The sequence below is a fragment of the Oceanobacter kriegii DSM 6294 genome (genome assembly GCF_000422845.1).
In the GTDB taxonomy this organism is placed as follows: Bacteria; Pseudomonadota; Gammaproteobacteria; order Pseudomonadales; family Oceanobacteraceae; genus Oceanobacter; species Oceanobacter kriegii.
Window position 1 is genome coordinate 1 of the sequence record NZ_KE383932.1, and the last position, 56,297, is coordinate 56,297.

A 56,297-nucleotide genomic window follows, 5' to 3' on the forward strand; every position below is an offset into this window, starting at 1 on the left:
GAAAAGTTAACCGGCAATATTTGGAAAACATACTCAGGGTTAAAATCGGCGCTCAAACAGTATATTGATCGCTTCTACAACAGAACTCGCCTGCACTCTGGCTTGGGATACATGAGTCCGTTAGAGTACGAGGCGATAAATGGATAACTCCAATGTGTCCGGAAAAGCGGGTGAGGATCACTATGCGACTAGATCGTGTTTCATCTATCTCCTGCCGTTTAATGATTTTGAGAAAGACTGTGGGCTCTGATTTTCGATGGCTTTCTGATATGTGGAAAATATCAGCTTCAAAAATACTTTTCCTACAGTCTTGTTATTCGCTTGTTTAGATTTGATGTCACCAGGAATAATAGATTTATGGAAATAAATAAACATGTTGTAGACAACCTAGATTACTATTTGAGTCTACCCTCTCCTGAATATGCATTTCTTCTTTGTGGTGAATGGGGCGTTGGTAAAACGCACTTTGCTGATGAATACATCAAAAAGAAAAATGGGAAGGATTTTAAGTTAATAAAAATTAGCTTGTTTGGTTTGAGGGATATTTCTGAAATCAATGCCGGGATATTTCAAAAGCTACATCCTTTATTAGGTTCCAAGAGCGCAAGGTTGGCTGGCAATATCATTAAGGGCGCATTTAGTATGGGGCTGAGGATTGATATTGACTCAGGTGAAAACTATGAATCAACGCTAAATACTAAATTAGACAAGCTGAATTTTTTTGAATTTTTTTTAGATGAAAAAAAGAAAGAAGTAGTACTTATTTTTGATGATCTAGAGAGGAGTAAGATATCAACTGTAGAGGTTCTTGGTTTTATAAATGAGTTGGTTGAAACTTCACAGGTAAAAGTGATTTTAATTGCAAATGAGAAAGTCTTGATTGAAGGTGATGATGGAGATAAATATAAAGACTTTAAGGAAAAGGTGATTGGTAAGACGTTTGAAGTAAAGCATGATTTTAGCAGTGTTTTATGTGAGTTTTTAGATGGTTATAGCTTAGGTGGTCATGAAGAGTGTATTCAATATATATATAATAGATCTAACTTTAAAAATCTCAGAAAATTCAAGCAATCGATTGATGACTTTGAGTATCTTATAAAAAACATCGATGATAAATATAAGGCGAATGACCAGTTTTATAAGGATCTAGTGAAATGCTTTTTTGCTCTTAGTGTTGAGGTTAAAAAAGGTGGGTTGTCTGAAGAGGATTTAAGAAAAAATACTCCTTTTAATAAAGGCGATGAAAAGTTGAACTCAAAAGAGGATATATATAGTAAATATTTTAGTAGGCAGGCTCGCCTATACAATGGTGATGTGTGGGCGAATATAATATTCAAAGGTGATTTGGAACGAATTAATGAAGAAACATCAAAGCTAGCACTGTTTGTTGAGAAGGTAGAGAAAGAAAGACCTAACTGGTTGAAACTTTGGTATTTTAAAGAGCTTGAAAATGATGAGTTCTCAAGTCTTATTGACGAAGTCGAAGACGAGCTAAAATGCCTAGTTGAAAATGATCTGAGGATATATCTTCATAAAATAGCTCTTGTAACTTACTTTAGTAAAATCGGCCTTGGAAAGCTTTGCATTGATGAAATAAAGGAAATAGTTGAAAGGTATATTTCAAAATACAAGGATAGTGATTTTTGGAAAACAAATTTGGTTGCTGGTGATATTTATAATAACGGGACTGGTTACGGGTATATCAACGATCAAGATCAGGATTTCATAGTTCTTAAAGCACGGATTACTAGCGAGAATGAAAAGACCTATAACCAAGAGAAACAGATAGCAGAAGAACGCGAAGCTAAGAAGATTTTAGATAGCATTGTAAGTAGTATAGAGTCAGATTTAGATGGTGAATTTAAGAAATTACTCTTGGATGTATATAGATATAATCCAATACTAAATAATGTAAATCCTAAGGCCTTTGTAGGCTCCTTGGTTGATGCTAATAATTCTGCCATTGTGAAACTTAATGATGTTATTCTTGAGCGATATTCAGAAAATCATTTTGTAAATGATCGAGTTAAATTTTCTTTTTTTCGAGAGGAATTGGATTTTTGGAAAGGTGTAGAAACAGGACTAAAACAGATTCTATTGAATGATATTGGGCTTAAGGGTCATATTTTGGGGTTATTTCTTAAGCATACGGTTTCAAAAGTGATTTTTTTACTTTCTGAAGAACAGTAAGTCGTGCATAACCAGTTGTTACTCGCGGAAAAATTAACACTACCCTTTGCACTGTTTACCGGATACCTTTTCAAGCACCAACAGGCTGTTCTACATCCAGTTAAAATGCCGAGTTTGATAGGGCCAAAGCTTCAAATCCTCTTCCCCAGTCCTCACCCATTACCTGCTACACTCCGCAGTCGCTGAATCCCGGCGGCTGCATCTGTTTCTCGTCAGTGCCTGATCTGTTTTTCGACAGGACCCGCGTTACCGAAACCTCAGACAAGGGTTCAGTTCGCCAAGCAAGATCGCTTCACGCTGTTTGTCAGGAAAACGAAATGTCCCACGCATTAATTGATAAGAAATCCGAGAAAACGTCTTTTGGCTTTTTGACCATGAAGGCCAACGTCGATACCACCTTGACGCTGGTCGAGATGGAAGCAGGCCAGGTAGGCGTGTTGTACGAAGCTGTGTTCAGCGGCATCAAGGATGGCCGTGTGAATGGTGGCCCGTTGGTGATTTCCAAAAACACCACCAAGCAGGTGAACGACAGCCCGGAAGTGAATGTGATTGTCAGCAACTTCGACAAGCAAGCGGATGCGGTTGCCATGCATATCACCATCACGGTGGATGTTCCTATGCTGGGCAAGCAGACCATTTATAACCAGACTCTGGCAGGCAAGTGCGGCACTTCGGTTAGCTGTTGAATGAAGGATATTGCCGACAGTCGCTATGAAGCGTTTAGCCGAGTGCTGTCGGAGCAGGGCTTTTCGCCTGCTGAAATATCCGAGCTGATCAGTCAAACACGGGTTGTTCAGCAACCTTCGCGCTCGGTGTTGCTGCCGCAAGGTGAGACGGCGAGCGAGTTTTATTTTTTGCTGGATGGGGTTTGCCACGCCGGGTATCTGACCGAGCAGGGCAAGGTGTTCAGCAAGGAATTTTACTGGGAAGGCGATTGGGTGATTGGCTACGAGAGTCTGGTGACAGGCCAGCCGTCGCCGTTCTGTCTTGAGACGGTTAGTGCCTGTCAGATGCTGGCGCTGCCCATCAGTGTGTTGCAGTGCTGGCGTGCGGAAAGACGCCCGATGTACCTCTCGCTGATCGAAGGCCAGCTGCTCAACAAGGAGCAGAAAGAGCGTTATATGTTGCTGAATACTCCGCAACAGCGTTACCAGCAGTTCTGCCGCAATTATCCAGATTTGCTGGCCCGCCTTAGCGATTATCAGATCGCTGCCTACCTTGGCATCACCCCCATCAGCCTTAGCCGTATTAAAAAACGTCAATCGATTAACCATTGTTAATGGCTTGTGTGGGCGTTAGTGGTAGCTTCCGGCTTTTGATCAATCTGTTGAGGAAACCCCATGGTGCAGTGGCAATGCCTGTCTTTCGATCAGCTCGACAAGCAGCAGTTGTACGCCTTGCTGAAGCTCAGGTCGGATGTGTTTATTGTTGAGCAGGCGTGTCCGTATCCTGATATTGATGGTAAGGATATCCAGCCGGGTGTCTTGCACCTGTTAGGTTGGCAAGACAGCACCCTGGTTGCCAGTGTACGGCTGTTGCCCGCTGGGCTGACGTTTCCGTCGGTCAGCATCGGTCGGGTGGTGACCCACAAGGATTACCGCGGCGGCGGCCTGGGCCATCAGTTAATGAGTGAAGCCATCAAACACTGCGAGCGGCTTTGGCCTGAACAGCCGATAGAAATCAGCGCCCAGCAGTATCTTGAAGCCTTCTACAAAAAGCATGGTTTTGAACCGACTTCAGAGCCTTATCTGGAAGACGATATTCTGCACGTGGATATGAAGCGGGCGTGAGTTTTAAGAGTTGAGCTGTGCTGAGTTATTCAGAGGGCCTTCTGGCCGTCGTCTATCTCGGCAACTCCCGTCAACTGTTACACTCGCAGTCCCTGTTACCCCGGAGGTTGCGATGTTCTTCCCTGATCCTGGCAAAAAACACTATGTGGACCGTACCGATGTAAACGATCCGCTGTCGTCTTATTCTCGTTTTGGTTTTGAGCTGGATGACGCCGAGTGGCCGTCGGTGGAGCATTATTTTCAGGGCATGCAGTTTGAGGCGGGAGAGATTCGTGAAGCCATTCGTGTTACGGAAACCCCAGAAAAGGCGGTGAAGCTGGCCAAATCGAACAAGCGTAAGATACGTAAGGATTGGAAGGACGTTCAGCAGGTGATGATGACCCGGGCGGTGTACACCAAATGTCGTACTCACCCGGAGGTAGCCGAGGTGTTGCTGAAGACCGGTGCCGACAAAATTCTGGAAAGCTCGATGTTCGATTATTACTGGGGCTGCGGCCGCGACGGCCGGGGCCATAATATTTACGGCAAGCTGTTGATGTCGGTGCGTGACAAGCTGTTGCAGGAGCGTGCTGACGCGGCAGGTTAAGGCGTTGTTGTTAGCGCCAGGGCCTTTAATTTATATCCCTTCAAACGATCTTCGATGGATCTTTTCTTACTGATTAGCGCGGGCTGCTGACCGGAGGTATTGGCTTTTGACACAGCTCGGCTGCCATTCCTTCTTTAAAAGAAACTGAGCCATTCCTTACAGTCCAACGGCCTCGTTGGAATAAGAATCCTGTTAAAATTCACTCTCATTTCGCCAGCTGCGGTGCGTTTGGGCTGTGGCAGCTGTTCGGTCAGGAGCATGCTGGTTGCCATTGGTCTTGTCCATGGCTGGCGTCGTTTGTGTTGTTATTCGTTTTGGATGCCTTATGGATTTAACAAAAATCATTGGTTTTGGCGTAGCCGGCAACTTTGCAGGCCATTTGGAGCAAGCTGGTGAAGCCAGCGACTTCATGGATGTTGAAGTGAAAGAAGAGACTCAGCCGAAAGCCATTTTCCCGTTTTATGTACCATCGAAAGACGCGGGTTTTTTGTCTGAGTTTCCGTTATCCAGCAACACCGTTTCAGCCCCTGAAACCGACGGCAATGTGCAGATTGAGCCGGAAGTGGCGATCTACTGCAAAATTCAGTACGACGGTACCAGGGTTGTGGGTCTGGAGCCGCTGAAGTTTGGCGCTTATAACGACTGTTCTATCCGTCGCCCGAACGCCAATAAAATCAGCGAGAAGAAAAACTGGGGCGCCAGCTCCAAGGGCTTGTCGGCCAATCTGCTGGACATCGATACCTTTGCCGAAGGCGGCATTCTGGATCAATACCGCATTGCCTGCTTTATGAAGCGCGACGGCGAATACCATGCCTACGGTGCCGACAGCGCGGTGGTGGAGTACAGCTACTTCCACACCAAGCTGCTGGACTGGATTGTCGACTGCATGAACAACCAGCCAAACAGTGGCCCGATGGACTGCATTCCAGATCAGTTGAAGCTGGCGGATTACCCGGAATACACCCTGATCAGCGTGGGCGCGACCCGTTACACCGAGTTTGGTGAAACCCATTTCTTGCAGAAAGGTGACCAGGCGGTTGTGGTGGTGTACGACGGTACGGCGTATCAGCCAGAGTCGATCGTTGCTGTGTTGGAAAGCGGTGAGTATTCCAGCAGCAATATGTCGGTGCTGATTCAGGATGTGAAGTAAGCCCAAGGCAAGGCTCTGCCCCGGCAGAGCCTTGTTTTTTACTCTTCCAGGGTTTTCCTATACCCAAAGGCCCCTCTGCCTGAACTCTTCTTTGGCTTGTCCTTGTTGTTTTACCGTTTGATACTCTAGGGACCCTCTGGATAACTCTGCACAGCTCTGCGCGAGTCCTGCAGGTTGTCAGAACAAGGCGGCGAATGCAGCGGAATGGCTGGCCCTTTCCAAATTCGCCAACACCGTTCTGGCGGGCTGCAGGCCGCGCCCTGCGGGGATGCCAGGGCATTGCTGACTCTGTGTCGCTGATTTTTGACTTGACCCGTCAAGCCTGCAAACCAGCTTCGTGATTCAGCTTCGCCCTGTCATCCAGAGCGGGCACCGAGTTATTCAGAGGGTCCCTAGGCTCTCTGGCAGTAATTAGCGGCAAACACACCATGAAAATATCGATTCTAAGCTGGGTGCTGGCACTCATTTTTCTGTTGTCTGGCGGGGCCAAGTTGGCCGGTCTGGCGTTTGAGATTGCAGCGTTTGAGCGCTGGGGCTATCCGTTGTGGTTTATGTACCTGACGGGCGCGCTGGAAGTCGCCGGTGGCGTGGGCTTGTTACTGAAGCGTTTGTCGGCTCTGGCGGGTGTGTGCCTGGCGTTGCTTATGGTGGGCGCGGTGGTTACGCATGTTCTTCATGCCGAGTGGGGCATGCTGGTGGCGGCATCGGTAATTTTTGCACTGTCGTTGCTGCGTGGCTGGCTGGGGCGTGATGACATTGGTTTGCTGTTTCGGCGTCAGGGCTGAGGGGCTTACACAGCAGCCAGTAGCCGTTACAACAGCCGCATCCCTTGCAGTTTGATCTCGTCGTTTTTGGCCACCAGGGTGATTCTGAGTGTGCCTTGCTGCATTTCGAAGGTAACGGGCACCCGGTAAGTTGCGGTGGTGAACGAAGTGCCAATAAGAGCGGAGTAGTGCTGGTGGTTCATTAACTCCGGCTGGCCGGTGCTGACCACCGCACCGTAGTTCTGCTTGAGCTGGTCGAACAGGGTTTTGCTGCTGGCGGGCAGTTTGGCATAGCCGTCGTCAGTCATGATCAGCATAAAGGTGGTCATGTCCCATTCGCCAATGCGCTTCACCAGTGCCGGAATTTGCGGCTCGAAAGTCTCTTCCAGATTGGGCTGATTACCGTGCGTGAATGCAGCCATCATCACAAAAAACAGCGCTATGGCGGCGATGCCTATGCCAAGTGTTTTAATGACGTTCATGCCGCAGCTCCCGAAAGGTGGCGTTCAGACCCTTCAAAGAGTGTAGTCGATACGGTTAAAACCTTGTTAAGACGGGTGGGATTTGCTGACGCTAAATGGCCATTGTTGGCATGTTGGCCAAGCCGTCAGGAAGACGGCTTGTTGGTTTCCAATGTGACAGCGCTGTGGGCCTTGGGTTTGGCAGGCTCGATCGACAGCCAGCGGTCGCCTTTGCGGGTCATGACCACGGCTTTCTGGAACACCAGCGTGTTGGGCAGGCTCAGTTCGTAGCCTTCGTCGGTGCGCAGCAGAATGTGGAACAGGGTGATTTCGGTGATCACGCCTTCCGGGCAGTCTTCTTCAAAAATCCGGATGCGGTCGCCCGGACGGTATGGAAACAGGAAGAAGATGATCACACTGGCGGTGACGTTGCTCAGTACCGACCATTGCGCAAACAGGGCGATACCCAACAGGGCAAACGCGGACGACAGCGCAAAGGTAAATTCGCCATATCCAAAACCCAGCACAAAGCCAACGACGAACAACAACAGCACAAACAGGGTTAGCTGCACGGCCTTCTGGATGTAGAAAATACGGGAGTGACCAACATCGTGGCGATTGCCCTGGCGTTCAATCAGGTTCATCAACAGGCTGTTGAGCCAGGCGTAGCCAATAACGGCGGCCAGTACGAGCAGAAATTTCATGGGTCTCGCTGTGGGTAGTGCAGGTGAGTGTTGGCCAGCCCTCTGTTTGTCGGGCTGGCCTGTGGAATATCAGTTGGCCTGGATCGGCTCTGCGTCGTCTGGCAGCAGGCTGTCTTGCATGTTTTCGATGCTTTCTACCACGTCGTCCGGCTCCTTGAAGTAGGCAATGTGGAACATGGCGTCGCCTTCGTGTACCAGCGGCAGGTTCTGATTGCCGATAACAATACCATCTTTACTGGCCACAACGCGGTCGACTTCATCACCAAACGGGTCACAAATGCTGGCCAGCACGTCGCCTTTCTCAACCTTGTCGCCCAGCTGGCGGAAAGCGCGTACAAAACCGGAGTCGGTGGCGCGTACCCAGCCGCTGTTGCGGGCAACCAGAGGCTCAATCGGAAACTTCTTCTGGCGGCTTGGTGGCAACATATTCAGCAGCCGCATCACTCGCAAGATGCCGCGTTCGCCGGCACGAATGCACAGCTCGTCGTAGCGCAGCGCTTCACCTGCTTCGTACAGCAGGATTTTAACGCCCATTTCATTGGCGGATTCCCGCAGTGAGCCATCGCGCAAGTTAGCGTTCAGTACCACGGGTACACCAAATTCCAGCGCCATCAAGCGGGTTTCTTCATCGTCAAGGTTGGCGCGAATCTGCGGCAGGTTAGAGCGGTGGATCGCCCCCGTGTGCAGGTCGATGCCGTAGTCGCAGTGGGCGACAATTTCGTTCAGAAAAGTGTCGGCCATGCGGCCTGCCAGTGAGCCCTTCGGTGACCCCGGAAACGAGCGGTTGAGGTCACGACGGTCGGGCAGGTAGCGGCTTTGGTTCACTACACCAAACGGGTTTACCACGGGCACACAAATCAGGGTGCCACGCAGGTTGCGCAGCCGCGAGCCATTGATCAGCCGGTTGATGATCTCAACGCCGTTCAACTCGTCGCCATGAATGGCCGCACTGATAAACAGGGTAGGGCCAGGCTTGCGGCTGCGTTTGATGTACACCGGCATGGTCATGTCGGTGCTGGTGTACAGGCTGCCGATGGGCACGTTCAGCTTGTAGCTGTTTCCGGGCTCAATGGTTTCACCAGCGATGGTCATGGCAGGCAGGCGAGAAGCGCGGGTATTCATGCAGTGGTTCCGTGTAGGGGCCAGTTACCGTGTTTTAGACGAGCGGCTGGCTTCCGAGGTAAGTCCGGTGCTGAAAACAGCTCAGCATCACAGACTGGACGAGGGGCATCTATTTAATCCGGCGCAGGATTAAATAGATGTCCCCATAAGGCTTGAAAGTGTGCGGTGTATTGCGCTTTGGGACAACTGAATTTGATGCTGGTTACAAGCAACAAAATTGATCGTAACCGTCTTCTGTGTGATGGGAACCCTCTGGAAATTTCAAAAAATCGCCGGGTTTTGTCAACCAACTGCGGGCGGTGACGTTTTAGGTGATGTGCGCACAAACAACACGCTGACAATTTTCAAAGGAAATTCACCTGGAGACGGTAATGAAAGCGAATTGGTTATGGCTGACGGTGGTGTCGGCCAGTTTGGCGGCCTGTGGTGGTTCGGACGGTACGGAAAGCACAACCAGTACTACAACAACGACATCTTCAAGCACCGAGTCGACGACAGAAACGACGGCTGAAACAGCCTCCACCGGCGAAACCGGCACCCTGCAAATTGCCCTGACGGATGCAGAAGAAGACTTCCTGACCTATCAGGTGGATGTGACGGGTGTAACCCTGACCCGTGAAGACGGCACCGAGGTGGATGTTTTGCCAGCCACCACGGAAGTGGACTTTGTGCAGTATCAGTCACTCAGTGAACTGTTTCTGGTGGCGTCACTGCCACGCGGTACCTACAACAGCGTGCTGGTGTATCTGGACTACACCGATGCCGACATCGTGATTCAGGACGAAGCCGGCACCAGTTATGCGGCGACCGCACTGGATACCGACGGCAATGTGCTGACGGCGCTGGAAGCCAGCATTGACCTTGCCGACAGCGCCTTGACCATTTCACCTCGCGAAGTGGCAGGCCTGACGCTGGACCTCGACCTGTCGGCCTCGAACACCATTCTTTCGTACGACCCGGCTGAAATTGAAGTGTCGCCATTGCTGATGGTGACGGCCAGCCAGGACGAAACCCGCGAACATCGTGCCCGCGGCAGCCTGGTGTCGGTTGATACCAGCGTGTCTACCGTGACCCTGAACGTGCGGCCGATGCGCAAGCGCAGCGGTGACTTTGGCCAGTCGACCATCACGGTAACCGACGACACCGGCTATGAGCTGGACACCGTTGAATACAGCGGCAGCGAAGGTCTGGCGGCATTGGCGCTGATGGCTGCGGATGCCTCTGTGATTGCCTACGGCAGCCTTGATGACAGTGGTGTGTTCACCGCCACCAGTATTCTGGCGGGCGCCAGCGTCGACGGCACCGGCGAAGATCAGGTGAAAGGCGTGGTAACGGCCCGTACCGATAACGTGATTACCCTGTCGGGCGCCGTTGTCGAAGCCGACCAGCGTCGTTCGTCGTTCAGCTCGACCATGACCATTACCCTGGGCGACAGCACCGTGGTTACCGGTGTTGAAGAAGGGGATTCCACGCTGGCGGATATTTCCGTTGGTCAAACCGTGCTGGTGGCGGGCACCTTGTCGACTACCGACAGCACGGTGATGGATGCATCTGAGGGGTATGTGCGTCTGAAGCTGAATACCGTGACTGGCTCGGTGGTATCCACCTCGCCATTGGCCATCGATTTGACCCGGGTGAACAGCCGCGACGTCAGCCTGTTTGACTTTACCGGCACTAGTGCCAGCACCGATACCGATGCCGACCCTCTGGCCTATGAGCTGCAAACCTCAACGCTGGATGTTTCCAATCTGGCCGTAGGTGCCTGGGTGTCTGTCAGCGGTTACCCAACCGACTTTGGTGCCGCCGTCGGCGACTTCGACGTAACCAGCATCAACGAAGTCAGCCTGTCGACCGGCAGCTCCAGCTACAGTGCTCACTGGTCGACTTCAACCCTGACCACTACGCCGGTAACCATCACGGATTCTGCTCTGGTGCTGGACACCAGCGAAGCATCTGAACGCTTCCGCATTCATGGGGTATCCAAAAGCGTGGTGGATGGCCTGACGGTCACCAACATTGTCGCTGCTGCAGATAGCGGTCATTACGCCGTGCACACGTCGGGTGTGGCAGCATCGGTGTACACCAGCTACAGCGATTTTCTGGTGGCATTGGCGGAAGCACTGGCAGGTACGGAACCAGTGAGTAAAATCAGTGTGCTGGGCACGTACGACCAAACCGCGACCGCTCTGACAGCGTCGACCATTGTGGTGCGTTTTGGCGAGAGCAGCCGGGGTTCCAGTGTTGGCCGTGGCTCGTCTTCTGACAGCAGTTCTGACAGCGGTAGCAGTAACGGCGGTCGCGGTAATCGCCGCTGATTTTGAATAACTGAACCACAGGATCTTACACCCGCATGATGCACGCAGGCTCCAGCGCCGTCTTATGAACCTGAATGAGTTTCTGGCTTCGGTTGAAAAACGGGCGTTTCGTATTGTCCGTTTTTCAACCCACAGTGATGACGATGCGCTGGATGTGGTTCAGGAGGCCATGACCCGGCTGATCAGCCGTTACCGGGATCGTGGCCCGGATGAATGGCAACCGCTGTTTTTCCGTATTCTGGAAAACTGCCTGATGGACTATCACCGTCAGCAGCAGCGGTTTTCGAAATTGTTTTTCTGGCGCAAATCATCGCGCCCGGATGATCAGGACAGCCTGCAGGAATCGGAGGGCAGTTCTGAAGCGGAGCTTGGCCCGGAAGCAGGCTCCGATGCGTTGGAACCCGGCTGGTTATTGGGCCAGGAACGCCAACGCGGTGCTGTGATGGAAACCATCGCGGCGTTGCCAGTACAACAGCAGCAGTGCTTTTTGCTGCGTTGCTGGGAAGGCATGAGTGTGCGGGAAACCGCCGCTGCCATGAGTATTTCCGAGGGCAGTGTGAAAACCCATCTGTCCCGGGCGCGACAAAAATTGAATGAGGTGGTAGAAGCCCATGGCCAATAGTCGTAATCAACACGGGTCTGAGCGGGCAGCCGACGAACAACGCATTCGCCAGTGGCTGGAGCAAGATATCGATGCCATGCCCGACGAACTGTCGCAGCAGTTGGCGGCTCGTCGTATGCAGGCGTTTCGGGAGGCTGCTTCGCCGCTGCAATCCAGTCGCTTTGGTGTGTTGCGTCAGCTGGGCTTGAACGGTTGGCAGGCCGGTGCATCCATGGCGGCGCTTGCGACTGTGGCGCTGGCGGTATGGCTGGTGGCTGGCCCTGTGCCTTCGTCAGATTCTGCCAGGACTGCCGAGTTGGCGCTGGGATCAGAACCCCTGACTACGACGACCGACGAGTTCACGGAACTCGACATGGCGATGGCGTTGGCCGAGCTGGATGAGAGCGAATGGGGTATGCTTCAGGATCTTGAATTTGCCTATTGGTTGAGCGAGTTACCTGATGCGTCGAATCCTGCTCCGGATGGGGCTGGTTAATATGCTGCCAGTGATGATCACCGGTGCAGCAGTACCACTGGTGTATGCCGAAGACCCTGTAAGGCTGGCCTCGAATGACGAGCAGCCTGATCTGGAGTTTCTGCTGTTTCTGGGCGAACAGAAGCAGATGAACGGCGAGTGGATCGACCCGGTTCAGCTGATGGAGCCGTCCGAGTCAGGTCAGTCTTCCGAGGAGGCCGCTCAACAAGCGGCTTTGTCGTCCCGAGTAAAGGGAGGGCAACCGGATGCTGAATAGCTACCCTGCTGGTTGGCTGGCTACTGCTCGGCTGTTCAGGCTGACGCTGTTCTCCTTGCTGATGTGTCTGCTCACGCCACTGGCGCAGGCGCAAAACTGGGACAGCCTGCCCGAAAGCACCCGTAATGTGTTGTCGTCTGCGAAAGCCAAATGGAACGGCCTGAGCGAGCAGCAGCAACAGCAGCTGGTTCGTGGTGCCGAGCGTTGGCAGCAGCTGTCGGGCGAAGAACGCAGTCAGGCCCGTGAGCGCTTTCAGCGTTGGCAGCAGCTGGATGGCAAAGAACGTCAGGCGCTGCGTGACCGTATGCAAACGCTCAACAACATGAGCAACAAGGAACGCCAGCAAACCCGCGAAGCCTGGCAGCGTTACCAGAAGTTGTCGCCGGAAAAACGCCAGAATTTGCGCGAGCGTTATCAGTCCATGCCGAAAGGCCAGCGCGATCAATTGCGTGACAAAATGAAAGGGCGTCGCGACAAGTAATTGTCGGGGCGCTTTTTGTTCTTTCTTCCCTGTTTAAGCAGTGCGGCTCTTTATGGCTTCCGTGTGGTTGCCAGGTCTGAGCCGCTATTTTTCACCAGTTAATACCGGCTCCCAATACCCAGCTGTAGTAATCGCTGTCGTCGAGGTCCTGATGGTAGCTGAGGCTGGCGCTCCAATGATCATCAAACACATTCAGGAACAGGCTGGCGGAGCTCCAGGAGGTGGCCAGCGTGCTGCTGCCTTCCTGCTCGTTGGGCTGGAAGTCATCACCGCTGGAGGTTAGTAGTTGGCCAACCACGGTTTTCTGATAATCGAGGCTGGCGCCGGGGCTCCATAGCCAGCCGCGACTGTCTTCGGCCAGCCACGCCAAACTGAGTCCAAGGCCCAGGTCGGTACCGGATTGTTCATTGTCGCTGCGCTGCACCGTGGTGGTGGTTTGCTCCGTAGTCTCTGTAGTTTCGGTGCTGCTGTCACTATCGTCTGAGTCGTTGCGATCATCCCGGCCGCTATTTCTACCGTCGTCATTATCACTTCCACCATCATTGCTACTGTCATCGTCTTCAGCCGTGCTCACCGTGGTGGTCGAAATGCTGGTGGCGCTGTAGTCCGAGTATGCCTTGCTTTGGGTCGCGTTGACCCAGCCGCTGAGCAGCCAGGCATCACCAAGCCAGATGTCATGACCGAATTCGGCCGTTAACGACTGACTGTGGAAGTGGCTGCGACTGGCGTACTGGTCTATTCCTGCCGAGGCGGTGCCATTCTGGTCTGACACTTTCAGCAGGTTGCGGTGGTTGCCGTAACTGAGGCTGAACCAGTTCACGTCGCCGCTCCAGCTGACGCTGACCGAGCCTCCCAGCGTGTTGTAATCCACCTGGCTGTTTTGGCCGCTGCCTTTTGACAGCGCTGCCGACCAATGCCAGTTTTGCCATAACGTGTCGGCGTAACGCAGTTTCAGGGAGTGACTGTCGAGGGCGTAGCTTTGCCAGCTTTCGTGAAAGACCAGATGGTTGAAGCGCTGATCCAGCGTCAGAGAGCCAGCATGAGTCAGCGAGCAGCCGCTGATGGCCGCCAGGCCAAGCAAGACAGAGCTGCGGCGTTGAAAACATGGATTGCGTAAGCGGCCAGTGAGGGGCTTGGTCGCCATGCGGAATACCTTTGGTTGAAATGAACGGGGTGGTGGATATCTGAGCCAGAATACCTGAGCCAGAAACAAAAAAGCACAGCAGCGAAGTAACGCTGCTGTGCTTGAATGACACCGATAACGGATCAGGAATCCTGATGGTGGTCGTCATCGTGTGGCGGACGCTCGCCATCACGTGGTGGACGGTCCTTGCCGTTGAAGTCCCACCATGGCTTTTTGCCACGATCACCGCGAGGGCCACCACGGCCAGCTTCGCCATGACGGGTAATCAGCGAGGCCAGTGTCAGGTCGGTCACCGGCTGATCGTCAATCATCACCTTGTAGGTGTGCTCCAGCTTCAGTTCCGGAGCCGACAGCGTCAGCGACTGGAAGTCGGCCGGGGCCGGGTAGTCCAGTACTACGGTGCCGTCGGTGTCAATCACCTTGAAGTGCTGGCCAGCGGTAATTGGAGTATCCAGATTCACCTGAATGATCGGCTGGGTGGAGGTGTCAGATGGCGTTTGTGCCATGCCGCTGCTGCCGGTCGCCAGCAGGTAACCGCCGGACAGTTTGAAGTCACCGTCGACATCAATATAGCCATCGCCACGGCTCAATGGACCATCGACGATCAAGCGGCCGCCTTGCATTTCGGCGTGGCCGTTGGAATCCAGGCCGTCGCCGCCGGATTTCAGGAAAATATCAGCATTGATGATGGTTACCTTGCCGTCGATGGCTTTGCCATGACCGCCGCCACCCTTGCCACGACCCTGCCACATGGAGCTCAGCTTGGAGCCCAGGCCTTCTTCTTCCTTGGACGCGGCTTTCTTCTCGGACACGTTCACGGCATCGTCTTTCGATACCACGTAAATCTGGCCGCTGTGGAAGGTAATAAAGCGACCTTCAATGCCTTCGTTGGACTCTTCAATGCGAATGCGGCTGTCGACGATATCAACAGCGCGTACGCCTTGAATGCCGTCGTCACCGGCCTTGATCATCAGGCGCGAACCTTCAACATGAACAAAGCCTTTTTCTTCGTTCTCGGTGTTGTCGGATTTGATGGCATCGCCACCGGCCTGAATGCTGATGCGGGAGTCACGAATATCGACGCTGTCTTTTCCGCGAATGCCTTCGTCAGCGGCATCAATGGCCAGTTCCAGCTTACGAATGTCGAGGTCGTCCTTGCTGACAATGGCGTCTTCACGTTCGCCGATTACCGCCAGGCGGGCATTTTCGGCACCGGTGATTTTCAGGTCAGCCTTGGAATACAGGGTAGCGTTGGCGTCGCTGCCTGCTGGCAGGTTGCTGCCTTTAACATCGGCCAGCAGGTTGTCGGAACCGGCGGCCAGTTGGATTTCCACATCGCCCGCGGCACGAATATCAATGGCGGCACCGGCGCCACTGGTCAGTTGCAGGTTGTCGAAAATCAGCGTCAGTGGCTGGTCGCCACAGTTCACCACCAGTTGGCTGCCATCGGCTTTGCCGGACAGGCGATAGGTACCGCCTTGTACGATGGTTACGGTGTTACCGTTGACGGTAACAGCCTGGCTGGCTTTGGGGCTGGCGCCAAAATCAATCAGCGTGGCATCGCCGGCCATTGCGGTGGTGGCGGTCAGCGCTGACATCAGCACGGCGCTGGCAAACGCACCACGGACAGCGCGCACAAGTCCTTTTTGAGGGAAAGCACTCATTCGGTAAATTCTCCATGACTGGATAGCAAGGTACAGGTTGCGATGCCGTCCAGGCTTCGCAACTGGTTAAGCAGGGATTCCTGTTGGCCGCGCTGGATGCGCAGTTCGATCACTTTTTCAATCACGCCGTTTTTAAGGGTATCGGAGCGAATGAAGTGACTCTGCACCAGCTGCTTGTCGTCTAACTGTTGTAAGACGGCTGGCCATTGATCGCTGTTCTGATACTTCAGAATCAGCATGTAAGACGGTTCAAAGGTGAATGAGCGCGACAGTCCCCACAGCACAATGGCAATAAAGCCACTGGCAATCAGCGACAGCTGGTAATACTCAACGCCGTTGGCAATACCGATGGTAATAGCCCAGAAAATAAAGGCAGTATCGCGGGGGTCTTTCACGGCTGTTCTGAAACGGATGATAGATAGCGCACCAATCATGCCCAGCGATAACATCAGGTTGCCGCTGATACCAATCACAATGGCGTTGATGGCAATCGCCACCATCACCAGGGTGATGTTGAAGTTCTTCGAGTACAGCACGCCGTTGTAGGTTTTTTTGTAAACCCAATACACAAACATCGCCATCACAAAGGTGGCGGACAGGGAGATCAGGATTTGCAACGACCCCAATGAGGAGTCCAGCAGCAGCTGGTTGGAATCGAATAGTTGGCTCAGGTCAGTCGGGTTCATGTCGGTTCGATTACTGGTGTCAGAAGTAGGTAAGTTGAAATTGGCTCAGGGGCTGAATCTCGCTGGCCGATCAGCCGCTGTAAAATTCGCGCATGTGCATACGGCCCAGGCAGTACTTGCTGATCGCCTGGGCGTTGGTGCCATTGAGGTTGAACAGTTGTGGAAACCAGCTCGGCAGGCAGTGATTGAATTTCACTTCCATGATGATGGTGTCGAAGCGTTGCAGGGTTTCCATTTGCAGCTGGTCGGAAAACAGGTCGAAGTCTTCGGTGTTCACCCGCAGGTTCATGTCGAAGGTGACGCGGATGTCGTTGTAATCCATCAGGTATACCTCGCGGTCGTAATCCACCATCACCGTTGGGCGGAAGTACTTCCGTTTGAGGTCGAAGAAGATCGAACGGGCACTGTTGGAGTCGATGTCGAGCAGGAAGTCGTAGTCGCCATCAATCATCTGCAACGCCTGTTCGCGGCTGATGGTGACCGAGCTCTTGTCGACAAACTGGTTGTGCTTGCGTTTGCGTTCCAGCTTGGCCCACTGCTGATCGGGGGAGTACACCCGAATACGGTACTTGTCGCGCAGTTCAATGCCGTCGAGCTTGTCTTCAACGCTGGAATCGAGAATGTCGTCGAAATAGAGGCTACGAATAAAGTAGCCACGGTCGTGGGTCTGGTTCGGGTCGCGATCCATCAGCGTGGCCAGCAGGTTACGAGCGTATTCGTAGTCTGCGTGGCTGATGAAAAACTTCACCTCGTGGCGTTTGACCGACAGCGTCTGGCTCATGGTTACACTCCGTCAGCGGCGACGGTGGTTGCGCCAGCGCTGCTGTTGGCGTGGTAGAACACCTCGACCGTCGGGTTTTCGGTGCTGCTGCGGCCAAGGGTAAAGGCGCCGTCGTAGTTGGGTGGCGCAACCAGCGTCATGCGGTCCAGCTGTGAGCTGCCATCGGGAGCCGTGAGTACCAGGGTCTCACCATTGCTGAGGTTGAAGTTAAGCTTTGGTGCTCCGTAGGGAGCCTGTTTGGCCGACTTGCCGTAAAACACAATGGCATCGTGGGATGCCACCACCCAATCGCTGGTAACCTGCCATTTCAGTGGATCATCAAGATCATCCGACAGGTAATAGCCCTTCAGCGATTTGCTGTTCAGCGTTGGGTTGTACACCGCCACCCAATCCTGTTTGTCGTTGTTGGCAAACGAGGCTTCGGCAATAAACACGTGGCTGGCACCGGCTTGCTGGGTAAACCACCAGGCGGCCGGTGTGGCGACGGTCAAAAAGGCGACGAAAGCGATAAACGGATGTACGGACATGGGCAGCTGGACAGTCAGTGTGTGGATGCCATGACATTTTCTGATAAAGAGAATGCTTATCATTGGCTTTGTTGCAATGTTGTGACACAGCGGGTTAATACAGGGTTAAGGACCCGTGTATCGACGTTGGTGGTGCGAAGAAGCGATTCAATATTCTGTACGAAAGGCGGTTAAGGCCGGGATAAGAATTGGGTCATGGAAGGTCAGGCTCTGTCCGACATTGTTGTGTGCGCCTTTGCCTGAAAGCCACCCCGTGTTGTTGTATGATTGCCGCTGAATTTTTGCCAGACAGCGGTTCCTCTTTCATGACTGCAGCTTCTTCCCCAGCAGCTTCCTTTGTTCACTTGCGCGTACACTCGGAATATTCCCTGTACGACAGCACCATTCGGGTGAAAAAACTCATTGGTGCCACCAAGGGCATGAACATGCCTGCGGTCGCGCTGACCGACCAGATGAACATGTACGCGCTGGTGAAGTTCTACAAGGGCTGCCTTGGCGAGGGCATCAAACCGATTCTGGGTGCCGATCTGTGGCTGGAAAACGAGGTTGAACCCGACAAGCCCTTCCGCTTGACGGCGCTCTGCCAAACCCCGGCGGGTTATCTCAACCTGCGGGAAATTGTCTCCAAAGGGTACGTTAACCAGTATCAGGATCTGGCCATCATCAAGAAAGAATGGCTGTTTGATCAGCACGACGGCCTGATCATTCTGTCGGGCTGCCGCGATGGCGATATTGGTCAGCGGGTTTTGAAAGGCAAGATCGACGGTGCTGAAGCGCTGTTGCAGCAGTATCTGGATGTATTCGGTGATCGCTTTTATCTGGAGCTGCAACGCACCGGTCGCCCGGGCGATGAGACGCTGGTAAAAGCCAGTCTCGCGCTGGCGGGCAAATACACCGTGCCGGTGGTGGCGACCAACGACGTGCGGTTTATTAAAGCCGACGACTTCGAGGCTCACGAAACCCGGGTTTCCATTGGTCAGGGTTATGCACTGGAAGACAAACGTCGCCCGCGCGAATACAGCGAACAGCAGTATTTGCGCTCGCCGGAAGAAATGATCGAGCTGTTCCACGATATTCCATCCGCCATTCAGAACACGGTTGAAATTGCCAAACGTTGTTCGGTGGAAGTGCTGCTGGGCAAATACTTCCTGCCGGACTATCCGATTCCGGAAGGCATGGGCGAAGACGAGTTCTTCCGCAAGATTTCCAGTGTGGGTCTGGAAGAACGTCTTGAGGTGATTCTGGCGGGCATCCCAAAAGATTCACCGGAATACGCGGAAAAGCGCAAACCCTACGACGACCGCCTCAAGTTCGAGCTGGATATCATTATCCAGATGGGGTTCCCCGGCTACTTCCTGATCGTGATGGACTTTATCCAGTGGGCCAAGGATCACGACATCCCGGTAGGCCCGGGGCGGGGTTCTGGTGCCGGCTCGCTGGTGGCTTACGCGCAGAAGATTACCGACCTTGATCCGCTGCAATACGATTTGCTGTTCGAACGATTCCTGAACCCGGAACGGGTATCCATGCCCGACTTCGACATCGACTTCTGTATGGAAGACCGTGAGAAGGTGATCGCCTACGTGGCCGATAACTACGGTCGTCAGGCGGTATCGCAGATCGTGACCTTCGGCACCATGGCCGCGAAAGCGGTAGTGCGCGACGTGGCGCGGGCGCAGGGCAAATCGTTCGGTCTGGCCGACAAATTGTCGAAGCTGATTCCGGGTGATCCGGGCATGACGCTGGAAAAGGCGCTGGGCCAGGAACAGCCGTTACAAGAGTTTCTGAACGATGACGAGGAAGCCCAGGAAATCTGGGAAATGGCCCTCAAGCTGGAAGGTATTGCCCGTCAGACCGGTAAACACGCCGGTGGTGTGGTTATCGCGCCGACCAAACTGACCGACTTCTCCGCCACTGCCAGTGAAAATGACGGCTCCGGTCTGGTGACCCAGTTCGACAAGAACGACGTGGAAGAAGCCGGTCTGGTGAAGTTCGACTTCCTGGGTCTTCGGACCCTGACCATCATCGACTGGGCGTTGGAGATGATCAACGCCAAGCAGCGCAAGGAAGGCCTGCCCGACGTCAAGATTGAGGAAATTCCTCTCGACGACGAGCCGTCCTACACGCTGCTGAAAGAAGCCAAAACCACCGCGGTGTTCCAGCTTGAATCCCGCGGTATGAAAGACCTGATCCGCCGCCTGCAGCCGGATAACCTGGAAGACATGATCGCCCTGGTGGCACTGTTCCGTCCGGGCCCGCTGGAATCCGGCATGGTGGACGACTTTATTAACCGTAAGCACGGCCGTGCCGAAGTCGCTTATCCGCACCCGGACTTCCAGCACGAACGCCTGAAAGACCTGCTGACGCCGACCTACGGGGTTATCGTTTATCAGGAACAGGTAATGCAGATCGGTCAGGCGCTGGCGGGCTACAGCCTTGGTGGCGCCGACATGCTGCGTCGAGCCATGGGTAAGAAGAAGCCGGAGGAAATGGCCAAGCAGCGGGACTTGTTCCGCTCCGGTGCCATCAGCGAAGGCGTCGACCCCGATCTGGCCATGAAAATCTTCGACCTGGTGGAAAAATTCGCCGGTTACGGTTTTAACAAATCCCACTCTGCGGCTTACGCACTGGTGTCGTATCAGACCCTGTGGCTGAAAACCCATTATCCAGCGCCGTTTATGGCGGCGGTACTGACCTCGGATATGCAGACCACCGACAAGGTGGTGATCTTTATTGAAGAATGTCGGGAAATGGGCCTCGACATTGTACTGCCAGACGTTAATCAGTCGGTCTACGGCTTTACCGTGAACGACGCCGGTGCGGTGGTGTACGGCCTTGGCGCGGTGAAAGGCGTAGGTGAAGGCCCGATTGAAGCCATTATTGCCGCCCGTAACGAAGGCGGCCCGTTCCGCGATCTGTTCGACTTCTGTCAGCGCGTGGATGCGAAAAAGCTCAATAAGCGGGTACTGGAAGCGCTGGTGCGTTGTGGTGCGTTCGACAACCTCGAAGTGCAGGCCCCTCGTGCGGTACTGATGGCCAGCATTGAAGATGCCATCAAGAGCGCGGGCCAAAGTGCCGCCAACGAAGCCGCTGGCATGTTCGACCTGTTTGGTGAAGTCGAAGCCGAAGCAGCCGCCACCGCCGATCCTTATGAGCGTCACCGTGGTGAGCGCGATTGGCCGCTGAAGCAGCGGCTGGCTGGCGAAAAAGACACTCTGGGCCTGTTTGTTACTGGTCACCCGTTCGACGAATACGAAGCGGAAGTGCGTCAGCTGGCTCCCCACAAGCTGGTGAACCTGCAAGAAAGCAAAAAGCCTCAAAAGCTGTCGGGGCTGGTGGTCGACATGCGGGTGATGAAGAACAAGCGTGGCGACAATATGTGCTTTGTCACTCTGGACGACCGTTCGGGACGCATGGAAGTCGCGCTGTTCTCGGACGTCTACGAGCAAGTGCGTGAAGTGGTCGCCAAGGACAAGGTGCTGGTGGTGGAAGCACTTATTTCCCACGATTCCTATTCCGGCGGCCTCAAGGCCACTGGTCGTAGTGCGATGGAAATTGGTCAGGCCCGTTTGGCCTTCGCCCAGGCCATTCGTATTCGCATGGACAGCGAACAGCTCAACGACAAGTTCTGTCAGTCGTTAGGCAAGCTGCTGCAACCAATGCAGGACGGCTGCCCGATTGTGCTGGACTACCGCAACGACAGCGCCCGCTGCGATATTCGCTTGGGCGATGAATGGCGGGTAGACCCCAGCGACGACCAGTTGCTGCAACTGCGCTACGAATACGGCGAAGATGCGGTGGAGCTGGTGTTTAACTGATGTCCGTCAGCTTGCTGTTGGACGCTTTGCCTGCCTCGCTGCAGCCCTTTCAACAGCAGCTGTTCGCCGACTTCGACCAACAGCTGGCAGGCAAGTCGCAAGTGTATGTTGCCCTTAGCGGCGGCATGGATTCGGTGGTGCTGACACACCTGTTGGCCTGTTGGCGCGTCGCCAGAACTTCTCATTCCTCCAGTTATCCCAATATTTCTGCGATCCACGTTCACCATGGCCTGATGGCCGAGGCCGACCATTGGCTGGCGTTCTGCAAACAGCTGGCGGCACAACTGCAACTGGGCTTTATCAGTGAGCGGGTGGCGGTAGAAAATCATGGCGACGGTATTGAGCAAGCCGCACGGCAGGCTCGTTACAAGGTGTTCGAGCAGCAGTGTCAGCCAAATTCCGTATTGCTGATGGGCCACCACGCCGACGATCAACTGGAAACCTTCCTCAGTCGTGCCAGCCGCGGCAGTGGCCTTGGCGGTTTGTCTATGCCGGCCAAACGACCCCTATCGGCCAGCAGCACGGTGACTATTGTTCGGCCTCTGCTCAGTACTCCGCGAACGGTATTGCAGCATTGGGCAGAGTATTTCCAGCTGCATTGGGTCGAAGACCCCTCCAATACCGACACCGGCTATGAACGTAATTGGTGGCGGCAGCAGTGCTTACCCGCCATTGAGCAGCGTTTTCCCGGTCGCAAACAATCACTGCAACGCACCATCGAGCACTTACAGCAGGAGCAGCAAGCGCTCAACCTGCTGCTTGAACCGGTGTTGGCCAGCTGCGTGTTGGAATCAAGGTATCCTTCAACCGCCACGACCGCGTTCAGCTTGGCGGCCATTGAGCAGCAAGCTCCCTTGTTGCATCCATTGTTGCTGCGTCACTGGCTACAGAGCCTCGGGCTGCACTTACCATCGGACGACTGGCTGCAACAGTTGCTGATGCAGGCCCGCAGTGCAGACGACCGCCAGATGCAGATGGCCATAGGCCCCTGGCAGCTGCGTCGTTTTCAGCAGGTTCTGTATTTGTACAAGGCGGTTGATGTGCCTCAAGCTGCCCATGAGTTCGAGCTGGTGGCGGGGCAAAACCTGAGCGATATTCCTTGGGCGGGCGGTAAGGTTGGTCTGCCGGATTTACCGCCCGGACGTTACCGCATCAGCTGCCAGCCATTGGCAGGGCTGAGCAATAAAGCCAGCCTGAAGCCTGTTGGTCGTCCTTCCAAAACCTTAAAACATGTGTGGCAGGAAGCGCAGATTCCGGCTTGGCTAAGGCCTTGCTGGCCGTTGTTGCTGCGCTGGGAAGAGTCTGACAACCCGCAAGGCCATTGGCGGCTGTGCGGTGTGTTGGGTGTGATGCTGGACGGTGCTTTGCTGGACGGCGCTCTTCTCGTTGACCCTCTACTGAACGACGATCAACTGGACGACAGGGGCTTAAAACCCGACCTGGCGCTTGGTAACTATCGTCGTGCCTGACGGGCCTGTCACAACTGAATGGTACAAAAACACGATGCTGTAGAAATCGTGTGGGCACTTTTGAACCGATTCACATTTTCAGACTCGAAGCGGACACAAATTGGTACCATTATTGAGTGACTGTGTTCTACCGTCCTGATTGTTATTTAGCAGGGCGGGTTCAGCGTTTTTCGAGGTTGCATGAAGCGTTTTCTTTCCGTCCTTTCGCTGTTGGTGGTCTGTGCTGCGGGTGTCGGTGTTCAATACCGTGACCAGCTGCCAGCTGCCGTGGCAGATTTCCCATTGATCAGTGGCTTGTTGAATCAGGTGGCTGGTAACCCAGACCCGCAGCATTCAGTGACGGCTGGCGCGGGTGATGCTGGTTCTGCTGCTCCAGCTATAAGCAAGGCAAGTTATTCGCCAAGCGGTACTGCGTCTACTGGAAATGCCGAATCGGCAGCCACCAGGGTGGCTCTGACTGCCATGACGGTAGATCAGGCCCATGCCGCCCCTGAAACCAATACCCAGCTGCAAATTCAGCAAGCCATTTCGCGGGAGTTTCCCGAGTCGGACGCGGGAGCGGTTGAGCTTGCCACCGGTGCGGGGACAGCCGAGCTTTCAGGCGCAGCTGTATCGGATAGCGCATCCAGTGCCGAGTTGGATATCCAGAGCGACGAAGCCCCAGAGCCATTTACCCTGCCTTCTGAGCAGCAGCAACAGCTGCGTCAGCAAGCACGACGGGAAGCCAATGGCGAAGTGACGATCAAACAGCCGCTGGACCTGAGCCTGCCCGAGATGGAGTGGGGTGACCAACTGGCTTACGACGCCAGTTCATCGCATCTGCTGGGGAATGTGTTTATCACCGAAGAGAAACAGTCGGCGATGGATATGTCCGGTAAGCTTTACTGGGATGAGTCGGAAGAAGCGGAAACCAAACCGTTGCGAGAAACCATCACCGGCGGGGAAGTAGAGCTGAAGATTCTGCTGCCATAACCCCTAACCCTAGTGTCTCTGTCCTACTGCCTCGGTCCCGGGTCTGATCCAGGACGCCGGGCAGGTCCTATCAATTCTGAATACCAAAAAGCCCCTGCGATCTTGCATCGCAGGGGCTTTTTGTTGGCTATTGGTCAGAGCCTGGGGCCATCAACCACCAGCCATCAGCTGATCGCGACACCCAGTGCCAATACCGCACCGTAACCTACGGTGTAGGCCAGTAGCAGCGCCAGCATGTAACGCAGGTATGAACCGAAGGTCAGGGCTTCGATCTTGCTCATGGCGACGATGCCAGCGGCAGAACCAATGATTAGCAAGGAACCACCCACACCCACGGCGTAGGTCAGAGACAGCCACTCGGCCAGGCTCATGGTAACGTCGGCTTTCAGCAGGGCAGCGGTCAACGGCACGTTGTCGATCAGCGATGACAGCAAGCCCATCAGGTAGTTGGCGCTCCAGGCTGGCAGATGTTCGTAGAGGCTCACGAAAGTATCCAGAGCGTGGATTTCTTTCAGCGCGCCGACCAACAGCAAGATACCGAGGAAGAACATCAGGGTGTCGAATTCGATCTGGCGAATGTAGTCCATGATCGGGTCGTTTTCGGTGTCTTCACCGAAGGCACGGGCGACCAGGAACATCACAGACAAGCCGGTCAGGAAGGTCAGCACCGGTGGAATATCGAAGAACACGTTGAAGGCGATGGTCGAAATAATGGTGCTGATGAAAATACCGGCGACGGCAAAGTCGATGGTGTTCAGCTCGTGCACCTTACGCTCGATGATGGCGGTGTCTTTCAGCGGCAACGACAGTACGGTGGCCAGCAACAAGACCGCGATCAGGGCTGGCAATGACAGCAGCAACAGGTTGGTAATGCTGACTTTGCCTTCCAGGAAGATCATCAAGGTGGTGACGTCACCGGTGATCATGGCAACACCGCCCGAGTTCACGGCAAACACCACCAGAGTGGCAAAGCGCAGGGTTTTACGGGTTGAGAGATTGAGCGACAGGATCAGCGCGATCGAAATCAGCGTGGCGGTGATATTGTCGGCCAAAGACGAGAACACAAACGCAAAAATACCCGTCATAAACAGCAGCTTGCGTTCACTGATCTGCGACGGCAGTACCTTGTAGATCATGCTTTCAATCATGCCTTTCTTGTTCAGATAAACAACAAAGGTCATGGCTGCCAGCAAGAACAACCAGAGGCTGGCGATTTCGCCAATGTTTTCCTGCAAGCCGTAGATCACGGCATCATGCTCACCCGGATGACCGGTAGAAAAGATAAACAGCAGCACCCAGGAGAGGGCACCAAAGAACAGTACCGATTGCGCTTTGTTGACGTGGATTACTTCTTCGAGGACGACCGAAAGCAATCCGAGGACAGCCAGCGCTATCAGCAGATAGTTCAGAACTTCTGACATCAGGAACTCCAGAATTCGATGAAGGTTTCTTCCGGCCGTTATGTTTTTGGAATAGTGGCGGTAAGAGACTTCATCACCATAAGTAGGGGGAGCGCCATTCTAATGCAGATATTGTAATCAGCATAGTTATCAATGGCTCATACGGCTGATACTTTGGTGCTGATAATGGTACGAATGGTTTTGAAGGGGTGGGAAAGGTAACGTAACAAAGCCAGGCCAAGCGGCACGGCCGACGCCGTCCGAGGCAGGCCCGGACAGCGAATTTTCCGCCTGCGATCACTTCAGTTTTTGGAAGCGTCGTTCCACTCACACAACAGTTGAGCATGCACATGGGCTTGCTCGTGCAGGGATTGCAGTTCTTCAACGGTGTTGCGCTGGCCGGTAAACAGCGGCACGGTACGCAAACGGGAGACCAGCGGGTGCTCCGGGTTGGCGAAACGGTTCTTTTCGATGTTCCAGCGAATGTTGGCGTTGATCATTCGGAAAAAGCGGATTTTGGTTTCCAGTGAGAACACGGAAAAATCCATCGGATCGCGGAAGTGTTCAAAGTCGACCCCGGCCAGAATCACATTGCGGCTCTTTACTCGCAGCGAGGCCGAGCGACGGTCGTTCATGACCATGGCCATGACACCAAGAATCTCCCCGGCGGTGATTTCGTTGATCGGGGTTTCGTTGTCCGGCCCAAGCACTTCCAGCTCGCCGCGCAACATAAAATACAGGATGTTGGCAGGCTCGCCCTTGTGGAGAATGATGTCTCCCTGATCTGCGATGCCAAACTGTGTCATCGACATCAACAGTTCGAACTGAGCCTGGTCACTGCCAATCAGCTCTTTGTAAAAAGTAACACCGGCCAACAGGCGATGCAGTGTTTCGGGTGGGCATTCTTCTCGGGTAATGCGTCTCATAGAGAATCCTGAGCTTGCAACAATGTATCTAGTGTAACGATTACGAGGACTATACCACGCGGCGGATGACGGAAATTGTCTATTCATGACTGACATCGGGGATGGCGCTGAAAAGGTCATTCGTAAAGACAATTCTGAGACTTGAATCACAAATGACACATTGCATAAGTTTTTGATTCTGAACGGATTATGACCAAATTTGCCAGAACGTATAAGAGTGCCCATTTGGCCGCACGTGTTGTGATGCCGGCGGTTCTCAAAGGAGTTTGAAATGAAGCTGTTCCGTTGCCCGTGTTGTGATCACACGGTGTTTTTTGAAAACCAGGACTGCGAATCCTGTGGTGCGGCACTGGCCTATGACCCACAACAGAATGTCATGCTGGCGGCCGCTGAGGTCAGCTGCTGCGCCAATCGCCAGTTTGGTGTCTGCAATTGGGCGCTTGGCTCAGAAAACAACGCTGATAACAGCCCTGAATTCAGTACGGAAAATACGTCGGAAGAGTGCTCAGAAAACAGCCCGGAAAATGGCAATTCAGACCTATGCCAGAGCTGCCAGCTCAATCGCTATATACCAGACACCAGCCAACCGGAGTTGCTGGAATCCTGGGGCAAGTTGGAGGTCGCCAAGCGGCGCTTGATCTACAGCCTTAACCGGCTGGAATTGCCGGTCATCTCGAAGGTGGATGACGCCAGCAGCGGCTTGTCGTTCGACTTCATCAGCCCGGATCAACCATTGCCGCCGGACGCGGTGGCGACTACGGGTCATGCCAGCGGACGCATTACCATTAATCTCGACGAGGCCGACCCAGTTGAGCGAGAGAAAGCCAAAGAGAGCATGGAAGAGCGCTACCGAACCCTGTTGGGCCACATGCGTCACGAGGTGGGCCATTACTTCTGGGAAGTGCTGGTGCTGCCATCCGAAACCGAGCTGGATGCTTTTCGGCAGCGGTTTGGCGATGAGCAAGCCGACTATGGCGCGAGCCTGGAAACCCACTACAACCAGGGCGCACCGGCGGATTGGAAAGACCGTTTTGTCAGCGCCTACGCCAGCTCCCATCCCTGGGAAGACTGGGCGGAAAGCTGGGCGCACTATCTGCACCTGTGCGACACCCTGGAAACTGCCTTCCATTACGGCTTGTCGATCCAGCCGGTGGACGCTAACGACAGTTTGCATGGCTCAGCGGCTTTTGATCCCTATCGTTGTGCCGATTTTGAAGAGGTGGTCGAGGGTTGTTTGCCGGTCATCTACGCGGCCAACAGCTTGAATCGCAGCATGGGACAAAACGATCTTTACCCCTTTGTGCTGGTGCCTGCCGTGATTGAGAAAATGGCGTTTATTCATCGACTGTTGTGGAAGCAGAGATTTGAAGCGCCTGCTCCTGTCTCTCAGTCGCCACAACCACAGCAACCAGAGCCACAGCCGTCAGTATCACAGCAACCAGAGTTGCAAGCACCGCCAGAAGCTAGCCAAACAGGAACGATTAATGAGTGATTCGTATCAAGCCGTGATTGATTTCTGGTTCTCAGAAATAGAACCCGCACAGTGGTTTCGTAAATCCGCTGACTTTGACGAGCAGCTGCGCCGGCGTTTTGGGCAGCTGCACCAACAAGCGGTCGCAGGGGAGTTGTGGCGGTGGCGCGACAGCGCCGAAGGGCGACTGGCAGAGATCATTGTGCTGGATCAGCTGTCACGGAACCTGTTTCGTGACACTGCAACGGCGTTTGCCGCCGATCCCATGGCGCTTGCATTGGCTCAGGAAGCGGTGCGCGGTGGCTACGATCAGCAGCTGGATAGCCATGACAAGCAAGGGACCCTCTGAACAACTCAGTGCCCGCTCTGGATGACTGGGCGACGCTGAATCACGAAGCTGATTTGCAGGCCTGACGGGTCAAGTCAAAGATCAGCGACACAGAGTCAGCAATGCCCTGCCATCCCCGTAGGGCGCGGCCTGCAGGCCGCTAGAACGGCGTTGGCGAATTTGGAAAGGGCCCGCCATTCCGCTGCATTCGCCGCCTTGTTCTTACGACCTGCAGGACTCGCGCAGAGCTGTGCAGAGTTATTCAGAGGGTCCCAAGCGTTCTTGTACATGCCGTACATGCACAGCGAGTCGTTGGTGGTGCATGAGGAAGCGATGCGTTTGTTCAGCCAGCCAGGGTTGGAGAACAATCTAGAATTTGAAATCCGGCACCGCGATATCATTGCCCGGTTTGGTCGTTACCCTCATCGCAATGCAGCCCTTGGCCGAGCCTCCACAGATGAGGAGCTGGCGTTCTTGAAGCAGCCGGGCTCATCTTTCTGACAAGGCGTGCTGGTCGGCTAAATAACAGGTGCTCTGCTCGTGCAACAGCATGGTGACCTTACGTGGAATACCCCAGCGGTAGCCGCCCATGCCGCCCTCGGCACGAACGACCCTGTGACAGGGAATCAGTCCGGCGATCGGGTTGGCGCCCACAGCGTTACCGACCGCCTGAGAGGCGTTCGGGCGTCCCAGTCGTTTGGCCAATGCGCCATAGGTGGTTAGCTCGCCGTAACCAATGTGCAGCAGTTGTCGCCAGACATCCAACTGGAAATCGCTGCCTTTGATCAATAGTTGCAAGGGCGCTTTCAGATGATCGGTACGGCCGGTTTGCAGGCAGACGATGGATTCGACCAGCGCGTGCGCCTGATTGTTGTTTTCCTCAATGGTGGCTTTGGGCCAGCGCCGCAATAGCGCTTCAATGGCGTCGTACAGGGTCAGCCCCTGATGCGCCAGGGCATGAGAAGGTTCCAGAAAATCCGCGTCCAGAAAACTGATCTGACAAATTCCTTCGTCACTCCAGGCGACGAAGGTTTCGCCGTAGATGCTCAGGGCCGTGCCGTATTGAATGGTATCGACACTGTGGTTCTCACCACTGATAAAACGGCAGCTCAGTACATTCGACGACCGACGGCTGCCAGCGCGAGCCGGCAATGAAACGCTGGCAATGCCTTTGGTTCGGGTATCGTGAGCACCCACGGACTCATGGCGGAACAACGACAGCAACACCTGACTGGACCGGTGTGGTTCCTTGATGGCTTTGATCGGCAATTGACCAGAGTCGGCCAGCTGACCCAACTGACGGGAGAGCTGACGGTAGGAAGAGCGTGATGGGGTCGAAAGAGACTGAGCAAATGCTGCAATACGACGGGAATACGTTGCATCCATACTATCAATGACCTTTTACCAGTGACCGTGTGTTCGTCAGGATTTATCGTTGTTCGACGTCCACGTTTCGGGGCGGTTTTCCAAAGCGGCCGTCGAATATACTGAGGCCTCCGACATTGCTCTAGCGACAATGTCGGGATAGCACGAATTGGTATATGGCTTTTACCCTTAGGTCTGATTAATTCTTACACAGATTTCATTTGAGCAGAGTTACGGCCCGGTGCCTGCTTTAAGTTAGTGCTATGAACCCTCGGTTTTCTGAAGAGTCTCCTGCACCCGCGTGCGCAGCCAATAGAAACCAAAAAAACCGGCCATGGCGACGGCCTGAGTGGTTACCAGCAGACTGGTGACCGTCAGCATGCCGCTGATCACCAGCGGCGCGGCGGCCTGACCGGAGTCTGACACCAGTTTCCATACGCCAATAAAGCGGGCCCGGCCTTTTTCGGGGGCAAAGTCGACTCCCAACACCATCACCAGACCCGCGCTGAGGCCATTCCCCGTACCAATTAACAGTGCACCGGCCAGCAAGGCGGCGTAGCTGTCTGCCCAGGCTAACAAACTGAGGCCGAGGGCGAAGATGATCAAGCTGGGTGCTGCTGCGGCCTTACGGCCCCAGCGGTCCATGATGATGCCGGCGGGTACAAACATCAGGCTGTCCATAAAGGCCGCTGCCGACACCAAAAAGCCGACTTCGGCGACGTTCAGTCCCACCGAACTGCCTGCCAATGGCAGTAGGGTGATTCGGCCTGCCCGCATAAATTGCAACATGATCATGGCCAGCCCCGCGCTCAGAAAGGCCTGCTTGTGGTCGACCAGAATACGCAAAATTGCGCCCATGGAATGAGGAGTATCGGTGGCCTCCGGTTGGCCTTTTTCAGCGGTCATCAGCACCAGAACCAGAGCCAGCACGCTGAGTGCCACCATGCACAGGAACGCCACCTGATAGCTGTAATGGGAAGCCACCAGACCGCCGATCACAGGGCCAATGAGAGAGCCTATGCGCATGCCGCCAGCCACCAGAGACAAGGCTCTGCCTCGTTGGTTAGGCAGAGAACGGTGGCTGATATAGGCCTGACGACCAAGCAGGGCGAACGACATTGAAAGACCGGCAATGATGCCGCCAATGCCCAATAGGATAGGGTTGTTGCCACAGGCCATCAGGCTGTAACCAATCACATAGCCGATATTGCCCAACAGCAGACAGCCGCGATCGCCGAACTTCGATGCCACAATGCCTGCTGGCACATCCCCCAACAACTGACCGACGCCACGGGAAGCCAACATCAATGCCGCGATTGAGGCATCGAATCCGAGTTCCAGTACGTACATAGGCAGTAGCACCAGCACCGAGGTTTGGGCCATGGCGGTAAGAATGCCGGGCAAATACACGGGTAAAAACAGCTGGATAACGAGTTGGCGAATGGATGTATTCAAAGGGGCGTCCGGCGCAGGGTACAAAAGCCGGGAAGTCTAATCAGTATGCGCAGAGCAGGCAAAAGGCCCGCCATAAACAGTACGTTTCGATAAACGTACTGCTGGTAGCGGGCCAATTTATAAGAAGGAGAAATCAGCGTACAGCGATACCGACGGGCAGTTCTTCCAGCCAGTTGAGGAACTCGCTGACTTGCTGGTTCTGGAACAGACAGCCGTGCTGCGGCGCCATGATGTCGACGTCGAGCTGGCGTACCCGTCGAATCCAGTCCTGCTTGGCTTCGTTGGAAGGCAACCAGCGTTGGTGGAACTTGCGCATCTTCTGCATGTGGCTGGTCATGTTATCGACGTACAGCGAGGCTTCGTTATTCTCGATGTAGCCGCCAATCTCACCGCTCATCAGGATTTTGGCTTTGGGGTCGTAAACATGGAAGTTACCCGGTGAATGCAGGTAGTGAGCCGGCATAAATTGCAGCTGGATACGGCCCAGCGAGATGGTCTGGCCTTCGTCCGGGATGGCGCAGAACTCGATGCGCTCCATGCCAAAATGGCGAATAAAGCTCTCCCACAGCCAAGGCGAATACAGCTTGGCATTGGGCAGCGCCTGATCCCACAGCCCCAGCGACGATATGATGTCGGGGTCCTGGTGGCTGGCGAACAGGTGAGTGATTTTCTCGGTCGGTACAAATTTCAGTACCGCCGACAGCATCGGTGCGAACAACTCAATACCGCCCGGGTCCAGCAAAATGGCCTGGTCACCGCTTTGGATCAGATACTGGTTGGTATCGATGATGCCCTCGGATTTGTTGGGGTCGCGTCCGAACATAATCCAGCGGTGATCGCCGTCCTCGTAAATCACTGTTGCCTGCATGGTATCCCCCGATCGGTTTTCTCTAAGCTCTGTGTCTGTAGTTCGTCTGCTGCTGGCCTACTGCTGGTCTGTTTTTGACGCGGCCTTGCTTTAGCTGTGTTTCTGGTTCAGCAAGCGTCTGGCGTTGGTCAGATGCTGGCGAATCTGGTTGGCAGTGGTGGTGATGTTCTGGGCTATCACCTCCAGTTGGGCACGAAAGTCACCGGCGGATGACGCTTCCACCTTGCTGGAGGTGGCAATCAGGTTGGCGGTGCGAATGTGCTTGTCGCCTTCTTCCAGCTGCGCTTCCAGCTCGCGCAGCCCACGGCTCAACATCAGCGACAGTTTTTCCCGTTCGCTGTAGCAGTTGTGCATGGCGTCGTAGAGGGAATCGCCGTGTGGCAGTTTCTGCGACTCCAGCCATTCAAACTTGCGTGCGGCGGTATCCGAGCGCCACAACGACACGGCGTGCTGCGACAGCTTTTCCGACACGCCGTTGATGTACTGGCTCTGGCGGATGATGTCGGAAGCCAGTTCGTCGATGAAATGGGTGATGGCCTTGAATCCAACGGTTTTGGAGCCAGCCCTGACGGCCAGTGCGCGGGCGTTCTTGGCCGTGAGCGCCAGCCCTTTGGCCTCCAGCATGGCTTGATGCAATTCGGCGGCAATACTGGCAGCGGTGACAAAAATTGGAGTGGCCATTCAAACACCCTTGAACTCGTTGATTGGACAACCGGCCAACGACCGGCCCTTTGAGTATAGAAGCCCGTTTGGATTTTGCTGGCGCCGCCGAGTGTTTTGGCTGCTCGGCGTTTTGATTCGATCTGCTTCTAGCCCCGAATCAAACGGGTGCCTGCGGCATGGGTTCGTAACCAGCCACGAATGCGTCGCACAATGGCGGCGTCGGCTTCTCCTGACGTTATCGGCGCATCCAACAGGAACTGTTGGTAGGTACGGCGGTTTTTATGCCGCATCAGACCGGCGCGCTGACGCACTTCATAGTCGCTGACGCCGGGGTTGGCCGTGACCAGATCGAACACCGGTACAGCCAGTTTGACCAGGTGATCGTTCATAGGAATCTTCGCTGACGGATCTTCCATGGCATTGATCAACACCAGCGACAGTCCTCGTTCCGGCTGCCCTTTTTTGTTGACCCGGGTATTGGCGGTGACCCACTGACCGGCCCAACCCGCGCTGTTGCCGTAGGCAATCACCACCAGATTGTGTTGACCGCGGCTTTTCAGGTAAGCCACCCCTTGTTCGATGCGGGCGACCATGGCATCGCGGTACTGCTGACTGAGGGTTTCGTAGTTGGTCAGCCGGGCGCTGTGTTCTTGCACCACCGGGTCGACCGGTTCGGAGGCGGTGGCTGGATCGGTTTGTCGTTCTGGTAATGGCGGCTCGCCGGTCATGTCGGTGCTGGCCGGGTCTACTTCTGTGCTGCCGGGAGCATTGTTGGTCTTGCCGGCGTTGGCTGCGGCTTGCGCAGTGACTCCTGTTGAAGACGCTGCTGCCGCATCTGCTGCGGCGCTTCCTGCGGCTGCATTTGGAGAGCCCTCGTTACCGGTCGACGAAGCGGAATCTGTGCTGTCTGGGTCGCCTTCGGCCGAGCCTGACGAGGCTGAATCCAACGGTTGTGCCGGTGCATACAGCGCCGTGGGTGGAATGGGCAAATCCGGCGGGTCGGGCAGTTCAATGGCCAGCGTGCTCCAGCCAACATCCGGCAGGCTTTCACGCATGTGTCCGGCGGAGCGCGGCCACAATCCGTGTTCACCGCGCGCATGCAGAATCAACGCTGCTCCTTGCGGGCGGCCGCTGCGCTCTTGCAAAAACAAACCGTAAAACGGGGTTTCGCCTTCGGCCAGCAAAACCATTTCCTGCTGGCGCTGAAACAGGGTCAGGTGTTCGGCAATAGCACCGTGGCGCTGGCGGGTGCTATTGGGGGTGACCCGCTCGGGCATCATCTGTGTCGCTTCACCGTTGCTGCTGTCAGCTTGCTCGGTGTTTGCGCCGTTATTATTGGCCCTGTCTTCGGTTTGAAAGTCGGTTTGAGTATCGGTATTGCTAGCAGCCTCTTCTGCATGCACTGGCGTCAGTAACAGCAGGCACAACGTCCAAAAAACGAGGGCGACGCTTCGGCCTGATGCGGTGGAGAGTGGGCTGGCATAAACGCGCGAGGGCAAAACGTCTGGTGTCATGGCGATCGGACTCATGCAGTGGCTACGGAAAATTGACGCGCTGGTGGAGGCTGCAAAAGCCGTTCCGCTTCAAATATCCGGATTGGACAGCCCCATAAAATCACAGCGTTGACGCTTGCTGGCCGGTTTAATAATTAGCGGCTCCCCCTTACAATAGCCGCTCATTTGCAACCGTGTGCCTGACCATGTCTGATCTGATCGCTCCTTCCATTCTTTCCGCTGACTTTGCTCGTTTGGGTGATGACGTTGCCGCTGTGCTGGACGCCGGTGCTGACGTGGTTCACTTCGATGTGATGGACAACCATTACGTGCCCAACCTGACCATTGGCCCGATGGTCTGCAAGTCCCTGAAAAAGTACATGGACGACCACGGCTACACGGCTCCAATCGACGTTCACCTGATGGTTTCGCCGGTCGACAGCCTGGTGGCCGACTTTGCCGCTGCCGGTGCGACTTACATCACCTTCCACCCGGAAGCGTCCGATCACATCGACCGTACCTTGCAGCTGATCAAATCCCACGGTTGTAAAGCCGGTCTGGTATTCAACCCGGCAACGCCGCTGCACTACCTGGATTACGTGATGGACAAGCTGGATGTGATTCTGCTGATGTCTGTTAACCCGGGCTTTGGCGGTCAGTCGTTTATTCCACAAACCCTCGACAAGCTGCGTGAAGCGCGCAAGCGCATTGATGAATCCGGTTTTGATATTCGTCTGGAAATCGACGGCGGTGTGAAAGTCGACAACATCAAGGAAATCGCCGAGGCTGGTGCTGATATGTTCGTGGCCGGCTCTGCGATCTTCGGCAAGCCAGACTACAAGGCTGTGATCGACGACATGCGCGTTGAATTGGCTGCTGCCAAGCGTTGATCGCGCCGCTTTGGTGTCATCATTTGAGTCCACAGGCTGCCATCCGGTAGCCTGTTTGTTTTTTACCATCCCGAAAGGTAACTGCCATGTCGATCTGGAACGCCCACATCGAAGACTACTTCAGCGCGGTTGAAGGCTGTGAAGACAATCGCCCGGAAGCGGTGCTGTTCGACCTCGACGGTACCCTGATCGACAGTGTGCCGGATTTGGCCCGTGCGGTGGATGCCATGTTGGTCAGCCTGAATCGCCCCGCAGCCGGTGAAGCATTGGTCGCCGAATGGGTTGGCAATGGCGCTGACATGCTGGTGCGCCGAGCGCTGGCAGACGGTAATGATATGAAAGCCGCCGAGCTGGATGCGGAACAGGTTGCCGCTGCGCGCGTGGTGTTCGATGACACCTACCTGAACAACCTGCGTACCGCCACCGGCGTGTATCCGGGCGTGCAAAAAACGCTGACCCGCATGGCGTTTATGGGCGTGAAGATGGCCATGGTGACCAACAAGCCGCGTAAGTTTACCGAGCCTTTGATCGACTCATTGGGTTGGGGCACGGTGTTTGATTTTGTGGTGTGTGGCGATGATCTCGAACAGAAGAAGCCAGACCCGGGCCAAATTCTGCACGCCTGTCAGCACCTTGGCGCAGAACCGACGCACTGCATCATGGTGGGTGACTCCCGCAACGACATGTTTGCTGGCAAAGCCGCAGGCTGTATGACGGTCGCTGTACCTTATGGCTACAACCACGGCGAAAACATTGCCACGGCGCAGCCGAACCGGATCATCCAGTCGTTGGAAGAACTGCTGGTGGCCAACTGATTCAGCCCACGGAATTGGTAAAACAGATTCAGCCAGATAGGGAAGCGCGATGCTGACACCACGCCAACGACTGCGGAAAACGGTTTCTGTACTGGCTCTAACGTTCGGAGCCGTGCCTGCAATGGCGCAGGTTGGCCTCAATATTCCAGCTCCGACACTGGAAAGCTTCGGTCAGGAGTTGAGTGCCGACTACTTCAACGAGCCGGTGCCTGATTTGTACCCTTATCTGGAGGGATCGTTTGGGTATTCGGTATTTAACTGGGACCCGAACGATTTTCAGCGTCAGCAGCGTCGCCAGTACGACGACCAACGGGAGTATGTTGGCAGCGTGACCTTGCGTGTTGAAAGTGGCTACTCCTATCGTTCCTGGCTCTATCTGGGCGTTGGCGTTCACCTGCTGAGTGACCCGGATGAAGACGACAGCGAGCTGCGCTACATTCGCTCCGCCAGCTTGGGCTTGAATGCCAAAGTGCAGATCCCTCTCGGCCGTATCTGGCCGTACTTCGACTACGGTCACCACTGCTGGCTTGGCACTCTGAAGCTGGAAGATGGCGACAGCGACTCCGAAACCGTTAGTCTGACTGGCTGCTCGCCCCTGATTCGTGCCGGGCTCGCCTTCCCGCTGCAGTCGAACAGCCGTTCCTTTCAGATTGAGTACAGCCGCACCAACTTCCACAGTATTGAAGGGCATGGTCTGAGCATTGGCTTGCGGGGAGCATTTTGATGTTGGCGTCGCTGTCTGGCTGGTTTAACGAAGGCCCACAACTGGTAGTGGCATTGTTGGTGCTGGGCGGTTTGCTTGGTGCGGGCCTGACCCAGCAGCTGCTGGTGCGACGCAGCCGTCTGCAGCAACAACTGGCAGATGGTGAACACGCGCAGTTGCTGGAGCAACTGCGTACCCAAAATGCGGTGCTGCAGGAACGTGACAACAACGCCCAACGGCTGATTCAGCAACAGGAACAGCAGTTGAATGGTTTGCAGCAGCAAAAGTTGCAACTGCAAACCCGTTTGGCCAGCGAACAGCAGGCGCGCCAGTTGCAGCAGCAACATGCAGACGAAAAGCTGGCCCTGTTGCAGCAAAACAAGGAGCAACTGCTGACAGAGTTTGAACACCTGTCGCAGAAAATCTTCGAGCAGAAACAGCAGCAATTTACCCAGCAAAGTCAGCATGGGCTGAACACCTTGCTGACGCCCTTCAGGGAACAGCTGGACGGCTTGCGCAAAAAAGTCGAAGACGTTCACCTCTCTGATGCCAAGGATCGCGCTTCTCTCAAGGCGCAAATCATCGAGCTGCACAAACTTAATCAGCAAATGACCTCGGAAGCTCATGCGCTGACCACTGCCTTGCGTGGCGAGCACAAAACCCAGGGTAACTGGGGCGAAATGGTGCTGGAAACCGTGCTGGAAAGCTCGGGGTTGCGCAAAGGCGTAGAGTACGTCCGTGAAGAAAGCCACAGCGACGACAACGGCCAGCGCTATCGCCCGGACGTCATCATCCGGCTGCCGGATCACAAGCACATTGTGGTCGATTCCAAGGTGTCGCTAACGGCTTACACCGATTATGTGAATGCCGATACCGAGCTGGCGCAGGCCAGTGCGCTGAAGCGCCATGTGGAGTCGGTGCGTAGCCACGTCAAAGGCCTCAGCAACAAGGCCTACCAGAATCTGAATGGTCTCAACTCTCCGGATTTTGTGTTCCTGTTTATGCCTATTGAGCCGGCTTTTATGCTGGCTTTTCAGCACGACGAAAGCCTGATCAATACCGCCTTCGAACAAAAGATTGTGGTGGTAACGCCGACCACATTGCTGGCCACATTAAGAACCGTCGCCAGCCTCTGGGCCATTGAACGACGCAACCAAAGCACCGAAAAACTGGCGGACCAGGCCAGCAAGCTGTACGACAAGCTGGCGGTGGTGGTGGAAAAATTCGACCGGGTTGGCAACCAGCTCAAGACGGTAAACAACAGCTACGAAGACGCCTGGAATTCCATGAAAAGTGGCCGTGGCAACCTGCTCAGTCAGGCCGACAACTTCCGCAAGCTGGGTGTCCGGGTGAAGAAAGAGCTGGCCAAAAACCTCACCGAAGAAGCCAATGCCGAAGCCGACCTTCATGAGTCGTTAAACGAGCCGTCACAAAAAACCGACCAGGCTGATCTGTACTGACAATTTCCTCTTGTTGTTCAACTTTTAATTAAAACCTATACAATACTTATTCATTGAGTGGGTGCCATGGTGTGTGCCCGGCATTTTCAGGCCCGAACGGGTTGGAGTAAGTATGCGTATAGGCCTGATTCTGGGCGACCAGCTAACGGTAAACCTGGCAACCCTACGGGTGTTGGATGCTGCCACCGACCGCATCCTGATGGCCGAAGTGGCGGAAGAAGCCGGCTATGTTCGTCACCACAAACAGAAAATAGCCTTTCTGTTTTCTGCCATGCGCCACTTTGCCGAACAGCTGCAACAGCAAGGCTGGCAAGTGGATTATCACCGCTATGATGCCCAGTCAGATCTTGACAGTTTGCTGGCGGTCGCCAAGGCCTGTGTGCAGCAACACGGTGCTTCGGAGCTGGTGATCACCCAATGCGGCGAATACCGTTTACAACACGCCATCGATAATCTGTGGGCTTCTGAACTCGGTGTTCCGGTACAAGTCTTCGCTGACGACCGCTTTGTATGCGACAGCGCAGAGTTTACCCGCTGGGCCGACGGCAAAAAGCAGCTGCGGATGGAGTTTTTCTACCGGGAGATGCGCCGTAAAACCGGTTTGCTGATGGAAGGCCCGCAGGGCAATGAGCCAGTGGGTGGCAAATGGAACTACGACGCCGACAACCGCAAACGCTACGATGGCAAAACCCCGTTGCCACGTGAGCTGGTGTTTGAGCGCGATGCCATCGATCAGGAAGTACTGGCGCTGGTTGAACGTGAATTCCCCGACCATATTGGCAACCTCGACGACTTCCGCTGGGGGACCACCCAATCACAAGCCGAGCAGGCGTTAGATCACTTTCTGGCCGAGCGTCTGCCGTACTTTGGCGATTATCAGGACGCCATGACAACGGGCGAAGACTTTATGTTTCACAGCCTGTTGTCGCCGTACATTAACGCCGGCCTGCTCACTGCCATGCAGGTATGTACTGCGGCAGAGCGGGCCTGGCTACAAGGCAAACAAGGGGATGGCCCGGAGATTCCGCTGAACGCGGTGGAAGGCTTTATCCGCCAGATTATTGGTTGGCGCGAATACGTGCGAGGCATCTACTGGCTGCACATGCCGGACTACGCCGAGCAAAACCGGCTGGGCAACAAACAGGATTTGCCGCGTTATTACTGGGATGGCAACACCGGCATGAAGTGCATGAGCGAAGCACTGCGTAACATGTTGGATCATGCCTATGCTCACCATATTCAAAGGCTGATGGTCACCGGCAACTTTGCGCTGTTAACCGGCACTGAGCCCAAGCAGATTTGTGAATGGTATCTGGCGGTGTACGCCGACGCCTACGATTGGGTGGAACTGCCCAACACCCTCGGCATGGTAATGCACGCAGACGGCGGCTATTTGGGTAGCAAGCCTTACGCCGCCTCGGGCAACTACATTCACAAGATGTCCGACTACTGCAAAACCTGCCGCTACAACGTCAAAACCAGCGTTGAATCAAACAGCTGCCCGTTCAACAGCCTCTATTGGCATTTCATCATGCGACACAAGGAGCAGTTCCAGAGCAACCACCGGATGAGCATGATTTACCGAAACCTCGACAAGCAAAGTGACGAGAAAAAACAGGCTCTGTGGGATCGGGCCGAATACCTGTTAGCGAATCTGGATGACTTGTAGGAAAGCGTTGATGGCCCACAAGAAAACAAATCTGCCCGAGACAATATGCCTGCAATGCCAACGCCCATTTGCCTGGCGCAAGAAATGGCTACGTTGCTGGGAAGAAGTGAAATACTGCTCGGAGCGCTGTAAGGGCGAAGCCAAACGCTTGGCAAAAGCGGAGAGAAAATCTGCTGTGGGAAGCAATAAGCCACCTGCCAATGCCTGTGCGGCCGGGCAGGTGGAGGATGAGTTTTAGAGCAGGTTAATACAAGAAGGAGCTGTATCTCCCTTTTGAATCTGCGGGGCGCTTACAACCCCGCCGCTTTCGCCCGCGCCGCGTGCAGTTTCTTGTAGCTGTTGATCAATCGCTGATGCTTGTCGAGGCCTTCCAGCTGCATGTTGGTTGGCTCCAGACCGAAGAAGCGAATGGCACCGGTCACCGAGCCGACCGCTGCGTTCATGCGTTCTTCACCAAACATACGACGGAAGTTCGGCAGGTAGTCGGTGATGTCTTCTTCTTCGTCCAGCACCACTTCCAGTACGCAGTTCAGCGCCTGATAGAAGAGGCCACGGTCGACGGTGTTGTCGTTGAACTGCAGGAACATCTCCAGCAGTTCCTTGGCGTCGTCGTGACGTTCCAGCGCCAGGAAAATCAGCAATTTCAGTTCTAAAAGAGTGAGCTGCCCCCAGACGGTGTTGTCGTCGAATTCAACGCCGATCAAGGTGATAATCTTGGTGTAGTCATCAACGTCGGTGTCTTCCAGACGCTCAACCAGATCGCTCAGTTGCTGATCGTTCAGCGTGTGCAGGTTCAGAATATCTTCACGGAACGCCAGCGCCTTGTTGGTGTTGTCGTAGATCAGGTCTTCTACGGGGTACACTTCGGAGTAACCCGGCACCAGAATTCGGCAAGCCGGTACGCCCAGGTCTTCGTATTGAGCCATGTAGGCTTCCAGTCCCATCTCTTCCAGAATGCCAAACAGGATCGCGGCTTCTTCTTCAGATTTGGCTTTACGATCCTCGAGCTCCGAAGCGTAGTCCCAATCAACGAAGTCGAAATCGGCCTTGGCGCTGAAGAACTTCCAGCTCACCAGACCGGTAGAGTCGATAAAGTGCTCAACGAAGTTGTTAGGCTCGGTTACTGCCATGCTGTCGAAGGTCGGCTGAGGCAGGTCGTTAAGGCCTTCAAAGCTGCGGCCTTGCAGCAGTTCGGTCAGCGAGCGTTCCATCGCCACTTCGAAACTTGGCGCAGCACCAAAAGAGGCAAACACACCACCGGTGCGCGGGTTCATCAGGGTCACACACATCACCGGGTACATACCGCCGAGCGAGGCGTCTTTCACCAGTACCGGGAAGCCTTGTTCTTCCAGCTCTTTAATGCCCGCGACAATACCGGGGTAACGGTCGATGTATTCCTGCGGCACATCCGGCAGGGTCAGTTCTTCTTCCAGAATCTGGCGTTTGACCGCCCGTTCGAAAATCTCCGACAAGCACTGTACCTGGGCTTCGGCGTGGGTGTTACCGGCGCTCATGCCGTTGCTGAGGAACAGGTTTTCGATCAGGTTGGACGGGAAGTAGACGGTCTCGCCGTCGGACTGACGCACAAACGGCAGCGATACAATGCCGCGGTCGGTACGACCGGAGTTGGTATCGAACAGGTGTGAGCCTTGCAGCTCGTCGTCCGGGTTATAAATATCGAGGCAGTACTCATCCAGAATCTCTTCTGGCAGTTCGTCGTTCGGACCCGGCTGGAACCACTTCTCGTTCGGGTAGTGCACAAACTCGGCGTTGGCGATCTCTTCACCAAAGAACTGGTCGTTGTAGAAGAAGTTGCAGTTCAGGCGTTCCAGAAACTCACCCAGTGCTGACGCCAGTGCGCTCTCTTTGGTCGCGCCCTTGCCGTTGGTAAAACACATCTGCGAATCGGCATCGCGGATATGCAGCGACCAGACGTTCGGCACGATATTGCGCCAGGACGCCACTTCGATCTTCATGCCCAAATCAGCCAGCAAGCCAGTCATTTTGGCGATGGTCTGCTCCAGCGGTACGTCCTTGCCTTCGATAAAGGTTTCGCTTTCGCTGTTAAAACCTTCCAGCAACGCGGTGCTGTCGTCGAGGTCGTTGACCACCTGAATATCAAAATCCAGCCCGTTCTGGATCACCCGTTTAACGGTGCAGCGCTCCATCGAGCGCAAAATGCCCAGACGGTCTTTCTCGGAAATGCCTTCCGGCAGTTCCAGCTGGATGCGGAAGGTCTGCTTGTAGCGGTCTTCCGGATCGACAATGTTGTTCTGTACCAAACGCAGGTCTTCGGTCGGAATGCCACGAGAGATGCAGTACATCTTGGCGAAATAGGCCGCACACATGGCCGACGACGCCAGAAAATAATCGAACGGACCCGGCGCCGAGCCATCTCCCTTATACCGGATTGGCTGGTCGGCAATGACGGTGAAGTCATCGAATTTGGCATCCAGCCGCAGGTTATCGAGAAAGTTGACCTTGATTTGCATGAGAGGCACCGGGGTTGGGAAGTGGAACGCAGGGCGTGAAAAACTGGCCGCCATTATCCAGATTTTGAGGGCGGGTGTCGCGGGTGGGGGTAGAGTTGTGGCGGGAGTATATCCGCCCGGTTGGTGATTGATGGGCGGGGCCCATCCTACAAGGCTCTGTGTACGATTATTTCTGTAAGGCTGTTGCCATTGGTGCTGTGAATAGAACCTGCTCTTGGTTCGGTTGTGAACTGTTGCTTATATGGTTGTTATTATGTCGTATGGGGAACAATTCGTTCATTTTTTGCTGGTTAGAAACCAGAACAATTCGATCTATATTCCTTCGATTGTGAATATCGTTGGAATTATTGAGTGTTTGGACTAGCCGCATTCAGAAAACGCCGGGCGTTAGAGCCGGTGTCTCATTTTACTACCTCTCCCTCTGAGCTGGCCTATCAGCGTTCGACGTCGGTCGTCGTGTCTGTGCCTGTCAGCCACTGCCGGATGAATCTGATGACGCGTCCGGCGCTGGAGAATCCGTTTGTGGCAACCCTTCGTGGCGGCCAGCGCCATTACGAGAACAGTGCTCTGGCCGATTATTTTAAAGCAAACCAGCCTGTAACCGTGGGCGATTTACTCGGTATCTCTGACAGCCCGATTGCCGCTGATCCCGCCATGGCGGCGGTGATGCCGTGGTGGGGGATGACACCGGAGGAACGCCTGCAACAAGTCGCAGTAGAAACGCCGCAGGGCTTTTTGGGCAAAGAAGCCATCAAGCTCGGGGCGCATTGGGGCAAGGACTATGGTTGGCAGTATTTTGGCCCCGTGTCAGACGGCGTCGCTCAACAGGAGTTCAAACGCCAGTGGGCGGTGTATCACAGCATCCGGAACAAGGGCTACAAGCCGGATTCCTACAAGCATATTCACGGAGAGTTTCTGATTGCCGAGCAGGATTGGGTATGGGTAAACCTGGGTGGCAAGCACCGTTTTAACGCGTTGGTGGCCAGTGGTGAAGAGCAGGTTGTGGTTTCCAGTCGCGGCAAATACGGCGCGCATTTTGTCTACCGCAGCGATGCCAATATCTGGCCGAATGTGATGAACGGCAACTATACCCTTGAGGAAGCCCTGCAGGTGTTTGATCGTATTCTGGCGGGCTAACAGAGCCCTTCTACTCCAGCAGTCCTGCTGGCTCCCATCTTATGCGGCCAACTGTCTGTGGTTGGCCGCTTTTATTGCTGTGTGTTTTGTTGATCGTTTTACAACGGCTTGATACTTCCAAACCCTAGCCCAGCCAGTGGGTTCGCTTTGGTATCAATGAGTTTGGCGCCAGTGAAGCCTTCGAACACCCGTCGGATATCACTTTCCTGAAGGTCTTCTCCAATTAACACAATGCGGCTGCGATGGTCTTTGGATGGCCAGGCGGGCAGGCGCTCCATTGGCGACACCAGTTGCTGAACCGCGTGCAGAAGCACCGGCTTTTGTGGGTTGTTGCGGATTTTCACCAGCCCTTTCACCCGCAGCAGTTGTGGGCCGTAAACGGTGCAGGCGACGTCGAGCCAGTGTTGCAATTCAAACTCGCACACTTCGTCGTCGGTCAGCAGCACCAGGCTGTTGACCTTGCCGCTGTGATGGCTGGACGCTTGTTCGGTTGCATCGATCGCGTTGGCCTGCATCTCGTTGCCTTGTGACATCACCACTCGTGAGTCCAGTAGCACACTGGCGTTCAGCTGACCGCCACTAACGCCTGTTTGTTTGGCGTTTGGATTCAGGCTTTGCAGCTTTTCCAGCAGCGGCTGCTTGATGGCTTCGTCCTGCGACTGAGGCACATCCTGTTTGGTGATCAACAGCAGGTCCGCGACCTGTACTTGCTTGACCGCTTCCGGATGGTTGTCGAGGGTGTTCAAGCCATTGACGCCGTCGACGCAGGTAATCACCGCATCGGTTTTAAAATGCTGGGCCACGCCGTCGGCCATCATCAGGGTTTGCAGTACCGGTAATGGGTCGGCCAGGCCGGTGGTTTCAATGACTACACGGTCGAACGGTGGCAGTTCGCCGCTTTCGCGTTTGGCGTGCAGCTCTTGCAGAGAGGTCACCAGATCTTCCCGAACTGCGCAGCACAGGCAGCCATTTTCCAACAGAAACAAACTCTCCTGGGCGTTATCAACCAGCAGGTGATCAAGGCCGACTGAGCCCAGCTCGTTGATGATGACCGCGGTGTTAGCCAGCTCCGGCGATTGCAGCCAATGCTTCAGCAGGGTGGTTTTGCCGCTGCCCAAAAAGCCGGTGAGAACGTTGACGGGAATGCGTTCGGAGAGGTTCATGCGCTGCCTGCTATTAAATCAGATTACTATTGAATCGGACTGCTGTTGAGTCGGGTAAATGTTCATAAGCGAGGCAGGATAGGGTGCTCAAGTCGATTGGGCAATTTGCTTTGCCCAATCGTTGGATTCAAATACCAGAATCAGTGGGTCTCATCCTAGGGGGACATCTATTTAATCCTGCACGGCTCTGCGCGAGCGTTGCCGTTGTTCAGGGCAAGGCGACGAATGCAGCGGAATGACGAACCTGTCCGGCCGAGTCTTTCCAAGTTCGTCAACACCGCACTGGGCGACGGCAACCCGCGCCCTGCGGGGGCTGCCGGATGATCTCGACTCTGTGTCGCCGACTTTTGACTTGACCCGTCAGGCCTACAAGTCGGCTTCGTGATTCGAAACCATCCGGCAGCCCAGAGTGAGCATCGGATTAAATAGATGTCCCCCTAGGTGCCTGTTTTGAGTTTTTTGAATGCCATCATGGCGATGGCCAACAGGCCTCCGGCGACAACGCCTGTCAGCGCGTTTAACAGTACGCTGACGGTACCGCCGAGTACGCTGCTAACGGCCGGTAGTTGCGATACGTGGGTGGCCGCATCGGCAGAGTGTTCAATGGCATGGTGCAGCAGCGGCAGACCGTGAACCAGAATACCGCCTCCCACCATAAACATCGCCGCAGTGCCAACAATTGAAAGCGTCTTCATTAGCCAGGGGGCGGCGGCCAATAGGGCTGCGCCGATCTTTTGCAGCGCTTTGGAGGTTTTGTCTTTTAGCAGCAAACCCAGGTCGTCGAGTTTGACGATGCCACCGACCAGGCCGTAAACAAACAGGGTCATCAATACGGAAATACCCGTTAGTACGACCAGTTGTTCCATCAGGGTGGCATCGGTCACGGTGCCGAGGGTAATCACAATAATTTCCGCAGAAAGAATAAAGTCGGTACGTATGGCGCCTTTGATTTTGTCTTTTTCGTATTCCACCAGGTCAAAGTCGGGGTCGGCCAATGCTTTTAGTGCTTCGCTATCCGTGTGCGTTTGGGGTGTTTCGTTACCGACTTCGTTACCGGCTTTGTTCTCTGCCTGAGCATGCAGTTTGTGCTGAATCAGGTGCAGCAATTTTTCTGCACCCTCGAAGCACAGAAAGGCACCACCCAGCATCAGCAAAGGCGTAATCAGCCATGGCACAACGGCGCTGATCAGCAATGCAGCTGGCACCAGAATGGCCTTGTTGCGCAAGGAGCCAATGGCCACGGCGTACACCACTGGCAGTTCACGCTCGGCCCGAATGCCTGTTAGTTGCTGGGCGTTGAGGGCCAGGTCATCACCGAGTACACCGGCGGTTTTGGTCGCGGCGACCTTGGTCATGGTGGCGACATCGTCCAGCAGGGTGGCAATGTCATCGATCAGGGTTAACAGGCTGGCTCCGGCCACGGTGGTGTCCTTATGTGTTGTGCTTGTGGTGGTGTTGATCGCGTCTGTTAGTTACGGGACGTGAGCGCTAATTTGACCCCAAAAGCGACAAACAGTGCCCCGATGCTTTTGTTAAGCCACATACTCAGACGTTGGCCTGGGCGAATGCGTTGCTGAGCCCAACGACTGGCAGCGGTCAGGCCAATGCCGTTGATCAGGGTCAGTATGGAAAACAGGCAGCCCAGTATTAAAAACCCGAGGGTCTTGTCCGTGGCGCTGGCCTGGCTGTCGATGAATTGCGGCACAAAGGCCAGAAAAAACAGCGCGACCTTTGGGTTCAAGGCGTTGGACAGAAAGCCTTGCAGCAGCAAATTGCGCTGGCTTGAATAGCCGTTACCGTTGACTGTGTTTGAGCCGTGTTGGGAAGCGTTAGTTGCCGGTTTTGCCAGCAGGGCCGTGATGCCCATGTAGATCAGATAGGCGGCCCCCAACAGTTTGATCACGGTAAACGCCGTGGCGGAATTGGCAATGATCACCGACAAGCCGAACGTCGCCGCCAGAACATGCACAAACGAACCCAGCGTCACGCCAATACTGGCCTGCACACCGCCTTTCATGCCCTGCATGGCGGTGCGAGACATCACCAACAGGGAGTCCGGGCCGGGAGTCAGGTTTAGCAGAATGACGGAAATCAGAAACAGGGTCAGGTCGTGAATACCGGGCATGGTGAACTCCAGTGGGCGTGAGTAACAGCAGTCTATGAATCTTTGCGGTCGCTGTCTGTGCAACTTACGACAGGTGTGACCTGCGACCGACACAGAAAAACGAATTCATCGTTGCAGAATTCTGATTGGGTATCCGGGTCTTTGCGAGACACACTTTGGGGGAACTGACCAAGGAGCCTGTTATGAGTCGCCAATATTTACCGTTACTGTTCAATGCTGACGTCAAACTGCTGATTCGTGCCTGTGAAACCAAAGCCGCCAACATGGGCGTAAACTTCAACATCGCCGTTGTCGATGCCGGTGGCCATTTGCTGGGTTTCTCTCATATGGACGGCGCGACCCTCGGGTCTATTGAAGTGAGCCAGCGCAAGGCGGTTACCGCAGCTTTATTCAAGGCCGAAAGCGGTGCCTTTGGTGATGTTGTGCGCGCTCGCCCGCTGACTGGCATTGAGAATTTCAACGGCGGTCTGGCCCTGTTCAAAGGCGGTGTGCCGATTGAACTGGAAGGGCATGTGGTGGGTGGTTTGGGCATCGCGGGTGGCACTGCCGTGCAGGACCTGGAAGTGGCCGAGTGGGCGTTGGCAGAGTTCTACAAAACCATCGATTGAATCCGTGATTGCAGGCTAATAACGGATCGGCAGTTCTGCACGCAAAGTGCTAAACTGCCGTCGTTTTCATTCAGACCTGCCAGCCCTGCCATGACCGATCGCGACGATATTTTCCAGAACCAGCCCACTGAAGTGGCCAGCTTCCGTTTTGACGGCGCCGTTGCCCGGGTATTTCCGGACATGATCAAGCGTTCGGTGCCTGGTTATGCCGAAACCGTGGCCATGTGTGGGGTGATTGCCGGCCGTTACGCGACCGATAATTCCAACCTCTACGATCTGGGTTGTTCGCTGGGAGCGGTGACCCTGGCGATGCGACACGGGGTCAAAGCCAGTGGCTGCAAGGTGATCGGCGTGGACAATTCCGAATCGATGCTGGAGCGCGCCAGCCACTACATTGCCATTGATGATCAATCACTGGCGGGCAATCCGGTGCCGGTGGACTTGTGGTGCGATGACATTACCGAACTGGAGCTGGAGAAGGCCTCTGTCGTGGCGCTGAACTACGTGTTGCAGTTTATTCCGGTGCCTGAGCGCCTGGCGCTGTTGAGTAAGATTTGCAGCGGCATGTTGCCCGGTGGTGCGCTGATTCTGTCGGAAAAGATAGTGTTCGATTCCCCCGAGCAGGAACTGCAAGCGGAACTGCACTGGGACTTCAAACGCGCCAATGGCTACAGCGAGATGGAGATCGCCCGTAAGCGCACTGCCATTGAAGATTATCTGGTGCCGGAAACCGAAGCCGTACACAAGCAGCGCTTGTTGGATGCTGGTTTCAGCAAGGTGATTCGCTGGCACCAGTGCTTTAACTTCGCTTCGTTTTTAGCAATTAAATAGCCTGGGACAAATAGCCCGCTTTTAATTAATAGCCCCTGAATATCGCTTCGCTGTTCAACCCCGTATTTCTATCGAGTGTTTCATGACCACAGATTCCCGTTTGTTTGCCGATCTGGACCCAACCAATGCCGAAACCTTGCTGCCACTGTTTGGTGAGCTGCTCGCTACCATGCGCGCCGACGGCAGCAAAATGCAGCGTTGGGCCGAGGTGTTACCGGAACAGCTGAAGGATCTGTTGGTGACCCGTGAGCATGGTGACCAGCAGCGCTGGCTTGAGGCTTTGTGTCAGCTGCCGCAGGTAGAAAATGTTCACTGCGACCTGAATGCCAACGATCTGGGTATTGGTGCTGCCCTGAGTAGCGAACAGCAAGCCGATGTTGAAGCGGGTTTGCGTGGCCTGATGCCATGGCGTAAAGGGCCGTTTCAGGTGTTCGATAGTTTTATTGATACCGAATGGCGCAGCGACTGGAAGTGGGACCGGGTTGCTCCGCACCTGAGTGACATGAACGGCCGCACCGTGCTGGATGTTGGCTGTGGTTCCGGTTATCACATGTGGCGCATGCTGGGAGCGGGGGCCCATCGGGTGGTGGGTGTTGATCCTTCCCGTTTGTTCCTGATGCAGTTTAATGCCATCAAACGCTATATCGCCGCCGCTACGGGCCAGATGCCACGGGCCGATCTATTGCCGTTCAAGATGGAAGAAGTACCGGGCAATCTGAAAGCCTTTGATACCGCGTTTTCGATGGGGGTGCTGTACCATCGCAAGTCGCCAATTGAGCATCTGGATGAACTTCGTCAGGTACTGAAGCCGGGCGGTGAGCTGGTGCTGGAAACTCTGGTGATCGAAGGGGCGTTAGGTGAAATGCTGATGCCGGAAGACCGCTACGCCATGATGCGTAACGTCTGGTTTATTCCAACCGTAGAAACCCTGCTGCTGTGGTGTCGCCGTTGTGGGTTCAAAAACGCCCGCGTGGTCGACCTGAACCAGACTTCTCTGGAAGAACAACGGGCCACCGACTGGATGCGTTACAACTCGTTGAAAGACTTCCTTGACCCGGAAGACGTTAACAAGACCGCTGAAGGTTACCCGGCGCCATTGCGTGCGGTGATTATTGCCGAGGCTTGATGTTGCAGGCGTCGGGAGTCGACCCCAGACCCCAGACCCCAGACCCCAGACTAAACCTTAAACGCCTGCACCCGCTGGCCCAGCGCGGCGGTTAGCGAGCGGGCATTGGCAACTGACTCTACAGTGCGTTCAGCGTTGGCCAATGTGCTTTGGCCAGACGAGCGAATGGCTTCAAGGTTGCGTTCCAGCTGACCTGCGCTGCCTTGCTGTTCGCCCGCGGTCGATACAATGCCGTTAACGTGTTGTTGAATATTGCCCATGGCTTCAAGAATGTCGTCCAGCTGGGTACGTACCTGTTCAGAACTCTCTACGGTGGCGCTGGCCTTGTCACGATTGCCTTCCATGGTGTTTACAGCCGTGCCTATGTTGGTTTGAACGTCCTTGATCAGGCCTTCAATTTCATCGGCGGAACCTGCGGTGCGGCTGGCGAGAGTGCGTACTTCGTCGGCCACCACTGCAAATCCTCTACCTTGCTCACCCGCCCGAGCGGCTTCAATGGCGGCGTTCAGTGCCAGCAGGTTGGTTTGCTCGGCAATGCCCTTGATGGTGCCCAGAATGCTGGCGATGCTGGACGAGTTTTCGGCCAGCTTGTTCACCACTTGCATCGACGACTCCATATCCGCCGACAGCTGGCGTACTTCATCCATTACTCGCGCGACCACCACACTGGCCTCGGCCGTTGTGCTTTTACCCGACGACGCTGACTGCTCTGCCTGGCGGGCAAATTCGGTTACCTGAGCGGCACGGTTGACCATGGTTTCCAATACCTGAGCGATCTCCAGCGTTTGCTGTTGCTGGGTTTCAACGGCGCTGCGGCTCTGGTTGGCAATGCTTTCGACCTTGCCGACTTCGTCGTTGACCTTGCTGGCGCTGTCTTTCACGGTCGACAGGGTGGAGCGCATGTTCGACGCCATGCCATTGAAAGTGTCCCGAAGACTGGCCAGCTCATCACGACCGGCAAAGCGTATTTCATGGGTAAGATCGCCTTCGGCCAGTTGGCGGGAGGCCAGATTAAGCCGATTAATGCTGTGGCGCACCGACAGGTAGAACGCAAGATACAGGTAAGCAATCACGGCGACGGCGGCAATAAGGGTCAGAATCAGGCTATTGAGCCGGGCTTGCTGGGTTTGCAGCCGGGCTTGCAGCTCGTTGCGAATCATCGGCAAGGCCAACTGCTCCAGCTGGTGCAGGGTTTGCCAGGTTGGCTGCATGGTTTGGTCAAATTGTTGCCAGCCTCCGCTGAGTTGGCTGGCGGCCAGAATTTGGTCTTCCACGTCCAGCGTCAGCTGGTGGATACGGTCTTTCAGGTTGCTGATCACTTCTTCAAACTGACGGTTACCCAATTCTGCTGCACCACTTTGCATGGTTTCCAACGTCGGTTCGCTGGCCAGTAACTGGTCGAATACCCGATTGATTTCATCGTACGTTGCCGAGCGCAGGTATTGCTCGACAAAGGCGTACAAGCCCGCGCTGTGCATTTGCCCCAATACGGAGGAAAGGGCTGGCACGTCCCGTTGAATGTACGACATCACCAGCTGTACATGGGCATTGCTGTCGAGTGCCAGTCCGCTTTGTTGAGCCGAACGGGTCACCAGCTGGTTCAGACCGTCGATGGCCAGTTCGCCGTAAACAAACTGGTCCTGAAAGTTGGCCTGGCGGTGTTCGCCGCTGGCCGATAGCCGGGGCAGTTGGGTTTCAATCCACTGCTGGAGAGATTCTGAAAGAGCAGGGTTGGCCAGTGATTGACGGGTTTCGGCTGCTTGCTGTTGTACGCGAGTGAAGTCTTCGCTGGCTTGCTGGGTCAGTTCAGCATTGCTGTGAAAGGCGCTGACCGAGCCAGACACCAAACTGTGGCCAGCAAAGCCGATCAGTTGCAGCAGGGCTTCGACATCGTCGACGGCCGCCAATGCCTCGTGGGTAGACTCGATCGACTGCTGCGCTGGCTTGAATACCAACGATGCCAGAATGCCCAGTGGTACGAAAAAGGCGACCATAATCAGGCCGAACTTGGCGGCATAGCTGAGGTTGCTCATCAGACGTATGGCGGGTGACATTAGCGCATTCAACATCCGGGTGCTCCAGACAAACAGGATAAGTTGTTTATTCAGCCTAGCAGGCGCGTGGCGTTCTGGCTGGCGCATGAGTAAACCGGCTCATATCGGCGTATAGCTCGGCCTGTAGTCATGTCCCTGTTGAGCTGGCGCTGGAAGTGATGGGATTGAGCTGATGAGATTGGGGTTATTGGGTGTGAGCTGAACAGAAAAAGGTTGGAAAGATCAGGGGATCAGAGAAAAGCAGAAAACCAACCGCAAACAGGGTGATCCTGTTGCGGCTGGAGATATTTTTACTTTTCTGCCGTTTTAAGAGCTTCACTGGGAACAATCGTTGGCTCTGAGCCATCCAGATTGGTGACGATCCAGTTGTTGGTCATAGCAATTTGCATGCGCAGCTTGCCATCAAGCTCGAACATGCCTTTGGGCGACTTTCTTTCAATAAACGCCTGATAGCTCAGATCCGGATTATTAACCGGAGCCAGCATTTCGGGCGTCAGGTCCATTTGAGTCGCTGGGCCGAACAGCTCCTTGCCGGTGTAATAAAACAGCGGAGTATCCGCGTCTTCGGCAAAGGTCGCCAGTTCCGGGGTAACCGTATTGGCATACAGCACCTCAAAGCCTTGAGGCGGGAACGCCAGGTACAGCCCGACAGGGCGGCTGCTGTTGACGGTGTACAAACCTGCCACCAATGCCGCCAGCTGACACAAGGCGATGATGCTGAGGTCCATTTTCAGGCTTTTCTTTTTCGGATTAAAGACGATCAGGGTCAGCAAGGGGCCGAGCACCAGATCGACCCCGGCAATCATCATCAGGGCCTGTTCCCAACTGTTGTCGGCTTGCATCAGCAGGCCGGGGTACCAGACGGTGAACACCAACAGAACCAATACCAGAAATATCACCAGACTGATGCCAAAGTGGGCGGCAAAGGCCTGATAACGGTTCCAGGACGACAAGTGCATTTGGGTTACTCCTTCAACAATGTAGCGGTGGCATTGAGCGACAGTCTGGATGGCAAGGAAGCATCCGGACTGGGCCAGCGTCTTTTTACATAGCCCTGCGTCTTTTTACATGGAAACGCGCATGGACAGGTCGACGGCCTTGCAGTCTTTGGTCAAGGCACCAATGGAAATGTAATCAACGCCGGTCTGGGCGTAAGGCAGCAGGGTTTTGTCGGTAATGTTGCCAGACGCTTCCAGCTTGATTGGGCCTTTGGCGCGGTTGGCGGTTTTACTGCGGGTGTGCTGCACGGCAACCACCATTTCTTCCGGCGTGAAGTTGTCGAGCATGATGATGTCGGCATCCGCGGCAATGGCTTCGTCCAGCTGCGCCATGGTTTCGACTTCAACCTCAACGGCTTTGCCCGGGGCAATGCGATGGGCTTCGGCGATGGCTTCGGCAATGCCACCACAGGCCATGATGTGGTTTTCCTTGATCAGGAAGGCATCGTACAAACCGACGCGGTGGTTGTAGCAGCCGCCAACGCTGACCGCGTATTTCTGGGCAATGCGCAGGCCGGGAATGGTTTTGCGGGTATCCAGCAGTTGTACCTGGGTGCTGGCGACCTTGTCGGCATAAAAACGACAGCGGGTTGCGGTACCAGACAGGGTTTGCAGGAAGTTCAGCGCACAGCGTTCGCCAGTCAGCAGGGCGCGAGCCGGACCAACCAACTCAAACAGCTCCTGACCCGGACGCACCCATTCGCCTTCACTGACTTTCCAGATCACCTGTACTGACGGGTCTACCTGACGAAATACTTCGTTAACCCATGCCTTGCCAGCAATAATGGCGCGGTCACGACTGATCACGCGGGCTTTCGACTGGCGCTCTGCCGGAATCAGCATGGCAGTAATGTCGCCACTGCCAACGTCTTCCTGAAGGGCAAAGGCAACGGCTTGGGCGATATCGTTCTGGAATGCGTTCAGGTTCATCATGGGCTCGTTTTGCAAGTAAATTCCGGGGCCGAATAGTACACCCAGAGCGGCAGAAACGCATGGTAGCGGCGCTTTTTTTGCGACGTTTGCCAGCAGGCAGCATTTTGCATTCCCGCGGGCTTACAGTGATACTGCTAATAACTGTCAGGCATCGCAGGTACTACATGAAAGTGATTGACGGCAAGCTGGATGCAGCCCACTGGTTGCCCTCGCCCAATTTTGGTCCTCGGCCAGACAATGCCGATGTGTCGCTGCTGGTGATTCATAACATCAGCTTGCCTCCCGGCCAGTTTGGTGGCGGCCATGTGCAGGCGTTTTTCAGCAATCAGCTTGACCCGTCGTTACATCCCTACTTTGAAGAAATCCATCAGCTGCAGGTATCGGCGCATTTGCTGATTGAGCGTGATGGTTCCATCACCCAATTTGTAGATCTGCGAGACCGCGCCTGGCACGCCGGAGTTTCTTGCTACGAAGGCCGCGATAACTGCAACGACTACTCCATCGGCATCGAAATGGAAGGTGACGACCATACGCCGTTTACCGATGCGCAATACACTGCACTGGCTCAAGCGAGTTGCGCCATTACCCAGGCCTTCCCGGCGATTGGCCGACGCATTACCGGCCACGAACACATTGCCCCGGGCCGCAAGACCGATCCCGGCCCATGCTTTGATTGGGACCGTTATCATCGCCAGCTTGATTCGGCGTCTGTTCAGGAGGTTTGTTGATGAAATTTCTGGTGTTGTTCATCGCTGTGCTGTTGCAGCAGCAGGTGCCAGCTGCCAGCCGCTTGAACCAGCGGTTGGGGTTTGACCGCTTTATTGGGCTGTTTGAGCGTTGGAGCGGGTTTCAGCGTTTGGGTGCGGTAGCGCAGTTTGCGCTGGTGGTGGTGATTCCGACCATCCTGGTTGGTGCCTTGTTCTGGTGGCTGGATTCGGTGGCCTGGGGGCTGCCCGCTTTGCTGGCTGAAATCGTGTTGTTATTGCTGCTGTTGGCGCAGGCCAATATTGGCAGGCCGTTGCGGCACTATCGTGAGTGTTTGGCCAACGGTGACCTTGAAGCGGCTTACTTGTGTGCCCGACAAACCATCACGGTGCCGGGGCTGGAAGCAACGTCCGACGCCGAAACCATGAATCAGCAGGTGTTGAAGGCGGTAGTTTACCGCTGGTTTGAGTTCTTCTTTTTGATGGTATTTTGGTACGTGCTGGCGGATGTCGCCGGTGTGGTGTTAGCGTGGCTGACGCTTAACCTGGCTCGGTACCAGCAAAACCTGCCGCAGTTTCGTTGCATGGGTGACGCCGTGGCTGATTCTGCTACTGACCAAAGCCAGAACACGGTATCCAATTGTGCGGTAGCTAAGCCTGTAGATGCTGACGTGGTGTCGGTGGATCAGGCTGAACTGGAACAAGATAAACAGGAAAGAGGTGAGTCGGAAAAAGACGAGCCGGACGCCAAAGAACCGGAAAACAACGCATCAGCAAGTCCGGAAACTGAAACAGTCAGCAACCGTGAGGGTGTTTCCAGCCGACTGGCGACGACCTGTTTGTATTGGCTGGAATGGGCTCCAGCCCGTTTGCTGGGCCTGACCTACTGTCTGGCGGGTAATATGATGATGGCGTTGCCAGTGTGGCGTTCGTTGTTATGGAACACCGGAGCGTCCAGCCAAAACGTGCTGGGAGACGTTGCCCGTGCGGCACTGGGCAAACAGGCTCAGGGCAGCAGCTGGCATGATTTCTCAGACGATGCCGAAGCGGCGTCTGCGGAACTGGACGAATGGCATCAGCTGCACTTGCGCAGTGAGTCTGTCTGGCTGGTGATGATTGCTGTGGCGACCATCGGCGGTTGGTTGATTTGAGGATCATAAAAAGCACATAAAAAACGGGCCTGAGTTGGCCCGTTTTTTATGGTGATCAGTTCACCGGTCAGGATGCCTGACGGTAGCTGCGAATCATGGTGTGCATGGTTGGGCAAGGGGAGTGCAGGCGGCAGCCAACACTGTACAAACTTGGGGTCAGAGGCTTGCTCCAGACCACTTCAATTTTGCAAAAGCCGGTGCGGTGCAGTTCACTGGCGGGTCTTACGTCGACCAATTCCAAACCCAGTTCGGTACCGGGTTCAATCGACTCGTAGCTCGAAAACATCATTCCCTTGTCTGAGCAATTCAACAGCAAGCCAACGTACGACAAATCATCGGCTCGAAACACACTGACGTTGGTCGTCAGCTCATTACGCGGTTCTTCTCGCAGTTCATGCTGTTTGGTCATGGCGACCTCCTTCACTGGATGCGTTTTAAACAGACTGCTTTGTTTCAGTGTAGGAGGTCAATCGGCAATGACTGTCTCAATAAGACTTTTTCGGCATTAAATTGGCCAAATTGATCAATACATGCTCTTGATCAAGTCGATGCTGGGGCTAAGGGTGCGTCGCCAGATCTTTTCCATCTCGGGGGAAAATTCGGGATCATGGCGGTACAGGGTTTCTATCAGGGCGTCCAGCCACAGCCCATAAAATGATGGGTTGATGTTCATTTTGCTACGGCTGTGGCTTTCGCCGAGGGCGCGAATTTTGGTGTCTGGCATGCCACGAGCACGCATCACCAGCCAAAGAATACCGCTACGCAACAGCGCCCGTTGGGCTTCCATGTTGGTATTCACGAACATATCCCGCACATTTTGCGACTTGGACATGAAGATATCGTAGAAGTCTTCAAAGAAGATGATGTTGTTGCAACTACGACCATAACTCTGGAAAACGATGTCGGCATCGTTGTTCATAAACTCTCCTGATTTCTGCGCTGGGTGTTGGTCGGCGCGGCTCTCTCTGGAGTCGTTGTTGCAACCAGGGCTCTGTGGCCTGGTTGTTTGCCGTACCGGGTTCCCCGATTGACCCTGTTTCCTTCAGAGCACATCCATTCGATCCATTGTCTTCCCGGGCATTTGGAGCGGTGCAGCTCAGGGCGTGGCCCGATACTGCATGCTTGCGTGGCAGCTCCCTTAATGATGCTTCTGCCCGCACGGGTGGTTATGGCGAATTTGAAAAGAGCGTGTCATTTCGAGCTCGATGACTGCGCTGGCGGTTGACACCAGGGCAGGCATGATCCAATCGATATGCTCACTGGGTATTTTGTAGGTTTGCCAGACAATTTTCCATGCTGGTTCGTTTATTAACCACGTGTTCAGTATGGAAATGGCAAATTCGCGCGGATATTACCAAAATGTTACAGGGAAGAAGATATCCAAAACGTCAGATAAAAGGTCGGATTGCAGAGAAGCGTGTTCTGTGAGCGACAACCGGTGACTTCAGGCATTTCGGTCGTGCTGCTGTTGGAAGGGGGGAACGAATGTCGT

General features: G+C 54.7%; 54 protein-coding genes and 1 pseudogene. 31 read left to right on the forward strand and 24 right to left on the reverse strand.

Going from position 1 to position 56,297, the window contains the following annotated elements:
* The first annotated feature begins 18 nt into the window (after positions 1 to 18).
* The 8 genes from G516_RS25295 (at position 19) to G516_RS0116570 (ending at position 6,501) form a co-directional block, all read left to right on the forward strand.
* Positions 19 to 147, forward strand: a complete 129-nt coding sequence (locus tag G516_RS25295; RefSeq protein WP_407635457.1) for an IS3 family transposase — start codon at positions 19 to 21, stop codon at positions 145 to 147.
* A gap of 210 nt (positions 148 to 357) precedes the next feature.
* Positions 358 to 2,190: a P-loop NTPase fold protein gene (locus G516_RS0116535; protein ID WP_028294578.1), complete on the forward strand. Its 1,833-nt coding sequence runs from the start codon at positions 358 to 360 to the stop codon at positions 2,188 to 2,190.
* 317 nt (positions 2,191 to 2,507) lie between these two features.
* On the forward strand, positions 2,508 to 2,876 hold the full coding sequence (locus tag G516_RS0116540) for a hypothetical protein (protein WP_028294579.1): 369 nt from the start codon (positions 2,508 to 2,510) through the stop codon (positions 2,874 to 2,876).
* On the forward strand, positions 2,877 to 3,470 hold the full coding sequence (locus G516_RS0116545; protein ID WP_036537200.1) for a Crp/Fnr family transcriptional regulator: 594 nt from the start codon (positions 2,877 to 2,879) through the stop codon (positions 3,468 to 3,470).
* 60 nt (positions 3,471 to 3,530) lie between these two features.
* Positions 3,531 to 3,980, forward strand: a complete 450-nt coding sequence (locus G516_RS0116550) for a GNAT family N-acetyltransferase (protein ID WP_028294581.1) — start codon at positions 3,531 to 3,533, stop codon at positions 3,978 to 3,980.
* A gap of 112 nt (positions 3,981 to 4,092) precedes the next feature.
* Entirely contained in the window at positions 4,093 to 4,566 is a 474-nt protein-coding gene (locus G516_RS0116555) for an NADAR family protein (protein WP_028294582.1), read from the forward strand.
* A 325-nt stretch (positions 4,567 to 4,891) separates the two neighbouring features.
* Entirely contained in the window at positions 4,892 to 5,716 is an 825-nt protein-coding gene (locus G516_RS0116565; protein WP_028294583.1) for a DUF5718 family protein, read from the forward strand.
* Positions 5,717 to 6,144: 428 nt separating this feature from the next.
* Entirely contained in the window at positions 6,145 to 6,501 is a 357-nt protein-coding gene (locus tag G516_RS0116570) for a DoxX family protein (RefSeq protein ID WP_028294584.1), read from the forward strand.
* A gap of 26 nt (positions 6,502 to 6,527) precedes the next feature.
* On the opposite strand, the gene G516_RS0116575 is transcribed toward G516_RS0116570, so the two are convergent.
* From G516_RS0116575 to G516_RS0116585, 3 genes are all read right to left on the reverse strand, one after another.
* Complete coding sequence (locus G516_RS0116575) at positions 6,528 to 6,962, reverse strand: hypothetical protein (RefSeq protein ID WP_028294585.1); 435 nt, start codon at positions 6,960 to 6,962, stop codon at positions 6,528 to 6,530.
* A 125-nt stretch (positions 6,963 to 7,087) separates the two neighbouring features.
* Complete coding sequence (locus G516_RS22995; protein WP_051219539.1) at positions 7,088 to 7,645, reverse strand: mechanosensitive ion channel family protein; 558 nt, start codon at positions 7,643 to 7,645, stop codon at positions 7,088 to 7,090.
* A gap of 69 nt (positions 7,646 to 7,714) precedes the next feature.
* Entirely contained in the window at positions 7,715 to 8,767 is a 1,053-nt protein-coding gene (locus G516_RS0116585) for a succinylglutamate desuccinylase/aspartoacylase family protein (protein WP_245582689.1), read from the reverse strand.
* A 371-nt stretch (positions 8,768 to 9,138) separates the two neighbouring features.
* Between G516_RS0116585 and G516_RS0116590 the strand changes: the two genes are divergently transcribed.
* The 5 genes from G516_RS0116590 to G516_RS0116610 all read left to right on the forward strand — a co-directional run bounded on the left by G516_RS0116590 (position 9,139) and on the right by G516_RS0116610 (position 12,916).
* Positions 9,139 to 11,082: a hypothetical protein gene (locus tag G516_RS0116590; RefSeq protein WP_028294587.1), complete on the forward strand. Its 1,944-nt coding sequence runs from the start codon at positions 9,139 to 9,141 to the stop codon at positions 11,080 to 11,082.
* A 64-nt stretch (positions 11,083 to 11,146) separates the two neighbouring features.
* Positions 11,147 to 11,704 carry an RNA polymerase sigma factor gene (locus G516_RS0116595; RefSeq protein ID WP_036537202.1) on the forward strand — a complete coding sequence of 186 codons (558 nt, stop codon included), beginning with the start codon at positions 11,147 to 11,149 and terminating at the stop codon, positions 11,702 to 11,704.
* On the forward strand, positions 11,694 to 12,179 hold the full coding sequence (locus G516_RS0116600) for a hypothetical protein (protein WP_028294589.1): 486 nt from the start codon (positions 11,694 to 11,696) through the stop codon (positions 12,177 to 12,179). The genes G516_RS0116595 and G516_RS0116600 overlap by 11 nt, the downstream gene beginning before the upstream one ends.
* A complete protein-coding gene (locus tag G516_RS24785; RefSeq protein WP_156879080.1) occupies positions 12,145 to 12,435 on the forward strand; it encodes a hypothetical protein in 291 nt (96 codons plus the stop codon). Before G516_RS0116600 ends, G516_RS24785 begins: the two co-directional genes overlap by 35 nt.
* Positions 12,425 to 12,916 carry a DUF3106 domain-containing protein gene (locus tag G516_RS0116610; protein WP_084645146.1) on the forward strand — a complete coding sequence of 164 codons (492 nt, stop codon included), beginning with the start codon at positions 12,425 to 12,427 and terminating at the stop codon, positions 12,914 to 12,916. Before G516_RS24785 ends, G516_RS0116610 begins: the two co-directional genes overlap by 11 nt.
* A 91-nt stretch (positions 12,917 to 13,007) precedes the next feature.
* Here G516_RS0116610 and G516_RS0116615 read toward each other — a convergent pair whose 3' ends face one another.
* The 5 genes from G516_RS0116615 to G516_RS0116635 form a co-directional block, all read right to left on the reverse strand.
* Positions 13,008 to 14,060, reverse strand: a complete 1,053-nt coding sequence (locus G516_RS0116615; protein WP_028294592.1) for a hypothetical protein — start codon at positions 14,058 to 14,060, stop codon at positions 13,008 to 13,010.
* 122 nt (positions 14,061 to 14,182) lie between these two features.
* Positions 14,183 to 15,724, reverse strand: a complete 1,542-nt coding sequence (locus G516_RS23000) for a carbohydrate-binding domain-containing protein (protein WP_051219540.1) — start codon at positions 15,722 to 15,724, stop codon at positions 14,183 to 14,185.
* Positions 15,721 to 16,410 carry a DUF4956 domain-containing protein gene (locus G516_RS0116625; RefSeq protein ID WP_028294593.1) on the reverse strand — a complete coding sequence of 230 codons (690 nt, stop codon included), beginning with the start codon at positions 16,408 to 16,410 and terminating at the stop codon, positions 15,721 to 15,723. The genes G516_RS23000 and G516_RS0116625 overlap by 4 nt, the downstream gene beginning before the upstream one ends.
* Positions 16,411 to 16,480: 70 nt before the next feature.
* Entirely contained in the window at positions 16,481 to 17,191 is a 711-nt protein-coding gene (locus tag G516_RS0116630) for a polyphosphate polymerase domain-containing protein (RefSeq protein WP_028294594.1), read from the reverse strand.
* A gap of 2 nt (positions 17,192 to 17,193) precedes the next feature.
* Positions 17,194 to 17,718: a lamin tail domain-containing protein gene (locus G516_RS0116635; RefSeq protein ID WP_028294595.1), complete on the reverse strand. Its 525-nt coding sequence runs from the start codon at positions 17,716 to 17,718 to the stop codon at positions 17,194 to 17,196.
* 305 nt (positions 17,719 to 18,023) lie between these two features.
* Here G516_RS0116635 and dnaE point away from each other — a divergent pair, with 305 nt between their 5' ends.
* The 3 genes from dnaE (at position 18,024) to G516_RS0116650 (ending at position 23,977) form a co-directional block, all read left to right on the forward strand.
* Complete coding sequence (gene dnaE, locus G516_RS0116640) at positions 18,024 to 21,536, forward strand: DNA polymerase III subunit alpha (RefSeq protein WP_028294596.1); 3,513 nt, start codon at positions 18,024 to 18,026, stop codon at positions 21,534 to 21,536.
* On the forward strand, positions 21,536 to 23,005 hold the full coding sequence (gene tilS, locus G516_RS0116645) for a tRNA lysidine(34) synthetase TilS (RefSeq protein ID WP_028294597.1): 1,470 nt from the start codon (positions 21,536 to 21,538) through the stop codon (positions 23,003 to 23,005). The genes dnaE and tilS overlap by 1 nt, the downstream gene beginning before the upstream one ends.
* A gap of 180 nt (positions 23,006 to 23,185) precedes the next feature.
* Complete coding sequence (locus tag G516_RS0116650) at positions 23,186 to 23,977, forward strand: hypothetical protein (protein ID WP_028294598.1); 792 nt, start codon at positions 23,186 to 23,188, stop codon at positions 23,975 to 23,977.
* Positions 23,978 to 24,141: 164 nt separating this feature from the next.
* Here the strand turns inward: G516_RS0116650 and nhaD are convergent, their stop codons facing one another.
* The gene (nhaD, locus tag G516_RS0116655; RefSeq protein ID WP_028294599.1) at positions 24,142 to 25,398 is read right to left on the reverse strand and encodes a sodium:proton antiporter NhaD; all 1,257 of its coding nucleotides are present in this window, start codon (positions 25,396 to 25,398) and stop codon (positions 24,142 to 24,144) included.
* Between the two features lie 281 nt (positions 25,399 to 25,679).
* Positions 25,680 to 26,303, reverse strand: coding sequence for a cyclic nucleotide-binding domain-containing protein (locus tag G516_RS0116660; RefSeq protein ID WP_028294600.1), 624 nt, complete (start codon positions 26,301 to 26,303; stop codon positions 25,680 to 25,682).
* A 271-nt stretch (positions 26,304 to 26,574) separates the two neighbouring features.
* Between G516_RS0116660 and G516_RS23005 the strand changes: the two genes are divergently transcribed.
* From G516_RS23005 to G516_RS24790, 3 genes and pseudogenes are all read left to right on the forward strand, one after another.
* On the forward strand, positions 26,575 to 27,795 hold the full coding sequence (locus G516_RS23005) for a zinc-binding metallopeptidase family protein (protein WP_051219541.1): 1,221 nt from the start codon (positions 26,575 to 26,577) through the stop codon (positions 27,793 to 27,795).
* Positions 27,788 to 28,123, forward strand: coding sequence for a DUF924 family protein (locus G516_RS23010; protein ID WP_051219542.1), 336 nt, complete (start codon positions 27,788 to 27,790; stop codon positions 28,121 to 28,123). The genes G516_RS23005 and G516_RS23010 overlap by 8 nt, the downstream gene beginning before the upstream one ends.
* 246 nt (positions 28,124 to 28,369) lie before the next feature.
* Positions 28,370 to 28,603 (forward strand): annotated as a pseudogene (locus G516_RS24790) (DUF924 family protein); the annotation flags it as partial.
* Here G516_RS24790 and G516_RS24100 read toward each other — a convergent pair.
* From G516_RS24100 to G516_RS0116695, 5 genes are all read right to left on the reverse strand, one after another.
* Positions 28,592 to 29,488 carry a methylated-DNA--[protein]-cysteine S-methyltransferase gene (locus G516_RS24100; protein ID WP_051219543.1) on the reverse strand — a complete coding sequence of 299 codons (897 nt, stop codon included), beginning with the start codon at positions 29,486 to 29,488 and terminating at the stop codon, positions 28,592 to 28,594. The pseudogene G516_RS24790 and the gene G516_RS24100 overlap by 12 nt on opposite strands.
* Positions 29,489 to 29,728: 240 nt before the next feature.
* Positions 29,729 to 30,922 (reverse strand): MFS transporter, encoded by a 1,194-nt coding sequence (locus G516_RS0116680; RefSeq protein ID WP_156879081.1) that lies wholly within the window; start codon positions 30,920 to 30,922, stop codon positions 29,729 to 29,731.
* A 133-nt stretch (positions 30,923 to 31,055) separates the two neighbouring features.
* The gene (locus tag G516_RS0116685; RefSeq protein WP_028294602.1) at positions 31,056 to 31,790 is read right to left on the reverse strand and encodes an oxygen-binding di-iron domain-containing protein; all 735 of its coding nucleotides are present in this window, start codon (positions 31,788 to 31,790) and stop codon (positions 31,056 to 31,058) included.
* A 90-nt stretch (positions 31,791 to 31,880) separates the two neighbouring features.
* Positions 31,881 to 32,471 carry a hypothetical protein gene (locus G516_RS0116690; protein WP_028294603.1) on the reverse strand — a complete coding sequence of 197 codons (591 nt, stop codon included), beginning with the start codon at positions 32,469 to 32,471 and terminating at the stop codon, positions 31,881 to 31,883.
* 128 nt (positions 32,472 to 32,599) lie between these two features.
* Complete coding sequence (locus tag G516_RS0116695) at positions 32,600 to 33,967, reverse strand: DUF3530 family protein (RefSeq protein ID WP_169449554.1); 1,368 nt, start codon at positions 33,965 to 33,967, stop codon at positions 32,600 to 32,602.
* A 185-nt stretch (positions 33,968 to 34,152) separates the two neighbouring features.
* On the opposite strand from G516_RS0116695, the gene rpe reads away from it, so the two are divergent.
* The 6 genes from rpe to G516_RS23030 all read left to right on the forward strand — a co-directional run bounded on the left by rpe (position 34,153) and on the right by G516_RS23030 (position 39,721).
* Positions 34,153 to 34,836 carry a ribulose-phosphate 3-epimerase gene (rpe, locus tag G516_RS0116700; protein ID WP_036537208.1) on the forward strand — a complete coding sequence of 228 codons (684 nt, stop codon included), beginning with the start codon at positions 34,153 to 34,155 and terminating at the stop codon, positions 34,834 to 34,836.
* Positions 34,837 to 34,922: 86 nt separating this feature from the next.
* Positions 34,923 to 35,651 (forward strand): phosphoglycolate phosphatase, encoded by a 729-nt coding sequence (locus G516_RS0116705; RefSeq protein WP_051219544.1) that lies wholly within the window; start codon positions 34,923 to 34,925, stop codon positions 35,649 to 35,651.
* A gap of 49 nt (positions 35,652 to 35,700) precedes the next feature.
* Positions 35,701 to 36,375 carry a hypothetical protein gene (locus G516_RS0116710; RefSeq protein WP_156879082.1) on the forward strand — a complete coding sequence of 225 codons (675 nt, stop codon included), beginning with the start codon at positions 35,701 to 35,703 and terminating at the stop codon, positions 36,373 to 36,375.
* On the forward strand, positions 36,375 to 37,814 hold the full coding sequence (locus G516_RS23025) for a DNA recombination protein RmuC (protein WP_051219545.1): 1,440 nt from the start codon (positions 36,375 to 36,377) through the stop codon (positions 37,812 to 37,814). The genes G516_RS0116710 and G516_RS23025 overlap by 1 nt, the downstream gene beginning before the upstream one ends.
* Before the next feature lie 112 nt (positions 37,815 to 37,926).
* Positions 37,927 to 39,483, forward strand: coding sequence for a cryptochrome/photolyase family protein (locus G516_RS0116720; RefSeq protein WP_028294608.1), 1,557 nt, complete (start codon positions 37,927 to 37,929; stop codon positions 39,481 to 39,483).
* 10 nt (positions 39,484 to 39,493) lie between these two features.
* Positions 39,494 to 39,721, forward strand: a complete 228-nt coding sequence (locus G516_RS23030; protein WP_036537210.1) for a DUF2256 domain-containing protein — start codon at positions 39,494 to 39,496, stop codon at positions 39,719 to 39,721.
* Positions 39,722 to 39,773: 52 nt separating this feature from the next.
* Here the strand turns inward: G516_RS23030 and G516_RS0116730 are convergent, their stop codons facing one another.
* On the reverse strand, positions 39,774 to 41,975 hold the full coding sequence (locus G516_RS0116730) for an OsmC domain/YcaO domain-containing protein (RefSeq protein ID WP_028294609.1): 2,202 nt from the start codon (positions 41,973 to 41,975) through the stop codon (positions 39,774 to 39,776).
* Positions 41,976 to 42,371: 396 nt separating this feature from the next.
* Here G516_RS0116730 and G516_RS0116735 point away from each other — a divergent pair, with 396 nt between their 5' ends.
* Positions 42,372 to 43,112 (forward strand): hypothetical protein, encoded by a 741-nt coding sequence (locus tag G516_RS0116735; RefSeq protein WP_156879083.1) that lies wholly within the window; start codon positions 42,372 to 42,374, stop codon positions 43,110 to 43,112.
* A gap of 98 nt (positions 43,113 to 43,210) precedes the next feature.
* Here the strand turns inward: G516_RS0116735 and G516_RS0116740 are convergent, their stop codons facing one another.
* The 3 genes from G516_RS0116740 to G516_RS0116750 form a co-directional block, all read right to left on the reverse strand.
* Entirely contained in the window at positions 43,211 to 44,275 is a 1,065-nt protein-coding gene (locus G516_RS0116740) for a CobW family GTP-binding protein (protein ID WP_028294611.1), read from the reverse strand.
* 437 nt (positions 44,276 to 44,712) lie between these two features.
* On the reverse strand, positions 44,713 to 45,696 hold the full coding sequence (locus G516_RS0116745; protein WP_028294612.1) for a DUF808 domain-containing protein: 984 nt from the start codon (positions 45,694 to 45,696) through the stop codon (positions 44,713 to 44,715).
* A gap of 47 nt (positions 45,697 to 45,743) precedes the next feature.
* Positions 45,744 to 46,400, reverse strand: coding sequence for a LysE family translocator (locus G516_RS0116750; RefSeq protein WP_028294613.1), 657 nt, complete (start codon positions 46,398 to 46,400; stop codon positions 45,744 to 45,746).
* Between the two features lie 182 nt (positions 46,401 to 46,582).
* Here G516_RS0116750 and G516_RS23035 point away from each other — a divergent pair, with 182 nt between their 5' ends.
* From G516_RS23035 to cmoB, 3 genes are all read left to right on the forward strand, one after another.
* Positions 46,583 to 47,008 (forward strand): GlcG/HbpS family heme-binding protein, encoded by a 426-nt coding sequence (locus G516_RS23035; RefSeq protein ID WP_036537212.1) that lies wholly within the window; start codon positions 46,583 to 46,585, stop codon positions 47,006 to 47,008.
* A gap of 90 nt (positions 47,009 to 47,098) precedes the next feature.
* On the forward strand, positions 47,099 to 47,839 hold the full coding sequence (gene cmoA, locus G516_RS0116760) for a carboxy-S-adenosyl-L-methionine synthase CmoA (RefSeq protein ID WP_028294614.1): 741 nt from the start codon (positions 47,099 to 47,101) through the stop codon (positions 47,837 to 47,839).
* An 82-nt stretch (positions 47,840 to 47,921) separates the two neighbouring features.
* Complete coding sequence (gene cmoB, locus G516_RS0116765) at positions 47,922 to 48,965, forward strand: tRNA 5-methoxyuridine(34)/uridine 5-oxyacetic acid(34) synthase CmoB (RefSeq protein WP_084645156.1); 1,044 nt, start codon at positions 47,922 to 47,924, stop codon at positions 48,963 to 48,965.
* A gap of 50 nt (positions 48,966 to 49,015) precedes the next feature.
* Here the strand turns inward: cmoB and G516_RS0116770 are convergent, their stop codons facing one another.
* The 3 genes from G516_RS0116770 to nadC all read right to left on the reverse strand — a co-directional run bounded on the left by G516_RS0116770 (position 49,016) and on the right by nadC (position 52,950).
* On the reverse strand, positions 49,016 to 51,034 hold the full coding sequence (locus tag G516_RS0116770) for a methyl-accepting chemotaxis protein (protein ID WP_028294616.1): 2,019 nt from the start codon (positions 51,032 to 51,034) through the stop codon (positions 49,016 to 49,018).
* 275 nt (positions 51,035 to 51,309) lie between these two features.
* A complete protein-coding gene (locus G516_RS24105; protein ID WP_051219546.1) occupies positions 51,310 to 51,978 on the reverse strand; it encodes a hypothetical protein in 669 nt (222 codons plus the stop codon).
* Between the two features lie 105 nt (positions 51,979 to 52,083).
* A complete protein-coding gene (gene nadC / locus G516_RS0116780) occupies positions 52,084 to 52,950 on the reverse strand; it encodes a carboxylating nicotinate-nucleotide diphosphorylase (RefSeq protein WP_407635455.1) in 867 nt (288 codons plus the stop codon).
* A gap of 164 nt (positions 52,951 to 53,114) precedes the next feature.
* Here nadC and ampD point away from each other — a divergent pair, with 164 nt between their 5' ends.
* Together ampD and ampE are read left to right on the forward strand one after the other, a co-directional pair.
* Positions 53,115 to 53,678, forward strand: a complete 564-nt coding sequence (gene ampD / locus G516_RS0116785; RefSeq protein ID WP_036537215.1) for a 1,6-anhydro-N-acetylmuramyl-L-alanine amidase AmpD — start codon at positions 53,115 to 53,117, stop codon at positions 53,676 to 53,678.
* Positions 53,678 to 54,805: a regulatory signaling modulator protein AmpE gene (gene ampE, locus G516_RS0116790; RefSeq protein ID WP_028294619.1), complete on the forward strand. Its 1,128-nt coding sequence runs from the start codon at positions 53,678 to 53,680 to the stop codon at positions 54,803 to 54,805. Before ampD ends, ampE begins: the two co-directional genes overlap by 1 nt.
* A gap of 67 nt (positions 54,806 to 54,872) precedes the next feature.
* Here the strand turns inward: ampE and G516_RS0116795 are convergent, their stop codons facing one another.
* Together G516_RS0116795 and G516_RS0116800 are read right to left on the reverse strand one after the other, a co-directional pair.
* Positions 54,873 to 55,214, reverse strand: a complete 342-nt coding sequence (locus G516_RS0116795) for a PilZ domain-containing protein (RefSeq protein ID WP_028294620.1) — start codon at positions 55,212 to 55,214, stop codon at positions 54,873 to 54,875.
* Positions 55,215 to 55,328: 114 nt separating this feature from the next.
* Positions 55,329 to 55,724, reverse strand: a complete 396-nt coding sequence (locus G516_RS0116800) for a globin (protein WP_028294621.1) — start codon at positions 55,722 to 55,724, stop codon at positions 55,329 to 55,331.
* Positions 55,725 to 56,297 lie beyond the last annotated feature (573 nt).

Excerpts from the sequence above, each read along its gene's own strand:
- G516_RS0116595 (WP_036537202.1), top strand. The coding sequence starts at position 11,147 with ATGAACCTGAATGAGTTTCTGGCTTCGGTTGAAAAACGGGCGTTTCGT.
- G516_RS23025 (WP_051219545.1), top strand. The coding sequence starts at position 36,375 with ATGTTGGCGTCGCTGTCTGGCTGGTTTAACGAAGGCCCACAACTGGTA.
- G516_RS0116660 (WP_028294600.1), bottom strand. The coding sequence starts at position 26,303 with ATGAGACGCATTACCCGAGAAGAATGCCCACCCGAAACACTGCATCGC.
- G516_RS0116750 (WP_028294613.1), bottom strand. The coding sequence starts at position 46,400 with ATGCCCGGTATTCACGACCTGACCCTGTTTCTGATTTCCGTCATTCTG.
- G516_RS0116575 (WP_028294585.1), bottom strand. The coding sequence starts at position 6,962 with ATGAACGTCATTAAAACACTTGGCATAGGCATCGCCGCCATAGCGCTG.
- G516_RS24105 (WP_051219546.1), bottom strand. The coding sequence starts at position 51,978 with ATGCACTTGTCGTCCTGGAACCGTTATCAGGCCTTTGCCGCCCACTTT.
- G516_RS0116770 (WP_028294616.1), bottom strand. The coding sequence starts at position 51,034 with ATGTTGAATGCGCTAATGTCACCCGCCATACGTCTGATGAGCAACCTC.
- G516_RS24785 (WP_156879080.1), top strand. The coding sequence starts at position 12,145 with ATGCGTCGAATCCTGCTCCGGATGGGGCTGGTTAATATGCTGCCAGTG.
- G516_RS0116625 (WP_028294593.1), bottom strand. The coding sequence starts at position 16,410 with ATGAACCCGACTGACCTGAGCCAACTATTCGATTCCAACCAGCTGCTG.
- G516_RS0116710 (WP_156879082.1), top strand. The coding sequence starts at position 35,701 with ATGCTGACACCACGCCAACGACTGCGGAAAACGGTTTCTGTACTGGCT.
- rpe (WP_036537208.1), top strand. The coding sequence starts at position 34,153 with ATGTCTGATCTGATCGCTCCTTCCATTCTTTCCGCTGACTTTGCTCGT.
- G516_RS0116615 (WP_028294592.1), bottom strand. The coding sequence starts at position 14,060 with ATGGCGACCAAGCCCCTCACTGGCCGCTTACGCAATCCATGTTTTCAA.
- G516_RS23030 (WP_036537210.1), top strand. The coding sequence starts at position 39,494 with ATGGCCCACAAGAAAACAAATCTGCCCGAGACAATATGCCTGCAATGC.
- G516_RS0116570 (WP_028294584.1), top strand. The coding sequence starts at position 6,145 with ATGAAAATATCGATTCTAAGCTGGGTGCTGGCACTCATTTTTCTGTTG.
- G516_RS0116555 (WP_028294582.1), top strand. The coding sequence starts at position 4,093 with ATGTTCTTCCCTGATCCTGGCAAAAAACACTATGTGGACCGTACCGAT.
- G516_RS0116690 (WP_028294603.1), bottom strand. The coding sequence starts at position 32,471 with ATGGCCACTCCAATTTTTGTCACCGCTGCCAGTATTGCCGCCGAATTG.
- G516_RS0116540 (WP_028294579.1), top strand. The coding sequence starts at position 2,508 with ATGTCCCACGCATTAATTGATAAGAAATCCGAGAAAACGTCTTTTGGC.
- G516_RS0116685 (WP_028294602.1), bottom strand. The coding sequence starts at position 31,790 with ATGCAGGCAACAGTGATTTACGAGGACGGCGATCACCGCTGGATTATG.
- tilS (WP_028294597.1), top strand. The coding sequence starts at position 21,536 with ATGTCCGTCAGCTTGCTGTTGGACGCTTTGCCTGCCTCGCTGCAGCCC.
- G516_RS0116650 (WP_028294598.1), top strand. The coding sequence starts at position 23,186 with ATGAAGCGTTTTCTTTCCGTCCTTTCGCTGTTGGTGGTCTGTGCTGCG.
- G516_RS0116730 (WP_028294609.1), bottom strand. The coding sequence starts at position 41,975 with ATGCAAATCAAGGTCAACTTTCTCGATAACCTGCGGCTGGATGCCAAA.
- G516_RS24100 (WP_051219543.1), bottom strand. The coding sequence starts at position 29,488 with ATGGATGCAACGTATTCCCGTCGTATTGCAGCATTTGCTCAGTCTCTT.
- nadC (WP_407635455.1), bottom strand. The coding sequence starts at position 52,950 with ATGATGAACCTGAACGCATTCCAGAACGATATCGCCCAAGCCGTTGCC.
- G516_RS0116550 (WP_028294581.1), top strand. The coding sequence starts at position 3,531 with ATGGTGCAGTGGCAATGCCTGTCTTTCGATCAGCTCGACAAGCAGCAG.
- G516_RS0116600 (WP_028294589.1), top strand. The coding sequence starts at position 11,694 with ATGGCCAATAGTCGTAATCAACACGGGTCTGAGCGGGCAGCCGACGAA.
- ampD (WP_036537215.1), top strand. The coding sequence starts at position 53,115 with ATGAAAGTGATTGACGGCAAGCTGGATGCAGCCCACTGGTTGCCCTCG.
- G516_RS23005 (WP_051219541.1), top strand. The coding sequence starts at position 26,575 with ATGAAGCTGTTCCGTTGCCCGTGTTGTGATCACACGGTGTTTTTTGAA.
- G516_RS0116545 (WP_036537200.1), top strand. The coding sequence starts at position 2,877 with ATGAAGGATATTGCCGACAGTCGCTATGAAGCGTTTAGCCGAGTGCTG.
- G516_RS0116740 (WP_028294611.1), bottom strand. The coding sequence starts at position 44,275 with ATGAACCTCTCCGAACGCATTCCCGTCAACGTTCTCACCGGCTTTTTG.
- G516_RS0116695 (WP_169449554.1), bottom strand. The coding sequence starts at position 33,967 with ATGACACCAGACGTTTTGCCCTCGCGCGTTTATGCCAGCCCACTCTCC.
- G516_RS23010 (WP_051219542.1), top strand. The coding sequence starts at position 27,788 with ATGAGTGATTCGTATCAAGCCGTGATTGATTTCTGGTTCTCAGAAATA.
- cmoB (WP_084645156.1), top strand. The coding sequence starts at position 47,922 with ATGACCACAGATTCCCGTTTGTTTGCCGATCTGGACCCAACCAATGCC.
- cmoA (WP_028294614.1), top strand. The coding sequence starts at position 47,099 with ATGACCGATCGCGACGATATTTTCCAGAACCAGCCCACTGAAGTGGCC.
- G516_RS0116795 (WP_028294620.1), bottom strand. The coding sequence starts at position 55,214 with ATGACCAAACAGCATGAACTGCGAGAAGAACCGCGTAATGAGCTGACG.
- nhaD (WP_028294599.1), bottom strand. The coding sequence starts at position 25,398 with ATGTCAGAAGTTCTGAACTATCTGCTGATAGCGCTGGCTGTCCTCGGA.
- G516_RS0116720 (WP_028294608.1), top strand. The coding sequence starts at position 37,927 with ATGCGTATAGGCCTGATTCTGGGCGACCAGCTAACGGTAAACCTGGCA.
- G516_RS0116630 (WP_028294594.1), bottom strand. The coding sequence starts at position 17,191 with ATGAGCCAGACGCTGTCGGTCAAACGCCACGAGGTGAAGTTTTTCATC.
- G516_RS0116705 (WP_051219544.1), top strand. The coding sequence starts at position 34,923 with ATGTCGATCTGGAACGCCCACATCGAAGACTACTTCAGCGCGGTTGAA.
- G516_RS0116800 (WP_028294621.1), bottom strand. The coding sequence starts at position 55,724 with ATGAACAACGATGCCGACATCGTTTTCCAGAGTTATGGTCGTAGTTGC.
- G516_RS0116565 (WP_028294583.1), top strand. The coding sequence starts at position 4,892 with ATGGATTTAACAAAAATCATTGGTTTTGGCGTAGCCGGCAACTTTGCA.
- G516_RS22995 (WP_051219539.1), bottom strand. The coding sequence starts at position 7,645 with ATGAAATTTCTGCTCGTACTGGCCGCCGTTATTGGCTACGCCTGGCTC.
- G516_RS0116610 (WP_084645146.1), top strand. The coding sequence starts at position 12,425 with ATGCTGAATAGCTACCCTGCTGGTTGGCTGGCTACTGCTCGGCTGTTC.
- G516_RS0116635 (WP_028294595.1), bottom strand. The coding sequence starts at position 17,718 with ATGTCCGTACATCCGTTTATCGCTTTCGTCGCCTTTTTGACCGTCGCC.
- G516_RS0116590 (WP_028294587.1), top strand. The coding sequence starts at position 9,139 with ATGAAAGCGAATTGGTTATGGCTGACGGTGGTGTCGGCCAGTTTGGCG.
- ampE (WP_028294619.1), top strand. The coding sequence starts at position 53,678 with ATGAAATTTCTGGTGTTGTTCATCGCTGTGCTGTTGCAGCAGCAGGTG.
- G516_RS0116535 (WP_028294578.1), top strand. The coding sequence starts at position 358 with ATGGAAATAAATAAACATGTTGTAGACAACCTAGATTACTATTTGAGT.
- dnaE (WP_028294596.1), top strand. The coding sequence starts at position 18,024 with ATGACTGCAGCTTCTTCCCCAGCAGCTTCCTTTGTTCACTTGCGCGTA.
- G516_RS0116585 (WP_245582689.1), bottom strand. The coding sequence starts at position 8,767 with ATGAATACCCGCGCTTCTCGCCTGCCTGCCATGACCATCGCTGGTGAA.
- G516_RS23000 (WP_051219540.1), bottom strand. The coding sequence starts at position 15,724 with ATGAGTGCTTTCCCTCAAAAAGGACTTGTGCGCGCTGTCCGTGGTGCG.
- G516_RS23035 (WP_036537212.1), top strand. The coding sequence starts at position 46,583 with ATGAGTCGCCAATATTTACCGTTACTGTTCAATGCTGACGTCAAACTG.